48 protein-coding genes, 1 tRNA gene and 2 pseudogenes (2 of these 51 running past the window's edge) are annotated in these 57,671 nt (G+C 58.1%); 19 read left to right on the top strand and 32 right to left on the bottom strand.

What is annotated here, in order from left to right; genetic code table 11:
• The 5 genes from ACOERD_RS13425 to ACOERD_RS13445 all read left to right on the top strand — a co-directional run.
• On the top strand, window positions 1-468 hold the end of the coding sequence (locus ACOERD_RS13425) for an ABC transporter substrate-binding protein (RefSeq protein WP_170678115.1). The gene continues 783 nt to the left of window position 1, outside the view; the window shows 468 of its 1,251 coding nt (coding positions 784-1,251); the start codon falls outside the window, past its left edge; its stop codon occupies window positions 466-468.
• 64 nt (window positions 469-532) lie between these two features.
• Window positions 533-1,447, top strand: a complete 915-nt coding sequence (locus ACOERD_RS13430) for a carbohydrate ABC transporter permease (RefSeq protein WP_170459957.1) — start codon at window positions 533-535, stop codon at window positions 1,445-1,447.
• 10 nt (window positions 1,448-1,457) lie between these two features.
• On the top strand, window positions 1,458-2,297 hold the full coding sequence (locus tag ACOERD_RS13435) for a carbohydrate ABC transporter permease (protein ID WP_170375704.1): 840 nt from the start codon (window positions 1,458-1,460) through the stop codon (window positions 2,295-2,297).
• On the top strand, window positions 2,294-3,322 hold the full coding sequence (locus ACOERD_RS13440) for a Gfo/Idh/MocA family protein (protein ID WP_419739354.1): 1,029 nt from the start codon (window positions 2,294-2,296) through the stop codon (window positions 3,320-3,322). The genes ACOERD_RS13435 and ACOERD_RS13440 overlap by 4 nt, the downstream gene beginning before the upstream one ends.
• A gap of 1 nt (window position 3,323) precedes the next feature.
• Window positions 3,324-4,319 carry an ABC transporter ATP-binding protein gene (locus ACOERD_RS13445; RefSeq protein ID WP_170471518.1) on the top strand — a complete coding sequence of 332 codons (996 nt, stop codon included), beginning with the start codon at window positions 3,324-3,326 and terminating at the stop codon, window positions 4,317-4,319.
• Between the two features lie 2 nt (window positions 4,320-4,321).
• On the opposite strand, the gene ACOERD_RS13450 is transcribed toward ACOERD_RS13445, so the two are convergent.
• The 16 genes from ACOERD_RS13450 to ACOERD_RS13525 form a co-directional block, all read right to left on the bottom strand.
• A complete protein-coding gene (locus tag ACOERD_RS13450; RefSeq protein WP_419739355.1) occupies window positions 4,322-5,581 on the bottom strand; it encodes an aminotransferase class V-fold PLP-dependent enzyme in 1,260 nt (419 codons plus the stop codon).
• 146 nt (window positions 5,582-5,727) lie between these two features.
• Window positions 5,728-6,834, bottom strand: coding sequence for a LysM peptidoglycan-binding domain-containing protein (locus ACOERD_RS13455; protein WP_170471522.1), 1,107 nt, complete (start codon window positions 6,832-6,834; stop codon window positions 5,728-5,730).
• Between the two features lie 40 nt (window positions 6,835-6,874).
• A complete protein-coding gene (locus ACOERD_RS13460; protein WP_419739356.1) occupies window positions 6,875-7,984 on the bottom strand; it encodes a LysM peptidoglycan-binding domain-containing protein in 1,110 nt (369 codons plus the stop codon).
• A 45-nt stretch (window positions 7,985-8,029) separates the two neighbouring features.
• Window positions 8,030-9,292, bottom strand: coding sequence for a peptidoglycan-binding protein LysM (locus ACOERD_RS13465; RefSeq protein ID WP_419739357.1), 1,263 nt, complete (start codon window positions 9,290-9,292; stop codon window positions 8,030-8,032).
• Window positions 9,293-9,313: 21 nt separating this feature from the next.
• Complete coding sequence (locus ACOERD_RS13470) at window positions 9,314-10,099, bottom strand: PP2C family protein-serine/threonine phosphatase (protein WP_419739358.1); 786 nt, start codon at window positions 10,097-10,099, stop codon at window positions 9,314-9,316.
• 3 nt (window positions 10,100-10,102) lie between these two features.
• Complete coding sequence (locus ACOERD_RS13475; protein WP_419739359.1) at window positions 10,103-11,167, bottom strand: FHA domain-containing protein; 1,065 nt, start codon at window positions 11,165-11,167, stop codon at window positions 10,103-10,105.
• 204 nt (window positions 11,168-11,371) lie between these two features.
• Window positions 11,372-12,748 (bottom strand): hypothetical protein, encoded by a 1,377-nt coding sequence (locus tag ACOERD_RS13480; protein ID WP_419739360.1) that lies wholly within the window; start codon window positions 12,746-12,748, stop codon window positions 11,372-11,374.
• 189 nt (window positions 12,749-12,937) lie between these two features.
• Complete coding sequence (gene istB / locus ACOERD_RS13485; RefSeq protein WP_419737606.1) at window positions 12,938-13,669, bottom strand: IS21-like element helper ATPase IstB; 732 nt, start codon at window positions 13,667-13,669, stop codon at window positions 12,938-12,940.
• Window positions 13,656-15,164, bottom strand: a complete 1,509-nt coding sequence (gene istA, locus ACOERD_RS13490) for an IS21 family transposase (protein ID WP_419737605.1) — start codon at window positions 15,162-15,164, stop codon at window positions 13,656-13,658. The genes istB and istA overlap by 14 nt, the downstream gene beginning before the upstream one ends.
• Window positions 15,165-15,275: 111 nt before the next feature.
• Window positions 15,276-16,106, bottom strand: a complete 831-nt coding sequence (locus ACOERD_RS13495; protein ID WP_419739361.1) for a serine/threonine protein kinase — start codon at window positions 16,104-16,106, stop codon at window positions 15,276-15,278.
• A gap of 340 nt (window positions 16,107-16,446) precedes the next feature.
• Complete coding sequence (locus tag ACOERD_RS13500) at window positions 16,447-17,730, bottom strand: dynamin family protein (protein WP_419739362.1); 1,284 nt, start codon at window positions 17,728-17,730, stop codon at window positions 16,447-16,449.
• Window positions 17,727-19,769 (bottom strand): dynamin family protein, encoded by a 2,043-nt coding sequence (locus tag ACOERD_RS13505; RefSeq protein ID WP_419739363.1) that lies wholly within the window; start codon window positions 19,767-19,769, stop codon window positions 17,727-17,729. The genes ACOERD_RS13500 and ACOERD_RS13505 overlap by 4 nt, the downstream gene beginning before the upstream one ends.
• A 68-nt stretch (window positions 19,770-19,837) precedes the next feature.
• A complete protein-coding gene (locus tag ACOERD_RS13510) occupies window positions 19,838-20,623 on the bottom strand; it encodes a hypothetical protein (RefSeq protein ID WP_419739364.1) in 786 nt (261 codons plus the stop codon).
• Between the two features lie 23 nt (window positions 20,624-20,646).
• Window positions 20,647-20,964, bottom strand: a complete 318-nt coding sequence (locus tag ACOERD_RS13515) for a hypothetical protein (protein WP_419739365.1) — start codon at window positions 20,962-20,964, stop codon at window positions 20,647-20,649.
• Between the two features lie 121 nt (window positions 20,965-21,085).
• Window positions 21,086-22,816, bottom strand: a complete 1,731-nt coding sequence (locus ACOERD_RS13520; RefSeq protein WP_419739366.1) for a dynamin family protein — start codon at window positions 22,814-22,816, stop codon at window positions 21,086-21,088.
• Window positions 22,817-22,824: 8 nt separating this feature from the next.
• Complete coding sequence (locus ACOERD_RS13525; protein WP_419739367.1) at window positions 22,825-23,961, bottom strand: hypothetical protein; 1,137 nt, start codon at window positions 23,959-23,961, stop codon at window positions 22,825-22,827.
• 66 nt (window positions 23,962-24,027) lie between these two features.
• Between ACOERD_RS13525 and ACOERD_RS13530 the strand changes: the two genes are divergently transcribed.
• A complete protein-coding gene (locus tag ACOERD_RS13530; RefSeq protein WP_419739368.1) occupies window positions 24,028-25,209 on the top strand; it encodes an ISNCY family transposase in 1,182 nt (393 codons plus the stop codon).
• A gap of 108 nt (window positions 25,210-25,317) precedes the next feature.
• On the opposite strand, the gene ACOERD_RS13535 is transcribed toward ACOERD_RS13530, so the two are convergent.
• Together ACOERD_RS13535 and ACOERD_RS13540 are read right to left on the bottom strand one after the other, a co-directional pair.
• Window positions 25,318-26,253, bottom strand: coding sequence for a dynamin family protein (locus ACOERD_RS13535; protein ID WP_419739369.1), 936 nt, complete (start codon window positions 26,251-26,253; stop codon window positions 25,318-25,320).
• A gap of 2 nt (window positions 26,254-26,255) precedes the next feature.
• On the bottom strand, window positions 26,256-26,678 hold the full coding sequence (locus tag ACOERD_RS13540; RefSeq protein WP_170638087.1) for a hypothetical protein: 423 nt from the start codon (window positions 26,676-26,678) through the stop codon (window positions 26,256-26,258).
• Between the two features lie 415 nt (window positions 26,679-27,093).
• Between ACOERD_RS13540 and ACOERD_RS13545 the strand changes: the two genes are divergently transcribed.
• Window positions 27,094-27,178 (top strand) — tRNA-Leu (locus ACOERD_RS13545).
• Between the two features lie 80 nt (window positions 27,179-27,258).
• On the opposite strand, the gene ACOERD_RS13550 is transcribed toward ACOERD_RS13545, so the two are convergent.
• Window positions 27,259-28,317, bottom strand: coding sequence for a transporter substrate-binding domain-containing protein (locus ACOERD_RS13550; RefSeq protein ID WP_419739370.1), 1,059 nt, complete (start codon window positions 28,315-28,317; stop codon window positions 27,259-27,261).
• A gap of 208 nt (window positions 28,318-28,525) precedes the next feature.
• Here ACOERD_RS13550 and dapE point away from each other — a divergent pair, with 208 nt between their 5' ends.
• Window positions 28,526-29,665, top strand: a complete 1,140-nt coding sequence (gene dapE / locus ACOERD_RS13555) for a succinyl-diaminopimelate desuccinylase (RefSeq protein ID WP_419739371.1) — start codon at window positions 28,526-28,528, stop codon at window positions 29,663-29,665.
• Window positions 29,666-29,727: 62 nt separating this feature from the next.
• Window positions 29,728-31,986, top strand: coding sequence for a ribonuclease R (gene rnr, locus ACOERD_RS13560; protein WP_419739372.1), 2,259 nt, complete (start codon window positions 29,728-29,730; stop codon window positions 31,984-31,986).
• Here rnr and ACOERD_RS13565 read toward each other — a convergent pair.
• From ACOERD_RS13565 to ACOERD_RS13590, 6 genes and pseudogenes are all read right to left on the bottom strand, one after another.
• Window positions 31,983-33,026 (bottom strand): TfuA-like protein, encoded by a 1,044-nt coding sequence (locus ACOERD_RS13565; RefSeq protein WP_419739373.1) that lies wholly within the window; start codon window positions 33,024-33,026, stop codon window positions 31,983-31,985. The genes rnr and ACOERD_RS13565 overlap by 4 nt on opposite strands.
• 65 nt (window positions 33,027-33,091) lie before the next feature.
• Window positions 33,092-34,225 (bottom strand): YcaO-like family protein, encoded by a 1,134-nt coding sequence (locus ACOERD_RS13570; protein ID WP_419739374.1) that lies wholly within the window; start codon window positions 34,223-34,225, stop codon window positions 33,092-33,094.
• A gap of 95 nt (window positions 34,226-34,320) precedes the next feature.
• Entirely contained in the window at window positions 34,321-34,617 is a 297-nt protein-coding gene (locus ACOERD_RS13575) for a hypothetical protein (RefSeq protein WP_419739375.1), read from the bottom strand.
• A 244-nt stretch (window positions 34,618-34,861) separates the two neighbouring features.
• Window positions 34,862-36,043, bottom strand: coding sequence for an ISNCY family transposase (locus tag ACOERD_RS13580; protein WP_419737631.1), 1,182 nt, complete (start codon window positions 36,041-36,043; stop codon window positions 34,862-34,864).
• Window positions 36,044-36,119: 76 nt separating this feature from the next.
• Window positions 36,120-37,085 (bottom strand): annotated as a pseudogene (locus ACOERD_RS13585) (IS110 family transposase); the annotation flags it as partial.
• Between the two features lie 336 nt (window positions 37,086-37,421).
• The gene (locus tag ACOERD_RS13590) at window positions 37,422-40,712 is read right to left on the bottom strand and encodes an adenylate/guanylate cyclase domain-containing protein (protein WP_419739376.1); all 3,291 of its coding nucleotides are present in this window, start codon (window positions 40,710-40,712) and stop codon (window positions 37,422-37,424) included.
• Window positions 40,713-40,884: 172 nt separating this feature from the next.
• On the opposite strand from ACOERD_RS13590, the gene ACOERD_RS13595 reads away from it, so the two are divergent.
• The gene (locus tag ACOERD_RS13595; RefSeq protein WP_419739377.1) at window positions 40,885-41,526 is read left to right on the top strand and encodes an NADPH-dependent F420 reductase; all 642 of its coding nucleotides are present in this window, start codon (window positions 40,885-40,887) and stop codon (window positions 41,524-41,526) included.
• 754 nt (window positions 41,527-42,280) lie between these two features.
• On the opposite strand, the gene ACOERD_RS13600 is transcribed toward ACOERD_RS13595, so the two are convergent.
• Both ACOERD_RS13600 and ACOERD_RS13605 read right to left on the bottom strand, forming a co-directional pair.
• Window positions 42,281-42,397: a hypothetical protein gene (locus tag ACOERD_RS13600; RefSeq protein ID WP_419739378.1), complete on the bottom strand. Its 117-nt coding sequence runs from the start codon at window positions 42,395-42,397 to the stop codon at window positions 42,281-42,283.
• Window positions 42,379-42,639, bottom strand: a complete 261-nt coding sequence (locus tag ACOERD_RS13605) for a hypothetical protein (protein WP_419739379.1) — start codon at window positions 42,637-42,639, stop codon at window positions 42,379-42,381. Before ACOERD_RS13605 ends, ACOERD_RS13600 begins: the two co-directional genes overlap by 19 nt.
• Between ACOERD_RS13605 and ACOERD_RS13610 the strand changes: the two genes are divergently transcribed.
• The gene (locus ACOERD_RS13610) at window positions 42,632-44,374 is read left to right on the top strand and encodes an IS1634 family transposase (protein WP_419737624.1); all 1,743 of its coding nucleotides are present in this window, start codon (window positions 42,632-42,634) and stop codon (window positions 44,372-44,374) included. The two genes, ACOERD_RS13605 and ACOERD_RS13610, sit on opposite strands and share 8 nt — an antisense overlap.
• An 85-nt stretch (window positions 44,375-44,459) precedes the next feature.
• Here the strand turns inward: ACOERD_RS13610 and ACOERD_RS13615 are convergent, their stop codons facing one another.
• On the bottom strand, window positions 44,460-44,810 hold the full coding sequence (locus ACOERD_RS13615; RefSeq protein WP_419739380.1) for a hypothetical protein: 351 nt from the start codon (window positions 44,808-44,810) through the stop codon (window positions 44,460-44,462).
• Window positions 44,811-45,705: 895 nt separating this feature from the next.
• On the opposite strand from ACOERD_RS13615, the gene ACOERD_RS13620 reads away from it, so the two are divergent.
• From ACOERD_RS13620 to ACOERD_RS13650, 7 genes are all read left to right on the top strand, one after another.
• Complete coding sequence (locus tag ACOERD_RS13620; RefSeq protein ID WP_170666218.1) at window positions 45,706-46,731, top strand: LacI family DNA-binding transcriptional regulator; 1,026 nt, start codon at window positions 45,706-45,708, stop codon at window positions 46,729-46,731.
• 94 nt (window positions 46,732-46,825) lie between these two features.
• Window positions 46,826-48,127, top strand: a complete 1,302-nt coding sequence (locus ACOERD_RS13625) for an ABC transporter substrate-binding protein (protein ID WP_419739381.1) — start codon at window positions 46,826-46,828, stop codon at window positions 48,125-48,127.
• A 107-nt stretch (window positions 48,128-48,234) separates the two neighbouring features.
• Window positions 48,235-49,101 carry a carbohydrate ABC transporter permease gene (locus ACOERD_RS13630; protein WP_170375757.1) on the top strand — a complete coding sequence of 289 codons (867 nt, stop codon included), beginning with the start codon at window positions 48,235-48,237 and terminating at the stop codon, window positions 49,099-49,101.
• A 12-nt stretch (window positions 49,102-49,113) separates the two neighbouring features.
• Window positions 49,114-49,944 carry a carbohydrate ABC transporter permease gene (locus ACOERD_RS13635; protein WP_068333782.1) on the top strand — a complete coding sequence of 277 codons (831 nt, stop codon included), beginning with the start codon at window positions 49,114-49,116 and terminating at the stop codon, window positions 49,942-49,944.
• Between the two features lie 12 nt (window positions 49,945-49,956).
• Window positions 49,957-50,961, top strand: a complete 1,005-nt coding sequence (locus ACOERD_RS13640; protein ID WP_170642572.1) for an ABC transporter ATP-binding protein — start codon at window positions 49,957-49,959, stop codon at window positions 50,959-50,961.
• The gene (locus ACOERD_RS13645) at window positions 50,958-51,731 is read left to right on the top strand and encodes an L-iditol 2-dehydrogenase (protein ID WP_419739382.1); all 774 of its coding nucleotides are present in this window, start codon (window positions 50,958-50,960) and stop codon (window positions 51,729-51,731) included. The genes ACOERD_RS13640 and ACOERD_RS13645 overlap by 4 nt, the downstream gene beginning before the upstream one ends.
• A complete protein-coding gene (locus ACOERD_RS13650; RefSeq protein WP_419739383.1) occupies window positions 51,731-53,227 on the top strand; it encodes a mannitol dehydrogenase family protein in 1,497 nt (498 codons plus the stop codon). Before ACOERD_RS13645 ends, ACOERD_RS13650 begins: the two co-directional genes overlap by 1 nt.
• A gap of 75 nt (window positions 53,228-53,302) precedes the next feature.
• Here the strand turns inward: ACOERD_RS13650 and ACOERD_RS13655 are convergent, their stop codons facing one another.
• The 4 genes and pseudogenes from ACOERD_RS13655 to ACOERD_RS13670 all read right to left on the bottom strand — a co-directional run.
• A complete protein-coding gene (locus ACOERD_RS13655) occupies window positions 53,303-54,796 on the bottom strand; it encodes a cryptochrome/photolyase family protein (protein WP_419739384.1) in 1,494 nt (497 codons plus the stop codon).
• Window positions 54,797-54,823: 27 nt separating this feature from the next.
• Window positions 54,824-56,059, bottom strand: coding sequence for an FAD-binding domain-containing protein (locus tag ACOERD_RS13660; protein WP_419739385.1), 1,236 nt, complete (start codon window positions 56,057-56,059; stop codon window positions 54,824-54,826).
• On the bottom strand, window positions 56,056-56,187 hold the full coding sequence (locus ACOERD_RS13665; RefSeq protein ID WP_170552600.1) for a DUF2256 domain-containing protein: 132 nt from the start codon (window positions 56,185-56,187) through the stop codon (window positions 56,056-56,058). The genes ACOERD_RS13660 and ACOERD_RS13665 overlap by 4 nt, the downstream gene beginning before the upstream one ends.
• A 234-nt stretch (window positions 56,188-56,421) precedes the next feature.
• Window positions 56,422-56,520: pseudogene (locus ACOERD_RS13670) on the bottom strand (ATP-binding protein); the annotation flags it as partial.
• Window positions 56,521-56,648: 128 nt separating this feature from the next.
• Here ACOERD_RS13670 and ACOERD_RS13675 point away from each other — a divergent pair.
• Window positions 56,649-57,671: the 5' portion of an IS1634 family transposase gene (locus tag ACOERD_RS13675; RefSeq protein WP_419737624.1), read on the top strand. Its footprint extends 720 nt past the window's final position; 1,023 of the gene's 1,743 nt are visible here — the first part of the coding sequence; it begins with the start codon at window positions 56,649-56,651; its stop codon lies off the right edge, out of view.

A 57,671-nucleotide genomic window follows, 5' to 3' on the forward strand; every position in this document is an offset into this window, starting at 1 on the left:
GGCAGCTGGGAGATCAGCGGTTTCAACAACCTGGCCGATTTCGAAATGGGTGCGTTCAAGCCTCCGGTCCAGAATGCGGGCGATGAGTGCTATATCTCGGATCACACCGATATCGCCATCGGCCTGAACGCAGCCTCGCCCAACGCTGAGGCCGCCCGCACCTTCCTGGATTGGGTCGGCTCGGAAGAGTTCGCAACCATCTACGCCAACGCCCTGCCCGGTTTCTTCTCACTGTCCAGCTTTGACGTCGCGATGGATGACCCGCTGGCGCAGGAGTTCGTAAGCTGGCGTGGCGAGTGTGGCTCGACCATCCGCTCGACCTACCAGATCCTGTCGCGCGGCACGCCGAACCTTGAGAACGAGACGTGGAACGCCTCGGCTCAGGTCATCAAGGGCGAAGAAAGCCCCGAAGACGCCGGTCAGCGCCTGCAGGATGGCCTCGCCTCCTGGTACGCACCGCACCAATAACCACTCACGAAACCAACGGGTCCGGCCTTCGGGCCGGACCCACCCAGAACAGTCGAGGCACAAGATGGGCAACAGCCGGATCAAATGGCACATAGTGGTGTTCCTTGCACCCGCCGTGCTGGTTTACACCGCCGTAATGATCCTGCCGCTGTTCAACACGCTGCGGCTGGCGCTTTACACCGAAGTTGATCAATCCCGCGTCTTTGTCGGGCTGGACAATTTCCGCACCCTGTTCGGCGACCCCTTATGGTCGGATGCGTTCTGGAATGCCCTCGGCAACAATTTCTGGTTCTTTTTCATTCACATGCTGGTGCAAAACCCCATCGGCATCGCCCTGGCCGCTATGCTCAGCCACCCGCGGCTGAGGTTTGCCGCGTTTTACCGCTCGGCCATCTTCATCCCGACAATCCTGTCCTTCGTGATCGTCGGTTTCGCGTGGAAGCTGATCCTCTCGCCGATTTGGGGAATCGCACCTGACATGCTGGCCGCTGTTGGCCTGAAATCCCTTTACGCTCCGTGGTTGGGGAAAGAGGAATATGCCCTGACCACCTTGGCGCTTGTGTCGGTCTGGCAGTTCGTCGGCATCCCGATGATGCTGATCTATGCCGCCCTGCTGTCGATCCCCGAAGAAATCCTTGAGGCCGCCGAGGTCGAAGGCATCACCGGTATGGCCGCCTTCTGGAAGATCAAACTGCCGCTGATCCTGCCGTCGATCGGCATCATCTCGATCCTGACCTTCGTGGGGAATTTCAACGCGTTTGACCTGATCTATGCCGCCCAAGGCGCACTGGCAGGTCCCGATTTCTCAACCGACATTCTGGGCACCTTCATGTACCGCACCTTCTTCGGGTTCCAGTTGCAGCTTGGCGATCCGCATATGGGCTCGGCCATTGCGACGGGGATGTTTGCGATCATCCTGACCGGCGTCTGTGTCTATCTGTTCCTGATCCAGACCCGCATCCGCCGGTATCAGTTCTGAGGGTGGTAAGATGAACAAAGCCCGGAGAAACCCGTTCAATATCGCCGCCATGCATGGCGCGCTGATCCTGTACACCCTGATCGCGCTGTTCCCGGTATTTGTGATCGTGATTAACAGCTTCAAGTCCCGCAAAGCGATCTTCCGCGAGCCGCTGGCCCTGCCGGATGCCGAGACATTCTCGATGATTGGCTATCAGACGGTGATGAAACAGGGAGACTTCTTCCTCTACTTCCAGAACTCGATGATCGTCACGGTGGTGTCGCTGTTCTTCATCCTGCTGTTCGGCGCGATGGCGGCCTTTGCGCTGAGCGAGTACCGCTTTCGCGGCAACACCCTGATGGGCCTTTATCTGGCCTTGGGCATCATGATCCCGATCCGCATCGGCACAGTCGCCATCCTTGAGATGATGGTCGCAACCGGGCTGGTGAATACGCTGATGGCCCTGATCCTTGTCTATACCGCGCAGGGTCTGCCTCTGGCCGTTTTTATCCTGTCCGAGTTCATGCGGCAGGTCAGCGACGATCTGAAAAACGCGGGGCGCATTGATGGCCTCAGCGAATACACGATCTTCTTCCGACTGGTTCTGCCGCTTGTGCGTCCGGCGATGGCGACGGTGGCGGTGTTCAACATGATCCCGATCTGGAACGATCTGTGGTTCCCACTGATCCTCGCCCCGGCCGAGGAAACCAAGACGCTCACGCTAGGCAGTCAGGTCTTCATCGGGCAGTTTGTCACTGACTGGAACGCGGTTCTGTCCGCGCTCAGCATGGCGATCCTGCCGGTCATGGTTCTCTACGTCATCTTCTCGCGGCAATTGATCCGCGGCATCACCTCGGGGGCGGTCAAATGATCCGAGTCCTTATCGCAGGTCTGGGCAATATGGGCCTCAGCCACGCGCTGGCGCATCACCATCATCCCGACGCGCAGATTGTTGGGTTGGTCAATCGCTCGGGCCAGGTCGATCAGTCGGAGTTGCAGGGCTATCCCGTCTTCTCGGACTTCCACACCGCTCTGACTGAGACCGCGCCTGATCTGGTGGTCATCGCGACCTATTCCGACAGCCACGCCGACTATGCCTGCGCTGCGATGGAGGCGGGCGCGCATGTGTTTGTCGAGAAACCTCTGGCCACCACGGTCGAGGATGCACGCCGCGTTGTCGCCAAAGCGGTCGAGACGGGGCGCAAGCTGGTGATCGGCTATATCCTGCGCTACCACCCCTCGTGGATGCGATTGATATCCGAGGCGCGAGATCTGGGCGGCCCCTACGTGTTCCGGCTGAACCTGAACCAGCAATCCACCGGCCCGACATGGGAGACGCATAAGGCGCTGATGCAGACCACCTCGCCCATCGTCGATTGTGGCGTGCACTACGTGGATGTGATGTGCCAGATCACCGACGCCCTGCCCGTTCGGGTCAACGGCATGGGCCTGCGCCTATCGGACGAGATCGCACCGGATATGTATAATTACGGCCAGTTCCAGGTGGTGTTCGAGGACGGCTCAGTCGGCTGGTACGAGGCCGGATGGGGCCCGATGATGTCCGAAACCGCGTTCTTCGTGAAAGACATCATCTCGCCCAATGGCGCCGTTTCGATCACCGAGGGCAACAAAGGCGCTTCGGACGATGTGGACGGGCACACCAAAGTGGGCGGCATTCTAGTACATCGCCCGGATCGGGACACTCTGATCGAAATGGACGGCGAACCGGGCCATCAGGAGCTGTGCGATGCAGAGCAAGCCTACATGCTGCGCGTCATCGCCGAGAATATCGACCTGACCCGCCACATGAGCGACGCGGTGCAATCCCTGCGGATCTGCTTGGCGGCTGATAAAAGCATTAGAACCGGGCAACCGGTTGACCTGAAGGAGGCGTGACGTGACCGCCCTGAAGCTGAGCAAAGTGTGTAAATCCTTCGGGCCAGTTGAGGTGTTGAAGAACATCGACCTGACGGTCGAGGAAAACGAATTCGTGGTCTTTGTCGGCCCCTCGGGCTGCGGGAAATCGACCTTGCTGCGGGTAATTGCGGGATTGGAGGATGCGACCTCGGGCACGGTCGAAATCGACGGCGAGCAGGTCAATACCGTGCCACCGGCGAAACGCGGGCTCGCGATGGTGTTCCAGTCATACGCGCTATACCCGCATCTCACGGTGCGTGGAAATATGGCGCTTGGGCTTAAACAGGCTGGGCACCCGAAGGATGAAATCTCGCGCCGCATTTCCGAGGCCAGCCGGATGCTGTCGCTTGAGGACTATCTGGAGCGCCGTCCCGCCGAACTCTCAGGCGGCCAACGGCAACGCGTCGCCATCGGACGTGCGATTGTGCGCAACCCGAAACTGTTCCTGTTTGATGAGCCGCTGTCCAATCTGGACGCCGCCCTGCGCCTGAACACACGGGTCGAGATCGCCAATCTGCACCGACAGATTGACGCCAGCATGATCTACGTGACCCATGATCAGACTGAGGCGATGACACTCGCCGACAAGATCGTGGTTCTGCGGGATGGACGCGTGGAACAGATCGGCAGCCCAATGGACCTCTACAACAACCCCGCCAACCGCTTTGTGGCCGAGTTCATCGGCTCCCCCGCCATGAATTTTGTCCCGGCGGATATGATCGGCGGACCAAAGGGCACCTATTTCGGCATCCGTCCGGAATACGCCACCCATTCTGAAACCGGGGCTCTATCCGGCACCGTGGTGCATGTGGAAAACCTGGGTGCGGATACGAACATCATGGTCGATATCGGGACCGGAAAACCCTTCACCATCCGCGCCTTCGGTCAACACAGGGTTGAACCGGGCGCGCAGACAGGGATCGCATTCGATCAGGCAAACGTCCTCGCTTTTGGCGAGGACGGGCAGAGACTTTAGCGCTACGCGTCTTCCCCAAGCTCTTTGACGGCGGCCAAGAGGCGGGCGATTTCCTGTTCCGTGTTATAGTGACAGAAGGAAATGCGGATGCAGTCCGATAGCCCCAATGGCCCCAGCACATTGCCCGAGTAATGGTCGGCCTTGCGCGTATGGGTTCGAATGCCCTGCTGGTTCAGCGTCTCGACTACATCCTCGGATGCTTTGCCTTTGACCACAATCGACACCAGCCCCTCTCGCGCTGGGTTGTCGGCCCCGGCCAGAATGGTGACGTGATCCATATCGCGCAGACCCGGCAGGTTGCCCGTGCCGTTGATTGCGGTGTTGGTCAGATGGGTTTCATAGGCGTGAATGGCACGACCCGCAGCCTCAATCCGCGCGCGCGGGTCAGTCTCGTCCGATACTTCTCCACCCAGCCAGTCGAAATAAGACACCACATCCGAGACCGTCGCGTAGGAACCGGTATCACGGGTTCCGAACTCCCACCCTGTCGCGGGGGCGTCGATCAGCATGTCATGCGGCGTATGGGTCAGCCGGTCAGAGATCCACGCAATCCCGTATCCGTGGCGCGAGAACACTTTGTAAGGTGAGATCGCATAGCCATCGACGTTGTAGGCATCCAGATCGAGCTGCCCATGGGCCGCGTGCTGGATGCCGTCGACGATGATCATGCAATCCGGCGCAACCGCCCGGATCGCGGCCGAGATCGCAGCCACATCCATACCCATGCCGGTAACGGGTGAGGCATGCAGGATCGTCGCCACCGCCACATCCGGGGTCATCAGTGCGGCGTAGTCGTCGGGTGTAACCAGACCGGTATCGTTGTCATGGAGCACGTTCACATAGTCCAGCCCAGCAATCTCGGCCCAGCGGCGCGCGGCGCTTCGGGTGGCTGGGTGTTCGATGGAGGAGCCAATCACTTTGACCCCCTTGGGTGCGGCCAAACACGCAGTACGGATCATGCGGAACAACAGCTCGGTCCCGCTTTCGCCAGCAAAGAACTGACCGCCAGAGGCGTTCATGAACACGCCTAGATCCTGCTTGGCTTTGTTGATCACATTTTGCGTACCCTGCCCCGCAGGGTTGATACGGCCCGGATTGTCCGGGATCGCCGCATAGAAAGCCGAGGTCTCAGCCACCGATTTCAACGTCAGGGCGCCGCCTGCATTCTCAAAGAAAATGCGTTCGCCCTGAAACGGGCACGTGTCGACATGGGCGAACCTGTCGCGAATGGCATCAATAAGCGCGGGGTTGTCTTGGATCATGGGTCAGTCCTGTGGAAAGTCAGAGCGTTCGGACAGCTTGCACGGGCGTGCCGAACAGATCGAATTCAAACACCGGTTTTGTCTTCATGACAAGAAAAAGGGCCGGTTGAAACAACCGGCCCTTCTGCGTCAGTTGAACCGAGGGATCAGTTCGAACCGGCGTTCAGCTTTTCGTTCTGCTCGCGCAGCGTGTCCGAGATGATCGCGTACCATTCGCCGGACTGGCGCATCTCGTTCAGACCCTTGTTCATCATCGCGATGTATTCGCGGGCAAACGGGTTCGAACGGTGGGCCATGAAGCTCATCGACGAGAGAGTCGAAACATAGGGGTTCTCGACGATATCGTCCGATGTCAAACCCATGTCATTCATGGTTGAGGCAAACAGCTCAACCTCGAATGCAGCAACGTCTGCTGTGCCGGTGAGAACGGCATCCAGGCATTCACGCGCTGAGTTGGGATGAATCAGGTTCAGATTTTTGCCGTTCAGGCCAACTTCTTCCAGAACAACCATGCTCCAACCCGCCATACGGCAAAGGGTTGCGCCTTCGAGATCCGAAAACTCTGTTGCGGCGGCGTATTCGCTTTCAGGCAGCGTGAAGAAGCCACCAACAACGTCGTAGATCGGAACAGACGCCACGAACTGCGTGCAGCGGGCTTCGGTTGCCTCAGACCACTCGTAAGAGCGGTTTGTACAATCGGGCAGCGTCCAGGCGATTGAGATGTCGAATGCGCCCAGCGGCAGCAGAGTGTCCAAGTGCGAAGACCAGTCATCCACGAAGCTGACCGAGAAGTCGCGGCTGTTGCCGGCACGCTGCAGGCTGGTTGTTGCCAGACGGGTCATGATGCCGCCACCGCTCAGGGATTCTGTCGTGAACGGTTCCCAGCCGTTGCCCGCAACCAGTTTGATCGGCGGTGCATAGACGTTCGACCGTTTCACGCTGGCCGCACGCTGTTCTTCCGCCGCGATGATTTCCTGCGCTGATTGACCGTTGGGCAGGCTTCCATCCTCACACGGCAGAGCCAGGACCAGACCGGGCTCTAGCGAATTGGGGTTGGTGATCTCGTTGCGGTTCGCGTTGAAGATCGGCTGATAGTTAGATGTGCCGTAGGCTGCGATCGCGATGGTTGCCATCGTGTCGCCGTCCTGCACGGTGTAGTTTGAACAGGCTTCCTGCGCTGCTGCAGCACCTGCGGAGAGTGTGAGGACGGCGGTTGCCGTCATCACTTTGGTATTGAGTTTTTCTCTTAGCATTTTTTATTCCTCCCATAAGTTGGAATGTGGAGATGAGGTTTCAGTTGATTGCGTCTAGCAGTCTTTCGTTATGCTCATTCAGGCTATCCGAGATGATGGCGTACCATTCCCCGGTTTCACGCATTTCGTTGAGGCCTTTGTTCATCAGGGCAAGGTATCTTTGACCCTGAGGATTGGACCGGTGAGTGATGAAGCGAAGGGACGACAGCGTCGAGACATAGGGGTTCTCGACCAGGTCGTTGGCGTTGAGGCCCATTTCGCTCATGGCGTCTGCGAACAGCTGCAATTCGAACGTGGCGATGTCGGCTGTTCCAGTGATGACCGCATCCAGGCATTCCCGTGCGGTGGCGGGCTGCACAACCGTCATGGTGTCGTCGCGCAGCAAACCTTCTTGTTCCAGATCGTGCAGAGGCCAGCCTTCCATACGACAGATCGTGGCGCCGTGCAGATCATCAAAGCTGGTGGCTCCGGCGTATTTGCCTTCGGGCACGCTGTAGAAGCCGAACACAATGTCATAGACCGGGGCCGAGGCGTGGAACTGCGTGCAGCGAACCTCGGTCTCCCATGACCATTCATAGCTGCGGTTGGTGCAGTCGGGGATATTCCAGGCCATCGACACATCAAACGCACCCAGCGGCAGCAGGGTTTCGATATGCGAGTTCCAGTCATCCACGAAGCTGATCGAGAATTGCTCGCTATTGCCACCACGCTGCAGCGTTGTGGTGCCCAGACGAGTAATGAAACCGCCACCGTTCAGGGTTTCATCCGCGAACGGAGCCCAGCCATTGCCGGTCACCAGTTTGATCGGCCGTTTGAACGCACTGCTCTGCGCAGAATTTGCAAAACGTTCCTGCTGCGCCGCGATGATGTCGCTTGCGCTCTGACCGTTTGGCAGGTTTCCGTCCTCACAAGGCAGGACCAGAGACAGCCCGGGATCCAGCGCGTTGGGGTTGCTGATCGCATCGCGGTTCGCGTTGAAGATGGGCTGGTAGTTGGACGTGCCATACGCGGTCAACGCGATGGACGCCATGGTATCGCCGTCCTGTACGGTATAATTCGTACAGGCTTGTTGGGCGGCAGCGGCTCCGGCACTGACCGTCAATACGGCAGCGGTTGTCAACGCAACATTTTGGAGCGTGAAGTTGGGCATTCGGTGTTTTCTCCAGATAAAATTTGAGATGGCTTTTCAGTTTTTTCAGCCGTTTTCCATTTGATAGCGAAGAGCGGATGAGACGATGTCTCGCCATTCGCCGGATTGCTGCATGATCGCCAGACCCTTGTTGAGCGTTTCCAGAATCGCTTCTCCGTCCGGGTTGTCCTTATGCGTCATGACATTCAGCGACTTGATCGCCGCCAAATTCGGGTTCTCGACAATGCGGTGCTCGTAACCAAGGCGACCGATGGCTCCGTCGGCGAGGTGCGCTTCGATTGCGACAATGTCGGCCTCGCCCGTCATCACTGCTTCAAAGCACTCGTCCGGCGATTCCGGGCGCAGCAAGGTGATGATCGGCTCGTACAGGCTGACCGCATCCATGTGCGACAGCGACCAACCTTCGGGGCGGCAGATCGTGGTGCCGGCGAAATCAGCGTAGCTGAGCGCTTCGACATAGCTTGTGCCTTCGCGGGCGAAGAACGTGTCGACCACTTCGTAGAACGGATTCGAGAAGTTGTAGGTCTCACAGCGGTTGCGGTCGTTTTCGGACAGCGCCGCGGGTTCTTCGCAATTCGGACGCGACCAGGGGAAAGTTCCGTCAAACGCAAGCGTCGGCATCACAAGATCCAGATGCGAGTTCCAGTCGTTGACGAACTGAATCTTGTAGGCCTGCTCGGGCGCGGCGCGCAGCATCGCGGTTTCCACCAGATGCGTATAGAGGCCACGGTGCGGCAGTGCTTCGTCGGTGAAGGGTTGATAGTCGCCGCCGGTGATCAATAGCACCTGACGGTCGCGCACCTCAGGGCGTTCGCCCGTACCGGCGTCGCGGATCAGGGCGGCGCCTTCGGCGCGTGCGGCCTCAATTTCCTCACGCGCGGCGGCCTTTGCTTCAACCACGGCCTGTTCACTGACCTGCTTGGCCTCAGCTTCGGCGGCGGCCACACGGGCTTCGGCCTCGGCGATCGCCTGTTCTGCACGCTCTTCGGCAGCTTTGACCAGCTCGGCAGCCATTTCGGCGGCCAGACGCTCGGCCTCGGTATCAGCCAGAACCGGAGTACGACCGATATCTTCAAGGCAGGGCATTGCCAGCACGTCACCGACCCGAATGATGTTCGGATTGGATCCAATCACATCGCGGTTGGCGTCAAAAATGATGCGGAAATCTTCCGTCGCATAGACCTGAATCGCCAGCTCTCGCAGACTGTCGCCGCGCTGAATCTCGTAGTTCGAGCACGCCTCTTGCGCGGATGCTGCACCTGTAGCCGCCGCCAGGGCCAGGCTCGATATGATCAATGTGTTTTTCATGGGTCCCGTTGCTTTGCCTTATTATTGTTTCGCAAGTTTCACGACTGCGATTGAGAGGTTGTCTTGATCAGGGTTGTTCTTCTCCAGCACTGCCTGCTGCAATGCCTCTGCGATTTCTTGCGCCAATGCCTGCGCGTGGTTGCTCACAACCGTCTGAAGCTCGTCATCGGTCAGGGTCTGCAGGCCGTCACTGCCGAGGATGAGGATATCTGCGACCGTCATTGCCAACGGATCTTCCGGGCAATCCACTTTGGGAATCGCGCCGCCCATGATGACCGACGTCAGCTGATTGCGGTCCGGATGAGACCGCGCCTGCGCTTCGGTCAGCGTGCCATCGGCAACCTGCGCGTCGATCATCGGCGCCATCGAATGGTCTTCGTTGATCTGCATCAACGCGCCGTCCCGAAACAGGTAGAGCGGGCTGTCGCCAATCGAAATCCAGAACAGACGCTGCCCCAACAGCAAGGTGCCCAGCAAGGTGGACCCCATGTTGCAGCCTTCGCCCTGTTCTTCATTGCGGTTCGAAATCAATGCGTTGGCCTGCATGGCCGCCAATGGCAGTGCATCTATCGCCGCGCGTTCTGACAGAGTGTCGCTTTCCAGCTCGGCGTCCAACGCCTCGCGCCAGGCAGCGACAACGAGGCTTGAGGCGACCTCACCGGCCTCATGCCCGCCCATACCGTCGGCAATCACGACATAGCCTGCATCCGCCGCATCGAACATACGCGCAGCGATGGCATCCTCCTGCGTGTCCCGCTGACCCTGGTTCAGGATCAGCGCAACGTCATATGCCGGAGTCGCGAGCATCTATCAGGAATCCCGCCAATCAAAACCTTCGTCACAGAAGGCCATGAAACGGATCGAGGTTTCGCTGATGCGGATCAGATCGCCATTGGACAGCGCCACGGTGCTGAGTACCGGCTTGCCATTCAGGCGCACCAGATTGGCTTTGCCGCCGTGACCGAGATAGCATTTGCGATCTTCCGGGTCATAAGCAATCACGGCGTGGTTGCTGCGCGAAATGCCAGTGTCGCCGAAATCCAGCTGGATGGCCTGATCATCGTTGCGTCCGATCTGCATCAGACCTTCGGTCAAGGTGATGCTGGACCCACGGCCAGGGCCTTGGGTCACAACCAGCCAACCCACCGGGAAGGTCTCTTGCGCGGCTTCGGTCTTGGCCACCGGCTCGGCGGTTTCGATCAGGTCCTGAACGTGGGTATCTGCGCGTTCGAAACCCAGGAAAGTGGTCTTCACACGCGAACGGCGGTCCTCGGCTGGGGCCGTAGTCGGCACTGGAGTCGGTGTCGGCTCAACCGATGCGGCCTGCACCTCGGGTTCGGGCTGCGGTTCGGGGGCTTCCGCCACCGGCTCCTGAACTTCGACCTCAGGCTCGACCGGCGCGGCGGTCGGTTCCTGAGTAGGTTCGACTGCGACAGGTTCGATCACTTCGGGCTCTGCCGCTTCGACCTCATCCTGTACCGGCGTTTCGACACGCTCGTCTTCGGACAGATGCAGGCTCACGATCTGCTCGTCAGCTTCCGGTTCGTCAATCGTTGCTTCCTCGGCCAGCTCTTCGGTCACCGGAGCCTCTTCTACGAAGATGGACGTCTCTTCCTCAGTGTCCTCAGCCACGTCCTCGGCATCCGAAAACTCGGGCATCTCGCCTTCAGCGGTCAGCTCATCCTCTTCGTCATAAGTCTCTTCATACGCCTCAGAGGCCAGATTGCCGCCGCCCAGCGCCGCGCGTAGCGCGTTGAAATCCGCAATCGGTTCGGGCTTTTCCTCGGCCGGGGCTGCTGCCTCAGTCGTTTCTTCTTCTTTGGCTTTGCCGGCACCTTCTAGAAGCCGGCTGAGAGGGCTTTTGTATTTGAACATGGTGTCGACACCTTCAACTTGTTGGCACGCAATTCTGTGCCGTTTCGATACCCGCATCACGACTGTCCGCGCTGCGGTCTTCAATCTTGAAACCAGGAAACTTTTTACCTTTCTGCGTCGGGCCGGATCCCGTCAGGGTGGCTGTCTTTTCGGGAGCCACCCTCAGCAAACACACGCTGGCAGATTACGTTCGAACCGGTCTGATCACTCCTGCGCAAGAGGCATGGTTGCGTTGGCATCGGCACCGTTGCGCGATACCGCAAACTGCGCCTGAGGCTGTTCGCCCGAAACCAGTTGCGCCAGCACCGCATCGAGGCTTTCCGGTCCTTCGAACGCAAGACCCGTTTCGGCCTCGCTGACCAGAACATCCCCAGATTGCAAGCTGCCCGACGCGCCCTCGGGCACCTCTGTCACGACTGTCTGCCAACCACCGGCCCCATTGCCGTTGACGCTAAAGCCGTAGCCGTTTTCCAACCCGATCGTGCGGAATGCAGGCAAAGCGAGCAAACCATTCTGCGCTCGTGTCTCACCCAGAGGACGGTAGCGCGCTGCTACGCGCAGATACCCGTCGGGATCCACCTGCAGATTCTCAAGCACCTGTGCCGCAAAGGAGGCATCGTCGCGTACCGGCTTGCCATTCAAAGTAAAGATGGTGGCCCCTCGCTGAACCCAGTCGCCGATCACCGACATATCCTGATTGGCATCCACGCCCGTGATCGAGAACATATTGCCGGTCGAGGCGCGACGGCGGGACGTGTCAAACGGAACCTCAACATCCCAATGCGAGAACGCAACCTGAGCCTCGGCCAGATTGACCGGAGCTGCTGGGGCCTCAGCCTCAGGCGCGGTCACTTCCGGCGCGGCTGTGGATTCTTCGTTCGCGACTGCGGTTTCTTCGGGCGTTGCTTCTTCGATCACCGTTTCTGCGGGGGCTGCTTCTGTGGCAACCGTCTCCGCAGATTCAACCGGCTCCTGCTCGACAGGCTGCACTGCAGCGCTGACTTGTTCCAGTTCCTGTGAAGGCTCTTCAGTTTGGGCCGGTTCGACCGCCGCCGTTTCGGTTTCCACCGCTGCGGTTGCGGGTTCCGCCGCTTCCGTCGCAGGGGCCGCTGCCGCGGTCTCGGCCTTGTCCGCATCACCGGACATTATCACAAACCCGCCTGCGGCCAGAGCAATGGCCACAACAGCCAAGCCTGCCAACAGCTTGCCATTGCCGCTTGATCCGCTTTTGACAACGGTATCAACGGCAACCGCAGGTTCCTCGCGGGGCGAGAGCTTGGACAGATCCTCTTTGGCCTTGTCCTCATTGCCCATGACAATGTCGGAATTGCCCGCCAACAAAGCGGTCACAACCGCCTCGGCATTTTCGCTTTCGGCCTTGATCCGGGCTTTCTCGGCCTCTTTGTCTTCGCGGTCCATGCCGACGATGACCGAAACCGGACGATAGGCGAATGTATCGAACATCACCCCCGGCCCGCGGAACATGCGCAACCAGTCCAGCGCCGATTGCAGACGGTCGGTGGCGTGAACCTCCATCGCCTTGTCGATCGCTTCCAGGAAACCTTCGGGGTAGCCTGTCAATCGGCATTGAATAATGACCCCCCATCGGCGTCCAAATTTGACCCCCCTTGGAGCTAAGAGGGGCGTTGAGGGGGTCGTGTTTAGGTTGATTCAGGAGGGGGTGGACAGCAGGTCAAACCGAAAAGAGAGCGTAGCTCGACTGAAGGTTTGACCTGCTGTCTGTTTTGAATTTATTCCCCGATTTCGAGGTTAGTCGCGGTGGTTAATTCGCCAGCTTTCGTTCCCGGTTTCGATGATATCGCAATGGTGTGTCAGTCGATCCAGGAGAGCAGTGGTCATTTTGGCATCTGTGAACACACTCGGCCATTCAGCAAATGCGAGGTTGGTTGTTAGCAGAATAGACGTTCGCTCGTACAGTTTGCTGATGAGATGGAAGAGTAATCGTCCACCAGACTCTGCGAACGGCAGATAACCGAGTTCGTCTATAATCACGAGGTCGACGCGGATCAGCTGCTCGCTGAGCCGCCCGGCGTTGCCTTCGCGATGTTCAGCCTCCAGCTTGTTCGCGAGATCCACAGCGCTGAAGAACCTGACCCGCCGGCGGTTATTGACCGCGTGGCCCCCGATCGCTGTTGCGAGATGCGTTTTGCCCGATCCGGTTCCACCGACCAGCACGCCATTCCTGGCCTGGTCCATAAAATCGCCGTCATGAAGATTGCGCACGACTTCCTCGTTGACGGGGCTGACCGTGAAGTCGAACTCAGGTAAGGACTTGCAGACCGGGAACTTTGCGGCACCCATCTGATACCGGATCGAGCGCGCAGTCTTTTCGGCCAGTTCGGCCGTGAGGAGTTCGGCCACGACCTGTTGGGGCCGCCAGTTGTTTTTGGCTGCGGCCTGCATCACTTCGTCAAAGCAGTTGACGATGCCTGGCAACTTCAGTTGACGGGCAAGTTCGAGAATTTCCTTACGCAGTTGCATGGGAGCCTCCAAGCCTGTCATAGCGAGCGCAATCCGCGATCGGTGCCATTTTCAGCTGCAGGTGGGCAGGCGGCTCAATCGCCTTTGGCGGCGGGGGATTGGTGCGCCGAGAGACAATGTTCAGGATCGCATCGGCCTTGCGCAGGCCAGATTTTAGAGCTTCTTCGCAGGCAGCCTCGACCACATCAATGTCGTGCTGGTAAGCAGCGAAAAGAATATCGGCAAGTTGCCGGTCTCCGTCGGATGTGCCCCGCAGATGGGTCCAGATCTGCGTCATTGCCGGTGGTAGGTCCCAGTCACGGAACGGTGCTCCATTGCGCAGAGCGCCAGGCTTGCGCTTGAGGACGGGCACATAGTGCCAAGGGTTGAAGATCGTTTTTCCTCGGCCGAAGCACCGTTCGTGCTCTCCGACAATCTCACCGTCTTGGCGCAGGACAATCCGCGTGGCGTAGACCTGCAACTGGACCTGACGTCCAACAGCTCTTGCCTCAACGCTGTATTTGTTTCTTTCGAAGTTGATCAGGCAGGTTCGGCTCACGGCGACCGTCTTTTCACGGAACCCGACGAAGGGCTTCTGCAGATGCGTCAGCAGCGGCTTTTCCTGCTGGAACTCCTCCCAGACCGTCACCTCCAGGTTTTCCGGATGCCGCAGTTCTTTTGCGCGTTTGATCGCGTCTTTTTGCAGCCGGGCATTCAATTCATCGAAGTCGGCCACCTCCAGACGCGGTGTAAAACTATAGGCGCGGCTCTCCTTGACCAGATTCTCAACCTGACCCTTCTCCCAACCGGCCGCGCGCGTACAGGCGATCGGGTTCACCAGATGATGAGAACACATCCGGGAGAATGCCTTGTTGAACTTTCTTTCCTTGCCCGACAGGATCGCATCGACGGCGGTCGTCATGTTATCGTAGATCCCGTTGATGCAGCCTCCACCAAAGAATTTGAAGGCCTCGTCGTGGGCATCAAAGACCATCTCCTGCGTCTCGCGCGGATAGGCAATGGAGAATGGCATGCGGCTATGGCAAAGTTTGAAATGGGCAACCTTCACGGTCGTGAGTGCACCGTCCATCAAAACCGTCTCCACACTCCAGTCGAACTGGTACGCCTCCCCAGGATCAAAGATCAGCGGGATGAACGCCTGCGCCTGTTGTCGGCCGTGCGCAATGCGCCAATTCTTTGTGTAGCGTCGAACACTGTCATACCCGCCGCCAAAACCATCATCGGAGAGTTCCTTCCAGATTTTGGTCATCCGCTTGCGGTGTTTCTTCGGAAGCGCCTCGTTCTCCTCAAGCGTTTCATCCAGACGCGCGCGCCAAGGCCCGAGCACCGGGTATGGCTGCGATTTGCGCTCATATTTGAACTCCGTCACTCCCGATCGGATTATCTTTCGAACCGTTGCACGGCTCAAATTGAGCGAACGGCAAATTTCCTTGATGCTCTTTTTTTCGATCAGGTGTAAGCGACGCACTTTTCTAATAGTTTCCACGCAAATCATCCCGCTTGCCTCTCCATCGACTGCTCAATGAAAAGGATGTCTACAACCATAGGGAGGGGTCAAATTTGGACGCCGATTTCCCCGCTTAGGGGGTCAAAATTGCACGCTTTTCTACAGGTAGCCCTCAAACCGTCCGGTCAGCGGGGTATAGGGGTCTTCCTGACCGTTGTTGAACGCATTCAGGCGGCTTTGACCGTCAATCGGACGCTCACCGCTGATCGCGTGATACAGCGTTGCCGCCAGCACATAGAGGTCGCTGCTGGGGCCTTGCTCCGCGCCGCGCACATAGAATTCATGGGGCGAGTAGCCATCCTTGATCACCCTCAGTGTCAACAGCGCTGCCGACTTGTTCGCCGCCTGCTCGCGTGCCGCGCCAAAGTCGATCAGAACCGGATCGCCATTCTCATCGATCAGGATGTTGTCGGGGGAAATGTCCCGGTGCAGCATGCCGCTCTGATGGATGAACGAGACCGCCGACAACATCTTTTCGGTCACCTGAACGATGAAGTCAGGGCCGCTTTCGTTCTCGGGCTTGTCCATGTAGTCCAGCAGGTCGCACCCGCGGATCAGGTCCATGGCGATATAGGCGGTGTTGTTATCCTCGAACACCTGATGCACATCGACGATGTTGGGATGCACCAGCCGCGCGTGGTTGCGCGCTTCCTGAATAAAGAGGTCCACGATCGCGCGCAGGTCTTCGGAGTAGGACGGATCGGCGGCTTCGACCAGGTCTCCATCGCGACGGCAGAGCGCGCCGGGGAAACATTCCTTGATCACCACGTCCCGCTCCAGGCTGTCACGGGCCAGATAGGTGATTCCGAAGCCACCATTGCTGAGATAGCTCAGGATTTCATACTGCCCCCGCAGGAGCTTGGCTCCGGGTTGCAGGCCTTCAATTTTTGGTTCGTCGTGCGATGCACCGACAGCCTGGTTATGGCTCATTTCAATCCGCCCGTATTTCTCAAATCGCGGTACAGAAAACTGGGCAATCAGCCCGCGAACTCATAACCAAAAACAACCGCAGGACACTTGAGTCCGGTTAGACGTTTCAAATTTGACTTTATTGGGGCCGCCGCATGGCTTCACTATGGATCGTTTTTTCTTCAAATCAATATATGGTGCCGCTTCGCATCGCTATGCCCATATGTGGTAAAATTGGACGCACAATACGAAAACTGAAAGGACCAAAACATGCAGTTGGTCTACGAATCCGAAACAATGGGGAATCGTTTTGGGCAGGCCTCGAATCGCCGCAGTGCAGCTCAATTCCAAGTGGAGCGCGTCAGGTTCCGGTCTTGGACTGCTCGGTCGCCACGGTGCTGCCAGCCCAAGCCAGGTTGTCGCTCAGCTGCGCCAGAATGCTGATGGCATCACGCAGAGGCGCATCTCCGCTTTCGAATTGCAGCAGCAGCAGAAGGTCGGTGGCCTTTTCGAACTCACCGGGAATCCAGTCCGCTTCGGGGTCGATCTCGCCGCCCTGTTCCAGGCGTTCGGCAAAGTCTTCGACGATTTCCTGACAGCTTTGCAGGAACGCGGCCGGTTCGATATCCGAGGATTCACGCAGGTCCTCATAGATGCTGGCAATTGCGGCCAGCCAGTCTTCGAGGATCGGGTTGTTCAACGGTGGCAGGGCCGACCCAAGCGCAGCTTGAACCGAAGGGCTTTCGGTCTCCGGCTCTGGCTCGGAGCCAACGAGAGTTGCCAGAAATGGCTGGAACAGCTCGGCGATGTCTTTTCGGGCTGCGTTCAGGTCCTGCATCCGACGCGCGGAGGCCGCCTCGAGCACCTTCTCGGCCAGATTCTGACCGCCGCAGTTTTCCCACAAATCAAAATCTGGTTCAGGCTCTTGCGCCATAGCTTTCACGGCGACAGTCGTACCGATTGGAACCACGGCGTTGAAAAGGCCTGTTTTTTCCTTGTTCAACCGGGCAAGCACACGGTCCAGAGCATCACGGACGTGAGGCAAATCGGTATGCGTAACGGCCAGCAGACTGTTGTCGCGCAATTCCTGCGGGACCTGTGCCCAGAGATGACGCTCAGTCTCGCGCCAGGCGTTTGTGCCGTTGGTGCACCAGATGGCGCAGTCCACGAAACGCAGCAGGTCGAGCGTTGGTTTATAGGTCTCATCCAACGCGCCCGAGCCGGGCAGGTCGAACAACGAAATCTCCCGCAGCGCGGGCGTGTTCAACCCGACGGAGATGAAGTCGGGCTTATCCTCAGCCGCTTTCTCCAGCACGATCCCTGAGTAAGTCTTGGGCTCCTTGTCCCACCAGCCGACGGTGGTTTCAGGCGCATCCGCATAAGCAACGATAACGAGCGGCAGCTTCAGATGCTGTGGACCGGTGGGCAGAATGTCCGCCCCGGCCAGCATATTGGCGAGGCTTGATTTGCCAGCGCCGAATTCCCCGGCAAAACCGATATTAACCGCGTTGGACAGACGCTCGGCATGGGCCAGAGCCTTCGCGCGCATATCCTCCAGCGCCGAATCCATTGGCAGGGATTCAGTTGCGTTCAGAAAGCGTTCAAGCTGCCTGACGTCCTGTTCGGTTCCGGGAAATTCGATCATTCCGCTGCCTTTGCTTGTCCTTCATCCGCGCGCACCGGGCCGAACACTGTTTCCAGTTCATCGGCGATGCGACGGGCCCGGTCGAACGCATCCTGCGCTTCGGCCTGAGCATTAGTTTCACCCGATCCGGTCCGGTGTTCAAGATAGCCGCCCAACAGCGCCACGTAGTGGTCCAGAACCGTTTTCAGCCGCTCCATCAGGTTTTCACGCGCCGTGTCGATCAGATCATCCCCAATCAGTTCGAATTCCTGCACGATCATCCGCTCTGCGCGTGTGACGACGCTTTTGCGCGAAATCAGGCGCGACAGCCAGTTCACCCGCAACTCCACCGTAATACCGCGGGTCAGCGCCGTCGTGTCCGGACGGAACCACCGCACCGCGCTGGTGTTCATGCGGTTGTCGACGGGGTCCTGCCATCCGGGCAAGGCGCGCAGGGCCGCGTTGGCCTGCATGTCGATCGCATAAAGCTCGCTCAACATGCGCTGGCGAACGACCTGCGTGGCCCCCTGGATCAACTCCCGCATCCGGTCGCGCAGAGGGGTAAAGTTCAGCTCGGTCTCAGCGCCTTTGGCCAACAGAGGCGAATTGCCATCCGGGCCACGCACCACGGCCGAGACCGCCTCAGCCACCGTGTCATCCATGACGCCGCGCAGATTTGCCAGCACGTCATCCATGTCGCGCGTCATCACCTCGGTCTTCTCGGCGACAAGCGCCCTGAGTTCACCAAGCGTCTTGTTGTTTTCGTCCAGATCGACTGTTGCCGAGCCATCCTCGGACTCCAGCGCGCGCAGCTCGGCCTGCGACCGTTCCAATTCGCCCTGCGCGAAGCTGTTCAAATGCTGCCACGCCATCCGCAGCTGTTCGCTGCGAGGGCCATCGGCCAAGGCCTGTGTCACGTGCCGCCGCAGATCCGGCAGACCAGAGGCGATCATGGCAGCAAAGCGCAGAACGCCTTCGCGGCTGATCGGGCCGGGGCCTTGCTTGATCTCTTCCACACCGTCCAGATACTGCTTCATCTGCTCGGGATGGGCGCGCAGCCAGGCTAGGACGTCATCGTGATTGACGCCGGTCTCATCCCCGGTCAGTGCATAATGTGCCCATTGGGCACTGCCCATCAGCACATCAATGTCCGAGTTCCCCAGCGCTTGTTCCAGACCGTCCAGAACATCACTGCGCACCTTGCCGGCATCCTCGGCCCCGCCGCCCAGCTCATCCACGCGATTGATGAAGACGACGATCTGGCCCAGTTCCAGCGCTTGCATCAGGCGGAACAGCTTCAGATCAGCCCGTGACAAGGCCTGATGCGCGGACAGAACCACCACAAAGAAATCCGATTCCTTGAGGTACTGGCGCGAGATTTCCTCGCGGATCAGCAGCGGGTCGTTGACGCCCGGCGTATCGGTAACGGTCAGCGGAAACGGGAAATGGCCAATGTCGAAATAGACCTCGGCCTTTCGGGTGATGTCGCTGTAGAGACCCCGATCCGAGCCGGGATCGTGGGTTTCGCTATCGCTCGGATCATCACCCGCGCAGACATAGCGGGCCAGATCGTCCGAGTTCAGGTCTTCCAGATCGTGATGCTGACCCAACAACTGTTCGTAGCTGTCGCCCAGACGCAGACGGGCGCGGGTTTTCATCGCCTCGACCTGCTCTTCGATCATCTCGCGCTTATAGCTGTCCTCTTCATCAGGGAACATGTTACGCAGCTCTTCACCCTCGGCGATCAAGGCCTGCCACTGGTGATTGTCGAAGAAGTGGAATTCTGCCCCTTCGGTGCGGCCCGAAGGATGGCCGAAATGCATATCGGTGATCACCGTTGTCCACGGGTTCACATCCGAGGGCAGGTATTCGGCCTGCCCCGTGAAGCCATTGATCAAACGCGATTTTACCGCCTTGATCTGCCCGACAAAGGCGATCGACGGTTTCAACCCCGAAAGGTCTCCGACAATGCGCGAGATGAACTGACGGGTTTCGTCATTGCTTGTCTCGTTCATGTCTTCGGCGATGCGAATAAGCTCGCGGCGACTGGTCTCACTCATAACTTTTTACCCTGGTAACAAGAAACACTGGTTTGAATTGATGGAAAATTTGAAGGATCGGGAGGCACTCATGAGTCACCCCCGGAAAGTTTGGTCCACAGGCCAACAACGGCACCCAGCTTGCGCGCGTCATGCACGGCAATTGCGGTCTGCTCTTGATCCTGCACCACCGCCACGGCAGCCCCCTTGCCCCCAGAAGGACGCATGACAATCAGCTGAGGTTGCTGCAGCTCGGACTGGCTATCATCGTTCCATCCGGTCAGATCCGCCATGAAACGCGCCAGAAGACCGGCATCCGGGCGCAGTGCGGCGTCTCCTTCGAACTGAGGATCACCTCCGTCGATCAGGCCACGCGCCTGCGCGAAACGCTCGGCACTGTCAAAGAACCCCCGCGCGGCAGAGGTGGCATCCGTTGTCTGAGGCGCAGGCTCTTCAACATCCGGTACAACCGAAACAATCGGCTCCGCCGGAAGTTCGATCCGGGCGCAGGCAGTTTCGATTTCGCCAAGCGTGACGCCGACGTCATCGGCCTCAAGCTCGGCATCGGGTTTCAGCGAGACGAACTCCAGCGGCGCGGGCGCGTCGGCGATGTCCGACACCAGTTGCGCAAGTTTGCCGATCAGCCCTTCGCGTGGTTCGGTTTCAAAATCCGGCACCATACCCGACCGGACGCGGAACACATCGGTCACGCGGGCATTGCTAACCTCGATCGCCAGCACGTCGCCGTTGGCCGCGGTGAACTCCAACCGGCGCGGTAGGACGGTGCCGCGAATTGCGCGCAGAACACCCGCACGGCGCGCAACCGAGGACCGCCCGATATTGTCGAGCATGTCGAGTATGTTCGTATCCATCATACCGTGACCCCCTCTGGTCCCGTTCAGACTGCGGCCGCAACCGGCCCTAAGCTGAGATGTGATTTGGTAAGCGCCAACCCTACATTCGCGCTGTTGCTGCAGATGTAGCAGACCACATGTTCGGGATACTCCCGGGTCCGCTGGAAAATGATCAACCTGTCGCCGGAAAACACCGCGATTTCCCCAAATCCCGGTGTTTCAGACGCGTCCCCGCCTGCCTCGCGCAGCATGGTTTCAAAAGCCACCACCCCGCGCCCCTGAAACAGGTTTGCCGCGGCCAAAGCCAGCGTGTCCAGCACGTCCGCGGCATCAGGGTCCTTGACGCTGGTGCCCAACAACATCCCCGTCTCCATGTCGACATACCCGGCTGCTACGCAGTCGGGTATGGTCTCCATCGCCGCGGTCAGAGCAACTTGAATAGACATCTAAACCCTGACCTTCTTCATGTCTTGTCGGCGTCGGCTACAGAACATGCCATTCTGCCCCTCTGTGTTCCCCGGCTTTGGGAATGGACCTGATCGCCTCTTTGGCCTGAGTTTCGATATGCTCAAGGGCAATCTGGTCGAACTCAGCCAGGAAGGCCAAGAACGCGCGTTGAAGACCCTCGGCATCTGTGGGCAGATCCCCGGCGACGGCAAGCTCTCGCCACATTGCGGCTGCGCTGGGAAGCTCGCCTGCGGGGATGTCCAGCAGCCCCTCGTTTGCATCTTCCTCAACCTCTTCCGGTTCGGGCTGCGGCATCAGCCGCACTTCGACCAGACCGTTAGTTTCGGGCTCTGGTTCAAAGTCATCGTCATCGCTGCCCGACTGTTCCGCCATCAAAGCCGTGATCGACGAGACCGAAACCTCGATCCCAGGCGCATCAGGCTGGTCTTCTGTGTCCTCCGTCGGCGCAACCTCGGGTGTTTTGGACAGGGTCTTGTTGAGCGACAACAGAAGGTCTTCGGATTCCTCAGCCTCAGGCGCGGCCTCAGCCACATCATTTGCGGCGCTGGGCGTATCCTCCTCTTCGGCAAAGACATTCTCATCTTCGTCTTCCGCGCCCGAGAATTCGAACACGTCCAAATCCGCTTCGGTGTCCGCGAAAGAGGACAGGTCCAGCGGGTCTTTGGGCCCATCTCTGAACTGGGCGCGCAGCTGGTCCTCTTTCGTCTCAGCGGATTGCGGGTCCGGCGTCGGGACCATTTCGGCGCGCAGGCGCTCGGCCTCGTCCGCATTGATCCGCTCCCGCTCTACCTCGTCCGAGCGGCGTTCGACGCGGGACGGGCGCACTGGGAAATGGGTGACCACGCCACTATCCTGATCTGCCACCTCTGGGGTCTCCGAAGGAACCGGATCCACCAACTGCAGCGGGGCGACCTCAGCGGTCTCGTCCTTGCGCTTGGGCCGGGTCGGGCGCACCAGCGGGCCGTCAGACTGGCTCTTGTCAATTTGGTACCGCGACAGATGGCCGGCGCGGGTGTCCATGATCTGCTCGGTGATCCCAAGGAAGCAGTCGATCATCTTGCCACCACCGCTGCGCGCCCACATCTCGGGGTCGCCTGTTTTGTCACGCGCGGTAATCGCGTCGCGAGCGGAAAACAGGATCGAACGGTTAAACAGATGCCCCGCCTCGCGGTTGACCCGCCGCAGAACTTTTTGGCGGTCTTTCTGGCCCAGCGCATCAGCGCGCGTGATCAGCAGGATCGAATTGTTCTGCAACCGTTCGGGCAGAGAGACCCACGTCGCCCGTTCGGTTTCCCGCCAAGCCTGTGTCGCATGGGTACACCACAGAACGCCATTGGCCTGTCCGACAGCGCGCTGCCAAACATCGGTCGAGATTTTGGGGTCCGAGATACCGGGCGTGTCGATCAGATCCACCGCCTCGAGAATATCGGCTTCAAGGAAAATCCGAATAAACTGCGCGTCGTTGACACCCACACTCTCAAGCTGATCCAGCGAGATATCTTCGGTGCTGCCATCATGGCGTTTGACGTAAGCCGAGCGGTTACCATAGCTGAACCAAACCGGCGGCAGTTGAGTTGCGGTGACTTGCGTCGGCAAGGCCTGCTTGCGCAGCAGAAAGTTCATAAGCGTCGATTTACCGGCGCTGAACTCGCCCATAAGGGCGAAAACCGGCTTACGGCGCGACCACTGCTCGATACGCTCCCATGCCTTGGGGGTGATGAAACGGTTTTGGATGTCTTTTGCCATTTTTCTACTTACGCCGCTTCGTTGCTTAGGTCTTTGAGGATGCTGCCCAGAATCTCGTCACGGGATTTCTGCAATTGCAGACCCGCCATCAGCGCCGGATTCTGCCCTGCATCCTTCTCGGCCGTGGCCGAGATATTCAGCAGGGTTTCCTTCTGCTCGCGCAGGAAGTCGGTCAGGACGGCCCGTACGTTTTCAAGTACGGCGGCAACCTGATTTTCCTCGATATCCTTGGTGATCGAATTCGCCTCGGACGCGATCAGACGGGTGTAGTCGGATGCATAGGCCTCGAACCCTTTACGCCGCTGCCACCAGCGCCGCCACCATGTGCTTTGCAGGTCCAGCGCGATGGTGCGACCGATCCCCAGCGGGGGCGGTACACGGGGCACAATCGGGGCTTCGATGTTGAACTCACCTAGGTGATTACCAAGCAGTTTCTGATAGAGCGCTTCTACATCCGCCGCTGCTGCCGTATAAAGCGCGCCGGCTTCCTTGCGCATGGAACGGGCAAAGCTGAAATACGCCGCTTTCTGCAGCGTCCGCAGACCCGCAGGATCATACTGCCACGTCCCCTGCTCACCATTCTGTTCCAGATGTGAAATCAGAGAGTCTGTAGCCCGTTTGACAAAGCTCGTCTCGGCCGAGTTCAAACGCTCTAGCACCTTGTCGCGTAGCTTGGCGGTCAGATCGGCGGCCTTTTTGTCATACTCGGCGGACACGGCGGCAATCGCGTCCTCGGGCGACGCGCCGTCAAGATCACGAACGACGCCCTCACCCCCGGACAGAGTCTTTGCAACCGCGGTGGCGCGAATCTGGCTGGCAATGTTGCGCGCCCGGTGGCGCACACGGTCCAGCAACCTGGCCCCTGCCCCTTCGGCGATGCGTTCGTTCATTGCCAGTAGCAGGTCGGGCAGGCCCGAAAGCGCCCAGATCTTATCCAGCGACGGCGCCTGATCCCCGAACCCTGCGGCAAGATAGAAGGTGTTCAGGGCCTCACGCGATTCCTCGGTCAGGATTTCGGGGTTGCCGGTCAAGGCGGCCTCGGCCCACAGGGCGCTGCCGAACACGACACTTGTGTTGGCGTCGATGTTGTTCTGTTTCAGCGTGTCCTGAATCCGGTCGCGGATTTCGGGCGCTGTCGCTAACACGCGATATGTCCGGTGTATGTAACATGCGATCTGTCCGGTTCTATTCTGTCTCTGAGAGGAGGCGTTATGAACCGAGCAGAAGTGTTACAGGAAGTTCGACTGATGAAGTTTGAAGATGTGTATTCGCGGCGAAGCGCGAACAAGCTGACGCAAGAACAGGCGGCTGAGATACTGGGTGTATCCGTGCGCACCGTCAGGCGTTGGGAGGATCGATTTGAGGCGGATGGTGCAGAAGGTCTGTACGACCGTCGGCTTGGCAAACTGGCCAACAATCGTGTTGCCACGGATAAGGTCATGGAGATGCTTGAACTGTTTGATACCAAGTACTGGGATTACACGCCGAAGCATTTCCACGAGAAGCTGGTGGCCCACCATGGTTTCACACAGAGCTACAACTGGGTGCGGCTTACACTGCAGCGCCACGGCCGGGTTCAGGCAGCACCCCGACGAGGTGCCCATCGGCGCAAGCGGCCCCGCCGTCCGATGGTTGGCATGATGTTGCATCAGGACGGCTCCAGCCATGAATGGGTTCCGGGTCAGTGGTGGGATCTGATCGTCACCATGGACGATGCCACCAACCGGGTTTATTCGGTATTCTTTGTCGAGGAAGAAGGGACGATGAGCAGTTTTCAGGGGCTGACAGAGGTGATCGAGGCGCAAGGTCTGTTTTGCTCGCTCTATGCCGATCGGGGCTCTCATTACTGGCATACGCCCGAAGCGGGCGGCAAAGTGGACAAGGACAATCTGACCCAGGTCGGGCGCGCCTTGCAGCAACTCGGCATTGAGCTGATCCCGGCCTATTCACCGCAGGCCCGTGGACGGTCTGAACGCATGTTTGGCACGTTCCAGAACCGATTGCCGCAGGAACTGCGGTCCCATGGGATCACAACCATTGAAGAGGCCAATCAGTTCCTGAAAGAGGTCTATCTTCCCGAACACAATGCCCTGTTTGCAAGGGAGCCGGAGGATACGACCTCGGCCTTCGTGCCGTTTACAGGCAATGTGCGCGACACCCTGTGTGTGCAGGAAGACCGCGTCGTCGGCAACGACAATACGGTGCGCTACAAGGGCCTGGTCATGCAGATCGCGGCAGACAGGCACCGTCATCATTTCGTCAAGGCGAAGGTCAGGGTCCACGAATACCCCGATGGTCAACTGGTCATCTTCCACGGCCCGAGATGCATTGGCCGCTACCAGCCTGACGGATCACCCATCACACAGGAGGATAGCAAACACAAAGTCGCGTGACCCGCTTCGACGTGGCGCGAACGCGGTGGCCCAAATCTACGGTCGCCTACGGCTCCCTCCGAATTGGGCCACCGCGCAATCAACTGAAGCGGACAATTGGCATGTTACCTACACCGGACAATTCAGAATGTTCTCGACATCGCGGATTTCGGGCACCTGGTTCACCGGATCAGCCAGCTCGTCAATACGGTTCACAAACAGGACGATCTGACGGTTTTCGAACTGAGCGATGATCCGCATCAGCGCCATATCCATCGTGGTCAGCGCCTGGCTTGCAGCCAGCACGACAACACAAACCTCGGACCCGCGCAGGCTGCGCAGCGTGATCTGCTCGCGCACCATGAAGGTATCGTTCACACCGGGCGTGTCGCAGAGCTTCAGCGCAATCGGGTATTGCGGGATGTCCATGTAAAGTTCGGCCGATTTGGTTACATCGGCGAACCGTCCGGTTTTGGGATCGATATCCGGATCGTCCTCATCGCCCAGACAGACGTAGCGCTGGATCAACTCTTCGTCGAAATAGTCGTATTGGTGGCTTTGACCTAGGATCAGGTCGAAATGCTTGCCAAGACGTTCTTCCGATTTGGCCTTCATCTCACCGATCTGGCGGCGGATATCGTCCATCTCGTCATCCGCACCGGCGCGGTTGGCCAGCTCACCCAGACGACCGCCGCCCACCATCAGGTTGTCCCATTCTTCCTGCTCGAAGAAGGTGAACTTGGACTTAGTGTCACCCGGCGGGCGCGTATTGATGTTCAGCGTCGTAACCACCGAGGTCCAAGGGTTGACGTCAGACGGCAGCAGCGCAGGACGGCCTGCCAGAATGTTCACGATCGAGGACTTGCCAGCCTTGACCTGCCCCACCATCGTCACGCTGGCGGTGAAGTTCTCCATCCGCGTCTTGAGCGTCGCCAGACGCGCCGAGGAGCGCGCATCCGCCACCTCTGTCAGTTGGTCGATCTGCGATGTCAACGACGTCATCGCCGACGTCATCGGCATCAGAGCTTCATTGCCCACAGACAAAAGGTGGTCATTGCGCGCCATGTTTAGCCTCCGGTTCCTGTTGCCGCGATCCGGTGCGCGTGGTCCGCGCCTTGAGCCGGGATCCCGGTCAGGGTGTCGATACGGGCGATCAGGTTCAGAGCGTTGCCCAGAATCTCGGCCTCGGCCCGTGGTGTAATGGTTTCATAGCCTTCGGAATCTGCCAGAACCTCGATCGAGCTGAAGCGGTCGCCGTTTTCAAGGCAGGCAACGCGACGCCCGGTCGGGAAGCCATCGGACTTGCTGGCGGGCAGCGGCATCCGCGCGTTTGCCAGCAGATAGTGCTGGCCCGAATGGGTGCGTAGTGAAATTCCAAAGCCGGTATTGGGGTAATCGCGGTTCAGGGTTTTGAGTTCACCCAGAAAACTCTCACGTGCAAAGATGACGGCATCCTGCTCGTGGGCAGCGGAGTTGTTCAGATCGGTCACAGCAAAGAACCTCGAGACTGGAGTTGAGCAAAAAACTCGTAAAGGCGCCTAAGTGGCAGAAAAGACTCATTAACTCCTACGCGACCAAGAAGCCCGTTCAAGGCGGTGTTATTTTGACGCGAATAAGATATTTTGGCGTTTCAAATGTGGCGCCATTAAGGCGCGCGATTCATAAGAATGCCTCAACCCCTACGTGTACGGGGTTCTTCTTCAAAAACACCTATCTCGCGACAAACCGCATAGTCTGCAAATTGGCAACGTTGGCGGACTATACCGCAGCGCTTGGCAAATACCAGCGAATCGCAACGGCGTTTTGTTCAAGCGCAAAAACTTGCCTTTGAATGGATTTTACCCCTCGCGCTGGCGGAAAAGCTTTGCTATCCAGCGCTCCAGTCCGACGCATAAGCGTCCGGTTGCGGGTGTGGCGAAATTGGTAGACGCACCAGATTTAGGTTCTGGCGCCGCAAGGCGTGGGGGTTCAAGTCCCTCCACCCGCACCACTGGTATCCATAGGCGATAATTGTAGCGTTTCAGCTGGTCCGCTGAGCTAGCTGTGCCTTCGAAACCAGAGGCCAGCCTCTTAGTTTCGCGATCCGAACCATTTGCGGTAAATCTCGTCATAGGTTCCATCTTCGCGCAAAGCCAGAAGCGCCTGATTGACCTCTTCCACCAAGGGTGATCCCGTCGGGAAGGCTATGCCGTAGTTTTCGCGCAGAAAGATTCCTCCGGTCATCGTGGCGATCCGACGACCCTCATGGGCCGCGAAATAGGACAGGACAGGGGCGTCAAACACGACCGCGTTCAGGTCTTCGGCCTTGAATGCCTCCAACATTTCATTAAGCCCGGGGTAGGCGACGTATTCGATCTCGCGCCGGTTGAGAAAACTGGCAGCAGTCGATCCTTCGATCGTGCCAACATTCTTGCCGTAAAGGTCATTGACCGAATTCACATTCCCGGTGATCGCATCCACCGTCATGACACTGGTGATCCGGGCGGTGAAAACCGAGACGATGAACAGGGACGACACCACCAGTATGACGCCTAAAATGCGGCCAAAGGGCGTACGGGGCATCCTCTCTTCAAAGCCGCCATTGACGACCAAGTTCAGTGCCCACCAGAAGGATGGGAACCATGCCTCGTTCAATTTTCGGTCGAAATAGGGCTGCGCGCGACGTTCGAACCCCCACATCAGCATGCCGCCCCCCAGAAGGATGGCAAAGGCCAGGCCGATGGCAAAGAACAGCTCGGCCGACAGTAGCGCCTGCAGCAACGACGGCTTGCGCGCCGAATCCGAGGGCACCATGATCTGCAACCCAGCCTCGAAGATCGGCTGGCTGAAATCCATCTGCGTCTCACGCAGCGCGGTGATCGAGATATTTGCGATCGCCAAATCCGCCGTGCCATCCTGCACGGCCCCCAGCATGTCTGCGAAGGCCTCGACCCGGGTAACGGAGTACTCCCACTCCAGCGACTCGGCGAGCGCTGCCAGCAGGTCCATCGAAAAACCAGCCTCGGCACCGTCCTCGACATAGGAAAACGGCGGGCGGGTCACCGTGGTGACGTTCAAGGTTTGGGCCAGGCTTTGCTGTGCGAGAACGGCGAAAGTCAGGCTGATCAATGCGTAAAAGGCGCGTTTCATGGTCAAATTACCTGTTTCGCCGCCCTGTAGCGCGATTGAGGTCAAAACAGCAAGGTCACCGCAGGGTAAAGCACCATGTTTTATTGGCGTCTCAACTCGACACATTGTGGGAATTACCGGGGAAATCTGGCGGATTGGGGTTGGCAATCCGGCCAATTCGTTGAATCTGTGCGGTAACCTGAACGAAAACCCAACCCCGAGGCCTGAAATGACGGACGCAGTTCAATTGACAGCGGATTTGATCCGTTGCCCATCGGTCACACCCGTTGAAGGGGGAGCTTTGGTCTTACTGGAAAATCTGCTGTCAGATGCGGGGTTTGACTGCACGCGGGTGGATCGCGGTGGCATCTGCAATCTGTTCGCCCGTTGGGGTGACAAAGGGCACGCGCGCAGCTTTGGTTTCAACGGCCATACCGACGTTGTTCCGGTGGGCGACGAGGCCGCATGGACCAAGCCCCCCTTCGGGGCCGAGGTCCATGACGGCGTCATGTTCGGACGCGGCACAACCGATATGAAATCCGGAGTCGCGGCCTTTGCCGCCGCAGCTATTGATTTCGTGCGCGATACGCCACCCGACGGGGCCATCATCCTGACCATTACCGGGGATGAGGAAGGCGATGCGCTGGACGGCACAACGGCCCTGCTGGACTATATGGATCAATCGGAAGAGCGGATTTCGGTCTGTCTGGTAGGCGAGCCGACCTGTCCGAACCATATGGGCGAGATGATCAAGATCGGTCGGCGCGGCTCAATGACCGCATGGTTTACAGTGACCGGGGTGCAGGGGCATTCGGCCTATCCGCATCGGGCGAAGAACCCTCTGCCGGCGATGGCGCGGCTGATGGATCGGCTCGCCAGTCATGAGTTGGATCAGGGTAGCGACCATTTTGATGCCTCCACGCTGGCCGTTGTGACAATCGACACCGGCAACGCCGCGACCAACGTGATCCCGGCGCAATGCAGTGGGGCGGTGAATATCCGCTTTAACGACCTGCATTCCGGGGCTGCCCTTAGCGATTGGTTGCTGCAGGAGGCCGATCAGGTGGCGCAGGATTTCGGCGTTGAGATTGAGACACGGATCAAGATCTCGGGCGAAAGCTTTCTGACCCCTCCGGGCGAGCTGTCCGATCTGGTGTCTAGCGCCGTCAAAGCCGAGACCGGCATCACGCCCGAGCTATCGACCACGGGCGGAACGTCCGACGCGCGGTTCGTCAAGAACCACTGTCCGGTGGTCGAGTTCGGGCTGGTCGGACGAACCATGCATCAGGTGGATGAATGCGTCGAGGTGGCTCAGATCGAGCAACTCAAGGCGATTTATACCCGCATCCTGAAAGACTACTTCGCCTGACTGGCTCAGGGGGCTGCGATTTTAGTCATGACGCCGTCGCACCACCGTGCTAGGCCAAACCCATGACTCGCATCCCCACCAAGCAAGAGGTCCTGGATTGGATCTCGGCGAACCCCACCCTGACCTCGAAACGCGATATCGCCAAGGCCTTTGGCATCAAGGGCGCGGATCGGATTGATCTGAAACGCATCCTCAAAGAGCTTGAGGCCGAAGGGCATCTGGAAAAGCGCAAGCGCAGTTATCGCGACCCGGACCGTCTACCTCCGGTCAGCGTGCTGCAGGTGAAGGCCCCCAATGAGGATGGCGACCTGTTCGCGCGGCCATTGGAATGGCATGGGGAAGGGGTTGAGCCGATTGTTCTGCTGATCACTCGCGCCAGCGACCCTGCCTTGGGCGAAGGCGACCGGATTCTGGCCCGTCTGACCGTGGTGCAGGAAGAAGACCACAATTACGAGGCCCGCCTGATCCGCCGTATCGGGACCAATCCGCGCAAAATTGTGGGCCTGTTCCGCAAAGGGGCCGAGGGTGGGCGGATCGCGCCCATCGACAAAGCCAGCCAGACCGAATGGCAAGTGCCCGAAGGTGCGGTGCATGGGGCGAAAGATGGTGAGCTGGTCGAGGCCGAACAGGCCGGACCCAAATCCCGCATGGGCCTGCCCCGCGCCCGCATTGTCGAACGTTTGGGCGACCCGTCCGCGCCCAAGGCCGTGTCGCTGATCGCGATACATCAACACGGCATCCCCGACGACTTCCCCGACAAGGTCATCGCCGAAGCTGACAAGGCCAAACCCGTTGGCCTGAAGGGTCGCGAAGACCTGCGGGACATGCCACTGCTGACCATCGACCCCTCGGATGCGCGCGACCATGATGACGCCTGCTATGCCCATGCCGACGACGACCCCAAGAACCCCGGCGGCCACGTGATCTGGGTCGCGATTGCCGATGTTGCCGCCTATGTGCAGCCCGGCACTGCGCTGGACCGCGAGGCACGCAAACGCGGCAACTCCAGTTATTTCCCGGATCGCGTCGTGCCGATGCTGCCCGATCGCCTGTCCGGTGATCTGTGCTCGCTGCACGAAGGCGTCCCGCGGGCCTGTATCGCTGTGCGGATGCAGATCGACGCCGAGGGCAACAAGATCGGCCATCGTTTCGTGCGCGGCCTGATGCGTTCGGCCGCGTCGCTGCACTATGCCGAGGTGCAGGAGGCCATCGACGGCACCCCCAACGACCGTACCGGACCGCTGTTGGAGACGGTTCTGAAACCGCTCTACGCCGCCTATGCCGCACTGAAAACCGCGCGCGCAGCGCGGCAACCGCTGGAGCTGGACCTACCGGAACGCAAGATCGTTCTGTCCGACACGGGTGAGGTCACCAGCGTCGCCTTTCGCGACCGTTTGGATGCGCATAAGCTGATCGAGGAATTCATGATCCTCGCCAATGTCGCGGCGGCTGAAACGCTGATTGCGAAACGTCGCCCCTTGCTGTTCCGCGTCCACGAGGAACCCGCGCCCGAAAAGCTGGAGAGCCTGCGTGAAACGGCACAAGCCGCTGGCCTGAACCTTGCCAAGGGGCAGGTTCTTCAAACCCGTCACCTGAACGCTCTGCTGAACGCCGCGGCGGGCACAGAGGATGCGGAACTGATCAACCTGACGACCCTGCGGTCGATGGCGCAGGCCTATTACAACCCCGAAAACTTCGGTCATTTCGGGTTGGCATTACGGAACTATGCACATTTCACCTCGCCTATTCGTCGCTATGCCGACCTGATCGTCCACCGCGCGCTGATCTCGGGCCATGGCTGGGGTGATGACGGTCTGACCGAGGATGAAATCGCCCGGCTTGACGAAACGGCGACCCATATCTCGGACACTGAGAGGCGTTCGATGATGGCCGAGCGCGACACGACCGACCGCTATCTGGCGACCTATCTCAGCGAACGTGTGGGCAATGAGTTCACGGGCCGGATTAGCGGCATCGCGCGGTTCGGGGCCTTCGTGAAAATGGACGAGACCGGCGCGGATGGGCTGGTGCCTGTCCGATCGCTGGGGCGTGAGTTCTTCCATTTCGACCGCGAAGCGGGAACCCTGATGGGCTCGGATACCGGTCTGATCATAGCGATAGGCCAACGTGTCACCGTGCGACTGACCGAGGCGACGCCGGTTACGGGCGGCTTGGAATTGGAGCTGCTCTCCATCGACGATCAGGCCTTGCCCCGAGGACGCGGGCCGAAGGGACGTGCAACCAGACGCAAGGCGGTCAGCACCAAGCGCAAGAAGGACAAGATCAAGCGTAAGGTCGAACGGAAACGACGCCAGCGCTAGCCTTTGTCGCCGGGTTGTGACGCCCCTCGTGCAAAGACAAGCAAGTCACGCATGCGGTCGTTCAGGTGGGGCTCAATCTGTTGCCGCGCCCGGGCGATCCGCGCGCTTTCTTCCAACTTCCGGGACAGGGCGTCGATATCCACGCCGTTTCGACTCAGCCAGTGCTGCAGCGCCTGCTGATCAAGCAGGCGGTGTTGCTGCCGAAACTCTGATACTGCACGCACAAGGTCTTCGCCTGGCACGGGTTGCCCGGAGTGCTGGTCCAGCGCAAGAGCCAGTGCGTCGATCTCAGCGGCAAGGCGCAGCGCGTCGAACCGATCACCGGAGGCGGTCTTGCATCGTATGAGAACCTCGGGATCGTTAATTGGGTTATGTGACAGCACACCTGTCAGAAGGGTTTCGAACGCATCTGTATGCCGAAACTCGAAAGCTGGCGCGTCGGGTAGCGTGTCGTTCAGCCAGTCGCTCTCCACGCGCTGCATACAGGCCAGCGCATCCCGGTTTTTCTGATCAATTCGACCCTCGGGAAGCCATAGCTCAAGGCGATCTGCTGCGGCCGGGTCCAAAACTGCACAGTCTTCCAAGAGGCTGACAAAGCTGCGATCGGGATAAAACCTGCGACGGGCGGCTGCGACAAGAGCATCCGCCAACTGCCGCTCAACAACCTGCGCGGCGACGGCGGCATCCAGCGTCCAGCGGATGTTCACCAGTGGCTCGGACAGGTTGGCAAAACCGACCTCTTCGGGCGCATGGATCAGGGCGACCTCATCATCAGCTTCAAGCCGGAATTGGGCGAACGCGTCAAAGATTTCTCCGACCCCGATCATGCCAAAACTGCCAAGCTCGCACGCACGCAGAGCTCCGATCGAGGCGGCGCCATAGACGGGGATGCCTTGGGACAGCGCCCAAAGGATTTCCTTGTGGTAGACGGCAGGCAAAGCCTCGAAATAGCCATCCAGCAGGATGATGGCACGTGGGCGGGCAAGCGCCGCCTTCAGCAGATCGCCCTGCGCCGCAGGCCCAAGGCGCCGGATCGGCAACCGGTCTTCCACGTCACATGGGCGCGGTAGGGAAGGACCGGTAAAGAGGATGATATCACCTTGGCTCATGACACATGCCGCGCGCGCGCTCCAGGGCGGTATCCCGGTGCGTAGGATGTACCTTCAAGCCCCGGCGCAATGACCCGCATGACTGTTGCGGGCAGGTCGGGCACCGAAAGATCAATGGCGACCGGCAACTCAAGCCCGGCCCGTTCAAGCGCGGCCAGCATGCAGTCAAGGCTATCACGAGGGGAGCGGACCTGATGCAACGGCACCCGACCGAACCGGTGTGGCGCGTCCGCCTCAACGATCTCGGCGCGCTGAGACCTGAGCGTTTCCGCATTGCGCCGCGCTTCATAATAGTCGCGCATCCGATCATCCCGCGCGCCCGAGATAAGGGTCAGCCGACTTTGCGCCGCTTCGGTCAGGGCACGAGACAAGGCGATGCCCCGCGCCGGGTGGCACCCTGCCCCCGAGGCCGCCTGCAAGCCACGTCTCGTGTCATCCTGACGGTCGATGATCGTCACAAAGAAGGCTGGAATTCCAAGGTCTGATGTCACGTCCCAGATTGCACAAGCCACGCCTGCGGCGTCGAACCTGTCAAGAAGTGCTTTGCAGGTCGGGTCTGTGACGGAGTGCAGATCGACCCGGCAAGACGCCGTGATTCTGGGGTTGCGCTTCCATAAGGTCACCGCATCACGCTCCAGCGTTTCGGCCAGAGCCTGACAGGTAGCCTCATCAACGCTGCTGCCTGAGGCGAGGCCGGTCGACGACATCAGAAAACACCCCAACCCGGGCTGCAGGGGCAGCGTGTAATCCATATGGACCAGCTCGTAAGGAACCCAGGCCGAATGATCATCTGAGAGCGCCTTGCCCTCGGCCCAAAGCACGGGTTTGCTGCGCGAAATGGGGTGATCTGAGATCCGGGGCAGACGCTCAAGATCAATCACTTTTTCCGTCTTCGCCAAGTCATCGGCGCTTGCCAGACGCAGGGGCAAAACCGGGGTTTCGGCGCAGCTGAGCTCGACCGCCTCCATCAAGGCCGAAACCTTTGCATCCGCGACGGTCGCGCCTTTGCCTTGCGTCACGGCCAGAGACCGCGCATTCGGACGATGCGCGGCGTAGACGGGAATGCCGATGCAATCCAGGCCGGTCAGTTCAGCCAGCCGGGTGACGCCAAGACGCTTCATATGGGGCAAGACACGGTCCAGAACCTGTACGGACGGAACCGCGTGGGCAGGCGCTCGGTGTTGGTATTCCCCCTCCTGCCCCATGTCTGTCAGCGGGGCTGATCCTAGCTGCGTGTGAATTTGTGCCTCTGTTTCAGCCCGTCGATATTGACCAGATAGCAGGTGCCTTCGGGCTCGAACTTGTCAGGCGGCAGGAAGTCTTTGGGCGGGATGGTGGCAAGGTTCACACCACATTCCAGAAGCTCTCGGACCAAGGCCCAGCCCTTGTCGTTCTGGTACTTCTCAGGATCAACCTGGTAGGCTTTGTTGTCCCAGACCTCACGCGGGATATGCAGCACTGTGCCATCATCGCTTGCAATAATCAGGTCGTGTCTAAAGTTCTCAATATCGCTTTCGGACATTATGTCTCCTATGATGATTGTCAAGCATGACATTGATTTTGTTTGATTTTAAATTCGACAAAATCGTCGAAGACCCAGCCGTTCTTGAGCGTGTCATAGATGATCTGTCGAGAACATTCTGAATTGTCCGGTGTAGGTAACATGCCAATTGTCCGCTTCAGTTGATTGCGCGGTGGCCCAATTCGGAGGGAGCCGTAGGCGACCGTAGATTTGGGCCACCGCGTTCGCGCCACGTCGAAGCGGGTCACGCGACTTTGTGTTTGCTATCCTCCTGTGTGATGGGTGATCCGTCAGGCTGGTAGCGGCCAATGCATCTCGGGCCGTGGAAGATGACCAGTTGACCATCGGGGTATTCGTGGACCCTGACCTTCGCCTTGACGAAATGATGACGGTGCCTGTCTGCCGCGATCTGCATGACCAGGCCCTTGTAGCGCACCGTATTGTCGTTGCCGACGACGCGGTCTTCCTGCACACACAGGGTGTCGCGCACATTGCCTGTAAACGGCACGAAGGCCGAGGTCGTATCCTCCGGCTCCTTTGCAAACAGGGCATTGTGTTCGGGAAGATAGACCTCTTTCAGGAACTGATTGGCCTCTTCAATGGTTGTGATCCCATGGGACCGCAGTTCCTGCGGCAATCGGTTCTGGAACGTGCCAAACATGCGTTCAGACCGTCCACGGGCCTGCGGTGAATAGGCCGGGATCAGCTCAATGCCGAGTTGCTGCAAGGCGCGCCCGACCTGGGTCAGATTGTCCTTGTCCACTTTGCCGCCCGCTTCGGGCGTATGCCAGTAATGAGAGCCCCGATCGGCATAGAGCGAGCAAAACAGACCTTGCGCCTCGATCACCTCTGTCAGCCCCTGAAAACTGCTCATCGTCCCTTCTTCCTCGACAAAGAATGCCGAATAAACCCGGTTGGTGGCATCGTCCATGGTGACGATCAGATCCCACCACTGACCCGGAACCCATTCATGGCTGGAGCCGTCCTGATGCAACATCATGCCAACCATCGGACGGCGGGGCCGCTTGCGCCGATGGGCACCTCGTCGGGGTGCTGCCTGAACCCGGCCGTGGCGCTGCAGTGTAAGCCGCACCCAGTTGTAGCTCTGTGTGAAACCATGGTGGGCCACCAGCTTCTCGTGGAAATGCTTCGGCGTGTAATCCCAGTACTTGGTATCAAACAGTTCAAGCATCTCCATGACCTTATCCGTGGCAACACGATTGTTGGCCAGTTTGCCAAGCCGACGGTCGTACAGACCTTCTGCACCATCCGCCTCAAATCGATCCTCCCAACGCCTGACGGTGCGCACGGATACACCCAGTATCTCAGCCGCCTGTTCTTGCGTCAGCTTGTTCGCGCTTCGCCGCGAATACACATCTTCAAACTTCATCAGTCGAACTTCCTGTAACACTTCTGCTCGGTTCATAACGCCTCCTCTCAGAGACAGAATAGAACCGGACAGATCGCATGTTACATACACCGGACATATCGCGTGTTAGCGACAGCGTGTCATAGATGATCTTGAGCAGCTTGCGGGCAGTGGCTATGATCGCCTTGCCCGCGCCACGGCGTTCCTTGATGCGCCGATAATGGCTGTTGAGATATCCCGAATAGCGGATCGCGATGAGCGTACATTGCACCAGCGTGGTGCGCATGAGCTTGTTGCCGCGCTTCGTGATCCGCCCGTGATGTTCGGTTTCGTTTGAGTTGCTCACCTTGGGCACGATGCCGACATAGGCGGCCAGCTTGTCCGCGTCGGAGAAGTCTTCAACCCTGCCGATCCCCGCCAGCAGGACCGCGGCAGATCGCGCACCGATCCCCTTGATGCTGGTGAGCCCCTCAAAGCCTTTCATGGCCGAGGCGGCCTCCTCGATGGCCTTGTCGAGACGGCTCAGGGTTTCGGTCAGGCCGAGCGCCTGGTCCCGCAATGCCGCCAGTTCGACCTGCTCAAGCGGTGTGAAGCGGCTGAGATCCAGGTCGCGCAGGCGCTTCTTGCTGGACAACCCTTCCTTCTTCAGCTTCATGCCGTGGCGGACAAACATCGCGTGGATGCCGTTCAGCAGCATGGTGCGCTGTTTGACCAGCATGTCACGCGTCCGGGTCAGCGAGGCCAGTTCGCTTTCCTGAGTGGACTTGAGCCGGGTTTCCGGCAGCATGTCCTTCGACAGGAAAAACGCCAGGGCGCGGGCATCGTTGCGATCGGTTTTCTTCACCGATGTGCGGATCACTTTAAACTGGCGCGGGTTGACCACAACGATCCGGCCGACACAGGGTTCCACCTCACCGCAGAACCAGGCCGTGTTGCCGGTGGCCTCGACCGCCAGTTCGTCATCCGCATCAAGGCTCTGACAGAACTGCTCAAGCGCCTGCGCGGACAGTTGAAAGGTTTGGAATGTTTCCGATCCGTCCGTCTCACGCCGACAGATCGTGAAGGAATTCGTATGAAGATCGACACCTATGTAAGCCATGGCTATACTCCCTGCTCAAGGAGGCGGAGCCCCCAATGGGGCGTGAACGGCCAAACCAAGCTCCTATGCAGGATCACCGGCCAAAACCGGGCCCTATGGGGGCTGTTCGGAAACAGGCGAAGGCTAAGCTCCACTACAGGGTCACAATGCCCTACGAAAACATCCAGCCTGAGACCTATCCGCCTCCCCGAATCCTCTAACAGATTCAGGGCGTTTGGCCGATCACAAATCATTCATACCCCCTCCACTCAATACAGGCACGTTCACTACAGCAAATCGAACCCGGTGCCGCAAGCTTTCCCTCGGGCCGGAGCAATCTTGCGCAAATGAGCCGTGTTAGAGGAACCCAGAATAGCGTGCAGCGTCGATTAACGCGGCAATGCGTCTTTTGATCAGGGGCACGTCATCCGTGCTAGTCAGGGTGGCGATATCTGCCACGACATTGCGCAGCGTCTCGGGCAGGTTCTGCTGGCTACTGTCCAGAAGGCGCGCGGATAGCTTTGGCACCTCGGAAAGGTCTTTCTGCGTCTGGCTGGATGCGATCAAAGGCAACAGCGCAGACCATTCAAACGGATAAGCGATCGAGGTCTTCTCGAACTGAACCATCGCGTCGCGGGCCAGCTTGCACGCTGTGCTGTCTGCGCCGCGCTGCCATGCCTCCCACGACAGGTTGGCGGTTGCCAATGCGATATACTCATGCATCTGGAGTTCCCGCGCCAGCGCAATGCTTTCGTGAGACAGACGCGTGGCCTCGGATGGGTTATGCATGCGCCGATAGACGAGGGACAGATAAGTCATGCAGCGCAACTCGATCTTGCGGTGACCGGATTTGCGCGCGGCCTCCAAACCTGCGCTCATCGCCTCCTGTGCCTGAGGTAGTCGGATGCTGTGCAGATTGACGAACCCAAGGATAAACAGGGCCGAGGCCACAACGGCAAGATTACCAGTTTCCTCAGCCGCAGACACATAGTTCGATGCGGTTTCAATCGTGTCCTCGGCGGGATCATAGCGCGACATTCTGAGGTCACGCAGCACCAGTTGATCGAAATACTCGGCGCGTTGTTCAGCGGTCATGCTGCCCACATCCTGCGCCAGTCCAGCCGCCAGTTGAGACATCGCCTCACCATCTCCGCTCCAGTAGTGAACGTTGAGCGTATTAAGCTGGATGTCGATCCATTCCCGCAGCAGCTCGGCGTCGTCCCGCCACGCGGTTTGATCCAGCGCGGCCTCGGCGGCGGCAAGTTCAGCCAGTGATCCCGCGCGATCCTGTTGCAAGGCATTACCGGTCAGACGGTGCAAACGAGCAGTTTTCCGGGGGTTGTCTTGAACCAACCCTACGGCCTCACGATAAGCCGCAACCGCGCCGTCAAGGTCGTGAACCAAGGTCAAGACGGTGCCAAGCTGTTCCAGCAGATCAGCGCGCTCCGGCAGAGTGCCAGGGTGCAACCCGTCCGAAAGGGTGACCTGTTCCAGATGGTTCAACGCAGATTTGAAATAGGCCGTGGCCTCTGTATTTGCATAGCGCGAACTTGCCTGCTCCGCCGCTTGCTGGAAGCACCGTGTTGCTTCCGCATGGTTGCCGGACAAACCCCAATGGCTGCCCAGAACATGGGCGGGCGTGATTTTGCGAAACCGCGCACCAAGTACAGCCGCAATTCGCGCATGCACCATTGCACGCACGGATCGCAGCATGGTCTCATACGCGGCATCTCGCATCAGGGCGTGGCGGAACGAGTATCTACGGGCCGCAGCCGGGGCGGGAATAATAATCTGCGCAGATACCAGCGTGTTCAAATGAGCCGACAGCGCATGATCGGATTCATCAATCACGGCAGACAGAACGTCGAAGGAAAAATCCCGACCAATGGCCGCAGCCGTCTGCAGTATCCGGCGGGACTCGGGGTGACGATCAAGGCGCGCGACCAACAACTCGTTCAGCGTGGTCGGCACCGCCGTCTCATCAATCGACGCGCCACCCCCATCGGTCCGGTCAAAGACGCCGGTTTCTATGAACGACTTGGAAAGCTCTTCGGCAAAGAGCGGCACCCCGTCGGACCGATCTGCGATCAATTCCAGCACCGGCATCGGCACCGGTTTCAGATCATAGACATGCGCCGCAATCTCACCGATTTCCTCGTTGGACAGCCGGGTCAGTTCGATGCGCGTATTGACCTCCCACGCGGTTTGAAACGCGGGCCTGCAGGTCAGCAGCACCATGACCTGCTCATCTTTGAACGTCTCGAGCAGCCGTCCCAAAAGCTCTTTTGTGGTCGGGTCGATCCAGTGAAGGTCCTCGAAGACAACCAGCACTTTCTTGTCGCGCACATACCATTCGAACAGGGCAATCAGCGCCTGAAACGTCATCTCTTTCCGGCCCAGCGCATCAAGCGGCAGCGTGGTGTCGCGCCCGTGTTCGCGAAACTGCATCAAGGCATCCGCCAATGAGGCTGTCTTGCCCGGGTCCAGGGTTGTAGCCGAAAAAATCTGTTCCAGCCGCTGGGCCGTGTCCCCGGCCGAAAGCTGCCCCCCGCCCAAAACCATAGACCAGATTTGGTTCAGTACCGGATACAAGGCGTCATTAGTATGAAAGGGCGAGCATTGAAAGCGCAGAACGTCGCCCTCGGCCTCAAGCACATGCGATACGAACTCTTCCACCAGTCGGGACTTACCGATCCCCGGCTCACCAGAAATGAGCGTCGAGCGAGGAACGCCCCGCTCGACCCGCTCCCAGGCACTGTCCAACTGGGCCAGTTCAACCTTGCGATTGATGATCGGCAGCTTTTCTTTTGACCGACGCTTGAAATCGGGGGTGGGGCCGTCCGTTGCGCCTTCGACGCGCCAGATACGTACCTCGCCGCGGAAGCCTTTCAATTTGTGATTTCCCAGATCGGTCAGATCGAATTTGCCTTCGACGATCTTCTTGGTTTCGTCCGAGATCGCCAAGGTGCCCGGTTTTGCCATCAACTGGATACGGGCAGCCAGGTTGGGCGCGCGCCCGACGGCCTGATCCTCTTCGATATATGAGTTGCGGATCAGGTCTCCGACAACGACATTGCCCGTTGCGATGCCAATGCGGCAATTCAGCTTAACCCCATGTGGCCGGCCCAGAAAATGCATCGAGTCTGCGATGCTCAGCCCCGATCGGATCGCCCGTTCTGCGTCATGATCATAGGCCTGCGGCCAGCCAAAATAAGCCAGAACGCCATCGCCCAGATACTGCGCGACAAAGCCGCCGTATTCCTCGACGATCTCGGTCACGGCGCTTTTATAGCTGGTCAACAGGGTCGAAAGCTCTTCGGCATCTAATTGTTCGGACAGTTGGGTCGAGCCGACAAGATCCGTAAACACCACTGACAGCTGTCGTCGCTGTTGCGGCGCGACCGAGTGGCTACGATCCGCCTTTTCCGCAAAAGGGCCTTTTGCCAGGTCCGACGCCTGCCCGCTGCGCAGCAAGGCAATCGCGTTCAGCAACTGACGGCGATGGCCAACCGATGCGATCCCCATATCCCTGAGGTCTTCTGCAGTAATCGTCGGAAGCAGGCTACCGTCCACATCATGATCATGAAACGCCGAGATGTAGCGCTCCATTCCAAGCGCGCGCAGCCAATCGTCGAGATCAATTGCCATCGTGTTGTTTCACCATTCACCCTGCCAACTGGCACTTACAGTGCGGCTGCAGCACACCAACCGCCCGCCTAGAGCGCTGCAATCTGAAAGCGAGCGCAAAAAACAATTATCATCATGATACCGATTCCACTATCCTCGGAATCGCAACATTATCAAGGGGAAGAACGTCGTCGTGCCCAACTCAAGAAATTTGCTTATCGTCGGAACCGGCAATGTCGCCAACGCGCTCGCGCGCCGGTTTTCTGCAACGGAACATGTGGTTCACATCGGCTCGCGAGATGCCGGACGGGGGGCCGAGGCCGCGGACCGACATGGTATAAAAGGTGGCCTTGCAGCCGATCTGGTTCAACACGCCGAGGTTGTGTTCATCGCCGTACCGTTCACGGCGTTGGATGATACATTGGAGGCTCTGGGATCGCTTGAAGGCAAGGTGGTGGTCGACTGCACTAACCCTCTGACTGATGACTACATGGCTCTGACCCTAGGGCATACCACATCCGCAGGTGAGGTTTGCCAGTCGAAGCTGCCGGGCGTTCCGGTCGTCAAGGCCTTCAACGCGATCTTTGCTGATGTCGTTGACTCGGATCCAACCTATGGCGGCATCCGCCCTCAGGTGTTCCTTGCCGGGGACGATGCTGGGGCAAAAGAAACGGTGGCCGAGTTGGTGCGTACCATCAATTATGACCCGGTCGATAGCGGGGCGATGCTGAGTGCGCGGTATCTGGAACCTCTGGCCGAGTTGATCATTCAGATGGCCTATGTTCAGGGCGAAGGCACGCGGATCACGCCTGTCATCCTGCGCTCAGACGTATAATACCGCTTGAATACCCGGGGAAGCAGGCAGGCTAGGACGCCCTGCCTGTTTCAAAGGTCTATTGCAAATAGCGGCCTACACCATGCGTCTGGGCTGGAGCTTCGGACAGCCAATCCTTGACCTCCGACGTGACAGCCTGACTGACCGTGTCACCTACAATACGGTTCTTTCTAGTTTCGTGAAACTCTTTCGCTCAGAAGGGGCACAGGCTTTCGGCAATATTGGGCCAAAACGGCAAGCTGTCCTGACCCAGGAATAAACGGTGGAGCCTTCTGGACAGTCGTCAGCTACGCGAACAATCCGGCCTTTAGCGGCTGCAGCGAGCGTGCCGACGCCCACACCACAAAATGCGGAAGTGGTACGGTACAGCGTCATTTCCCGATAGCGGTCATCGAAAGCTGCCAAATTGGCTCAACTCGAAACTGATCTTTCACTGCATTTGTGTCGGATGTCTTCGTTGCGGAACATGCAGTCTCGGACAAGCATTCGGATCATCGGCACAACCATTTGATGACAGCTCTCTGCTGTCATTGAGGTCCGCCTGACTTTCGGCCAGCGCAGACAATTCTGTTTTCTTAATCTCCGCGAATTCTTGCAGAATTGCGCAAAGCACTCCGGCAAGCGTCCGGGGACCGCTTTGCAGCAATTGGCAATTCGCGACTGCGGGTCGAAATGAGTTTATCGGTTTGGCTTGCGCTAAACGTATGAGCTATGTGCTTCTGCACGACGCTGACCACGTTGGCCTTTAAAACGGCTACATGTTTTCTTCACAGGGAAACGCGCTCCAAAGGCTTTTTGAGATTGCTGAACCAGCACTCTCCCCCCATGTCTCACGGTGATCCGAGATATAGTTCACCACGATTTCACGCATTTGGTGGTTCGGAAGTCTGGGAAAAACACACCTGCCGGAGCGAAGAGGATCAGTAAACTCTTTTGTGTTCTCAATTGGCTCGCTTCCCAAACCTTTTCCTGACTTCCGACCTTTTTGTTGATCTGACTGGGTTTTTGGTTTGTTTTCAGGTGTGGTTGCTCAGAGGCGCGTTGTAGTGCCCCATTATTATAAAAAGTATTGACATGGGCCTTCAGATGGCTAACCTCTTCGCCCATGTTCATCCGCACCAAACATGACGCAAAGCTCAACCGCACACGGATCCAGATCGTTGAATCCGTCCGCACCGGCTCCAAGGTACGCCAGAAGATCCTGCGCCATGTGGGTGTGGCCCATAACGACAGCGAGATTGAGGATATCAAGCGTCTGGCGGGCCGCTTGATGGAGCAATTACGCATTGATCGCTCGCCGCAAATGGAACTGTTCACGCCCACGGAATATGCCGATCTGCAGGCGCTGGTGCGCCGCGCTCCGCGGCCGGACAAGCTTGGCGTTGATCTTGCCGAGTGCCGTGAGGAGGCGCGGGTCTCTCTGGGTCTGCGGGATGTCATGGGGACGATGTATGACCAACTGGGTTGGGGGGCCCTTCTGGGGGCGGCGCGTAAAAGTGCCAATCGCATTGTGAAAGAGCTGGTTATGGCGCGGATCGCACAGCCCGAGAGCAAGCGCGCGACCGTGGAGGCGTTGGAGAACCAGGCAGGCATCACGCTCAATCTGGACGTGGTCTATCGGAGCATGGATTACATCAATACGCCGGTGATAGACGGGATTTGCAAAACCTCTCACGCGGCGGCAGAGAAGTTGCTGGGCGGGCCAGTGACCGTGCTGTTCTACGATTGCACGACCCTGGCCTTTGACACCGAGCGCGAGGACCCGGCCGAGGATGCGGACGGGGTCGAGCAGGATCATCTTCTGGCCAAGGGCTTCAGCAAGGATGGCAAGCATCACCGCGCTCAGGTCATGCTGGCGCTGATCGTCACCTCCGATGGGCTGCCTGTGGGCTATGAACTCTTCCCGGGAAACACCTGGGAAGGTCATACGCTGGAAGCTGCGCTGAAGGCGTTGGAGGGACGCTTCGACGTGGCCAGGGTCACGTTCGTGGCCGATGCCGCCATGCTCAGCAAGGACAACCAGCAGATGTTGCAGAACAAGGGTCTGCCCTACATCCTCGGCTATCGCATGAAGTCCGCCCCGGCCGCCGTGAAGGCGAACATTTTGAGCCCGGAGGGACGCCAGCCTTGGGCTGGACACGGTTCTGAAGAGGCAACCGAGAAGGGCTGGTACAAGGTGATCGACCAGGAGGGAGCGCGGGTCATTGTGACCTGGTCACCCACCCGGGCACGCAATGATGCCCACAAGCGCGACAAGGCAATCGAAAAGCTGCACAAGAAGCTCAAGCGCTCTCGCAAACCCGGCAGCTTCAGCAGCCGGGGATATGGCCGCTTCCTGGCCTTCCCCGACAGCGGGGACGTCACGCTGGATGATGCAAAGATCAAGGCAGCGGCACAATGGGACGGGCTGCATGCCATTGTTGTTCATGGTGCGGACGAACTGGAGGCACAGGACGTCATTGCCCGCTATCACCAGTTGTGGGAGATCGAAGCCTGCTTCCGCACCAACAAGCACGATCTGAAAATCCGGCCCATCTATCACTGGTCGCCGCGTCGGGTCCGGGCCCATATCGCCATCTGCTACATGGCCTTCTGCTGCCTGCAGCACCTGCGCAAGCATCTGGACCTGCTCGGACACCCGATGAGCCCGGCTCGTATCCGCAACGAGTTGAACGCATTGCAGCTCTCGATCCTGCGCCACAAAGGCACCCCTGACCGCTACGGCATGCCAAGCCATGCCACGGTCGATGCCAGACGCATCCTCACCTGCGTCGGCCTGACCTGGAACGAAGCCCCTTTCAAGATACCCCCCGGGCGCACCCGAAAAACTGGCCAGACCAAAGCCTGAGCTCCCTCAACACTCCGAAACAATCGCTGGCGAAAAAAGTCCGTGTAGTGCCTTTTGGCAACCAAGGCATAATAATATCAATGACTTATACGAAAAAATGTCGGAAGTCAGGCGAGATATAGTTCACCACGATTTCACGCATTTGGTGGTTCGGAAGTCTGGGAAAAACACACCTGCCGGAGCGAAGAGGATCAGTAAACTCTTTTGTGTTCTCAATTGGCTCGCTTCCCAAACCTTTTGCTGCTCGGAAAGTGTGCCAAGCCGTGTCTCTTCCTTCGCGATATCCGGCCATATACCCCATACAATAGCCCAGTTGCAGCGCATCCCCGTCAGTGCAGATATCAACAAGTGTGCGGCCATCCATTTCGGCAGCGGCTTGCGAAACAATGCTCGATAAAAGCACTGCTGCGGCTGAGTTTAGAATTCTGGCTGTCATTTCACGCCTCCTTACTTTCAAGCATTTGCCAGAAGTAGCGGCATTTCTCGGAAACCTCATTTTCGATCCCGAGTTGTGGATGTTTAACATAATCTCGGCATTTCCGCCTTGACGCAGATCATATTCGTGGAACTTTAACGTCCTTTAAAGTCTGCGCTTGTGAAATGCGCCGCATTGCTTCGGTTTATTCGGCGTAGCAATGCAGCAGTGAATTTGGCCGCGTCAACATCAGGCAACTTGTTCTGCAATTCGGACGTTAGCGCCTAAAGTTCGCTGCGCTCTTATTCAATGGCCGCTTTTTTGCCTAAAACGCGGCTAGTGGGGTTGGCGAAATGCTGGACAACAGAACTTCCAGTATGGGCTCTCTGCCGAAATTCACTGCGGTCCTCCGCCATTTATATCTTCAGCTCATCGCCAATTTCATCAAAATGAAATGTCAGGCGGGGCGACTTAGGTGAAAAAGCTCTGAGTTCCAATTCCTGCAAACATTCAAGCAGATCGAATGCGTTTGAAACGCGTTTATCTACGATGGTAGAAAACCGACCTACGTGCCTAAAGAAAATGACTGAAGCAAGGTCATTCGACCGCACTGATAGCGTGATTGGCCCTGAAAGCTGGTTAAACGCATCAAGCGTCGCCTTCCACGAAAGGCTTGGGTGCTGCTCTGACCAGCCGGGGTGTTGCGAAGACGTTGCAATTCCCATTGAGGACGTCGCGAAAATTCGATCAAGCAAGCTTGACCGCCGATGTCCTGGTATCAATCCCGAGATACATTCAAACCCGGTGCCTGCAGAAATACACGGAACTTGACTGGCTATTGATCTTTTTAGCGCGCGCAAAGAATATGTAAAAGTAAGATAAGATCAAAGCGGCTGTGATCCGCAGGCAGACTGGCATGACCAAAATCAAGAATATGGAAGAGTTCTCGGCGCTCAGCGGAATCTCTCGGCCCACGGTTTCCAAATACTTCCACGATCCCGATAGCGTTCGCCCAACGACAAGAGCGCGTATCGAAGAGGCGCTGGAGCGGTTTGACTACCGCCCGAACATCTATGCCGTGAACCAAAACCGAAAACTGACCAAGAATATCGGCATTGTCGTGCCCTATCTGGCTGATCCGTTCTTTGCTGAAATCGCTCGGTATCTTGAACAGAGCTGTATCGCAGCCGGGTATCGTCCGTTCCTTTTCAGCGCTCACGGTGAACAAAAGCTGGAAAACGAAATCCTGGACGGTTTGCAATCCCTGAAACCTGCGGGCGTGTTGTTGGCGCCTTTGGGGCGTATCTCTGACAAGTCAGCAATCGAGAAATTCTGCGCCAGTGTGCCGACGGTTCTTTTCGACAGCAACCTCGACGGTTTGGGCGCGGCGTTTATCGGTTCCGACAATTTCAGCTTTGTGTCTCAGACCGTGGAATACATGACCCGCACTGGCGAGCCACCCTCGTTCTTCGAAATGCGGACACCTGCAAACCCCAATGCCAACAAGCGGCGGAAGGCCTATGTCGAGGTGATGGAGCGCCTGGGTTTTGAACCGCATGTGATCAAAATCGAAGGCGCTGGCTGGGCCTTTGAGGAGATTGGTCGACAGGGTGCGCTCAAGGTTTTAGATGAACGCAAGTTACGCACGGATTCGGTTTTGTGCAGCAATGACCGATTGGCGATCGGCTTTCTGGCGGCGTGTTTTGAGCAGGGGATTCGCGTCGGGCGGAAAGCCGATTGTACGCTGCGTGTGGCCTCGAACGACGATCATCCCTTTGCAAAGTTCACATGCCCCTCACTGACAACCGCGGCGCATGACTATGACAATGTAGCGGCCCGAAGTGTCGAAACGCTTTTCGAACTCATTGAAAACGGTGGGAAATTTGAGAAGCGGACAGAAACCCTGTTCCCGGCACGATTGGTTCTCAGGGAATCCGCATAGCGCCAAAAATTAACGCGCGTAAAGTTTTTATTGACGCCGCGACAAATCTTGAACTAGTCTTTCTGCACAGCATCCAAGCTCAGGGAGGACAGGGATGTACTTGAAACACGCACTTCGTGCGGCGACAGCTTTGACGTTCGTCGCGACGGCCGCGGCCCACGCACAATCCATCACGATCGCCACAGTAAACAACGGCGACATGATCCGGATGCAGGGCTACACTGACAAATTCACCGAAGCGACGGGTATCGACGTCGAGTGGGTGACGCTGGAAGAAAACGTACTGCGCCAGCGCGTGACCACTGATATCACCACAAAAGGTGGTCAGTTCGACATCATGACCATTGGTATGTACGAGACCCCGATTTGGGGCGCAAATGGCTGGCTGGTTCCGCTGGACGGCCTGTCCGACGAGTACGACGTCGGTGACATTTTGCCCGCGATGTCGGGCGGTCTAAGCCATGACGGAACGCTGTATGCGGCGCCGTTCTACGGCGAAAGCTCGATGATCATGTACCGTACTGACCTGATGGAAAAAGCGGGTATGGAAATGCCTGAGGCGCCAAGCTGGCAGTTCATCAAAGAGGCAGCGGCGGCGATGACCGACAGAGACGCCGACATCAACGGAATCTGCCTGCGCGGCAAAGCCGGTTGGGGTGAAGGCGGCGCGTTCATCACGGCGATGTCCAACTCCTTCGGTGCGCGCTGGTTCGACGAAGATTGGAAGCCCCAGTTCGATCAGCCCGAATGGTCTGACACGCTGAACTTCTACGTTGAAATGATGACGGAATCCGGTCCGGCAGGCTATGCTACCAACGGGTTTAATGAGAACCTGTCATTGTTCCAGCAAGGCAAGTGCGGCATGTGGATCGACGCCACTGTTGCGGCGTCATTCGTGACCAACCCGGACGACTCGACCGTCGCGGACAGCGTTGGTTTTGCGCTGGCACCCGACACCGGATTGGGCAAACGCTCCAATTGGCTTTGGGCTTGGGCACTGGCCATTCCGGCCGGTACACAGCAAGAAGACGCAGCCAAGCAGTTCATCGAATGGGCGACGTCTAAAGACTATATTGAGCTAGTTGCTGAAAACGAAGGTTGGGCAAACGTACCGCCGGGCGCGCGCTCCTCTTTGTATGAGAACCCGGAATACCAGAAGGTTCCGTTTGCCAAGATGGCGCTGGACTCGATCCTGTCCGCTGATCCAAACAACCCAACGGTCAAACCTGTCCCATATGTTGGTATCCAGTTCGCTGCGATCCCAGAGTTCGCGGGTATCGCGACACAGGTCAGCCAAGAGTTCTCGGCAGTCTATGCCGGACAGCAAACGGTTGAGGAAGCACTTGCCAAAGCGCAGGCCTTCACCGCCGAAGAAATGGAAGCCGCAGGGTACTGAGGCATCCTCCCACGCGGGCGGGCAGAGAGCTGCCCCCCGCTCACCCCTTCCACAACCCACGTTTTTCTCGCAGGCTAAGCTACGCCTGAACAGAGAGGGTTTGCGTAATGGCTACTCAACACTCCCGATCCGTCGCGCGCCTGATGATGGCACCCGCAGTGGTCCTGCTACTTGGCTGGATGCTCGTGCCCCTGACGATGACGCTGTATTTTTCCTTCAAGAAATATCTGCCCCTGCGCGGTGGGGATCTGGGCTGGGTCGGCTTCGACAACTACGTCCGGTTCGTATCGTCCAGCTCCTTCTGGCCCGCGGTTCAGGCAACGCTTGTGATCGTCGGAGGGGTTCTGGTCATCACCGTCATCCTAGGCATCCTCCTGGCGATGCTTCTGGACCAGCCGATGTGGGGCCAAGGGGTTGTCCGCATTCTCGTGATCGCGCCCTTCTTTGTCATGCCCACCGTGTCTGCATTGGTTTGGAAGAACATGTTCATGGACCCGGTCAACGGCCTGCTGGCCCATCTGTGGCGCTTTTTCGGGGCCGAGCCGATCTCATGGCTGTCCGAGGCGTCTATGACCTCGATCATCATGATCGTCTCATGGCAGTGGCTGCCCTTTGCAACGCTGATCTTGCTGACCGCAATCCAATCTCTGGATAGTGAGCAGTTGGAAGCCGCCGAGATGGACGGCGCGCCGGTCCTGAAGCGCTTCTACCACATCATCCTGCCGCATCTGAGCCGCGCGATTACCATTGTGATACTGATCCAGACGATCTTCCTTTTGTCGATCTTCGCCGAGATCTTCGTGACCACCGGCGGCGCATTCGGCACCCGTACACTCACTTACCTGATCTTCCAGCGTGTGCTGGAGAGCCAGAACGTTGGTCTCGGATCAGCCGGAGGTGTCTACGCAATCATTTTAGCCAACATCGTTGCGATCTTCTTGATGCGCATCGTCGGCAAGAACCTGGACGCGTGAGGAGGTAAGACAATGGCCCGCGCAGTCACAACCCGCCGCAAATCGCTGAATACCGCCCTCGCTTGGGCCGTTGGTTTGCTGATCTTTTTCCCGATACTCTGGACCATCCTGACCAGCTTCAAGACTGAGGCACAGGCGATCGCCAGCCCACCGCTGTTCCTGAACTTCAACTGGACGTTGGAAAACTACGCCATCGTGCAGGAACGCTCGGACTACATGCGGTTCCTGTGGAATTCAGTCATCATAGCCGGGGGCTCGACCATTCTGGGCGTTATCATCGCCGTCCCCGCCGCATGGGCGATGGCTTTCGTTCCATCCAAGCGCACCAAGGACATCCTGCTATGGATGCTGTCCACCAAGATGCTGCCTGCGGTCGGCGTTCTCTACCCGATCTACCTGCTGTTCATTCGGTTGGGCCTGCTAGATACACGCGGAGGACTTGTCGTCGTCCTGATGCTGATCAACCTGCCGATCATCGTCTGGATGCTGTACACCTATTTCCGCGAAATTCCGGGTGAGATCCTGGAAGCCGCACGGATGGACGGGGCGACGTTGAAAGAAGAAATTCTCTATGTTCTCACCCCCATGGCCATCCCCGGTATCGCCTCGACCGTTTTGCTGAACTTCATTCTGGCGTGGAACGAGGCGTTCTGGACCCTCAACCTGACCGCCGTCGACGCGGCTCCGCTGACAGCGTTCATCGCCAGCTATTCCAGCCCCGAAGGCCTGTTCTTTGCCAAACTCAGCGCGGCCTCGACCATGGCAATTGCACCAATCCTGATCCTCGGCTGGTTCAGCCAGAAACAACTTGTCCGCGGCCTGACTTTCGGCGCTGTGAAATAAGGAACACGACACATGGGACGTATTCAACTCAAGTCCGTGACCAAAAGCTTCGGCGACGTACAGGTCATTCCACCGCTGGACCTGACCATCGAAGATGGCGAGTTCACCGTTTTCGTCGGCCCCTCGGGCTGCGGAAAATCCACCCTGCTGCGTCTGATCGCTGGGTTGGAGGATATCACCTCGGGCTCTATCGACATTGACGGCGCGGATGCCACCGATGTTCCACCCGCGAAACGAGGGCTGGCGATGGTGTTCCAGTCCTATGCGCTCTACCCCCATATGACCGTGCGCAAGAACATCGCCTTTCCCCTGCGCATGGCGAAACTGGATCAGGCCGAGATCGACAAACGCGTCGAAGGTGCCGCCGGCGTCCTGAACCTGACTGACTATCTAGACCGTCGCCCCGGCCAGCTGTCCGGCGGCCAACGCCAGCGGGTCGCCATTGGGCGCGCTATCGTGCGCGAACCGGCGGCGTTTCTGTTCGACGAGCCTCTGTCGAACCTCGACGCGGCACTGCGTGTCGGTATGCGGTTGGAGATCAGCGAATTGCATGAACGCCTGGCGACTACGATGATTTACGTGACCCACGATCAGGTTGAAGCCATGACCATGGCTGACAAGATCGTTGTCCTTCAGGCCGGAGTGATCGAACAGGTCGGCAGCCCGCTGGAGCTGTATCGCACACCTCGAAACCTGTTTGTCGCTGGCTTCATCGGCTCCCCCAAGATGAACTTCATCGAGGGTGAAGAGGCCGCAAAACATGGTGCTAAGACCATCGGCATCCGCCCGGAACATATCGCTGTTTCGGAAACCGAGGGCGAGTGGTCCGGGGTTGTCAGCGTCTCAGAGCATCTGGGTTCGGACACGTTCTTCCACGTCCACGACACCGGATTGGCCGAGACGATCACGGTTCGCGCCGATGGCGAGGTTGGGTTCCGTCACGGGGATCGTATTCACCTGACGCCACGGGCCGACGTCATCCACCGCTTCGACGAAAAAGGACTGCGGATCGAATGACCCGTCTCAATGGCAAAATCGCTCTGATCACCGGGGCCGCGCGCGGCATCGGGCTGGCCTTTGCCAAATCCTATGTCGCGGAAGGCGCACGTGTTGCCATCGCGGATATCGACATCGAACGCGCCCACCAGGCCGCAGCCGAGATCGGCGCGTCTGCCATGGCCGTCGAAATGGACGTGACAAGCCAGCAGAGTATCGACGACGCCATTGCCCACACGGCATCGCATTTCAGCCCGATCGACATCCTGATCAACAACGCGGCAATCTTCACCGCCGCCCCGATTGTCGAGATTGAGCGCGCAGACTACGAGCGCGTTTTTGATATCAACGTCGCCGGTGCCTTGTTCACCATGCAAGCCGTCGCGCGCCATATGATCGCACATGGCACCAAAGGCCGGATCATCAATATGGCGTCGCAAGCCGGGCGGCGCGGTGAACCGCTGGTCGCCGTCTATTGTGCCAGCAAGGCCGCGATCATTTCCCTGACCCAATCTGCGGGCCTGAACCTGATCGCGCACGGGATCAACGTGAACGCGATCGCGCCAGGTGTGGTGGACGGCGAACACTGGGACGGCGTCGATGCGTTCTTTGCCAAACACGAAGGTAAACTGCCGGGACAGAAGAAACGCGAAGTGGCCGCTGCCGTTCCCTATGGCCGCATGGGCCGGGCCGAAGACTTGACAGGCATGGCAGTGTTTCTCGCCTCGGACGAGGCAAAATACATCGTTGCACAAACCTACAATGTCGACGGTGGAAATTGGATGAGCTGATGAACCCAGTGGCACACTCAAACCCTCTGATCCAGCTGCGGCAAAACAGGCTTGCAGACCTCCCAGCGACTGTCGGCACCCCTAACTATAAGCGTTCGGAGCTGACGCCGGGCATTGTTCATATCGGTCTTGGAAATTTCCACCGCGCCCACCAGGCGTGGTACATTCATCAGCTCTTGCAGCAGGGCCAAGCCTACGATTGGGGCATTATCGGAGCCGGAGTGCGCAGCTACGACGCTGAGATGCGTGAGAGGCTGTTGGCGCAGGATTGCCTGACCACGTTGATCGAGTTGGATCCACAAGGAATATCCGCAGAGGTCATAGGCCCGATGATCGACTATCTGCCGATTGAGGCAGGTAACGCAGCACTCATCCGCCGGATGGCTGATCCGTCTATCAGAATTGTGTCCCTGACTGTAACCGAGGGCGGCTATTTTCTGGATGCCAACACCGGCATGTTCAACTTGGATCATGAAGACATACGGCACGACGCCGAGAACCCGCACCAGCCACGCACAGTATTCGGTGCGATGGTCGAGGCATACAGGCAAAGGCGTGAGAATGGTTTGGAACCGTTTACCGCGCTGAGCTGCGACAATCTTCAGGGCAACGGCGCAATACTAAAAACCTGCATTGTTGGTTTGGCGCGTCTGGTCGACACGGAACTGGCCGACTGGATCGCCCAAAAGGGCGCATTCCCAAACTCGATGGTGGATTGCATCGTGCCCGCAACGACTGAGCAGGTCATTTCGCAATGCAGGGCGCTTGGAATAGACGATCGCGCTCCGGTCTCACATGAGAATTTTCGACAATGGGTCGTCGAAGATGATTTTTGTGCCGGGCGACCGCCCCTCGAACAGGCTGGGGTAACGATGACCCACGATGTTCACGGATATGAAATGATGAAATTGCGCATCCTGAACGGAGGGCACCAGCTGCTTGCCAATATTGGGGAAATTCTTAACGTACCGACGATTTCAGACTGCATGCAGGATCCGGACATCGTAGCGTTTTTCAAGAAGGTTCAGACAGAAGAGATCTTGCCCTATGTCGAAGCCGTTCCAGGCACCACGGCAACTGAATATCTTGGATTGGTTGAAAAGCGATTTGCAAACAGCACCATCCGCGACACGACACGTCGCGTGGCATTTGACGGGTCTTCACGACATCCGGGGTTCTTGCTGCCGTCGTTGCGCGATGCCCTTGCCTCAGGCCGTTCTTTGACTGGTTTGGCTCTGGCCGAAGCGTTCTGGTGCCGGATGTGCGCGGGCGTTCGCGAAGATGGCTTGGAAATTGCGCCAAACGACCCCCAATGGGAGCATTTGCAAAACACCGCTCGGGCCTCCAAGGCCGACCCAAAAATGTGGATCGAGCAACGCCAGTATTATGGTGAGCTAGCTGGCAACACGAGGTTTGCAGAAGCGTTTTCCGCTTGGCTGTCCACAATCTGGCAAGTTGGTTGCCGAGCAGCGGTTACCGACTATGCCACCACATAGGCAAAGCGACACTAATCGTGACACGCAATGGGCGTAAACTTCCCTAACCCTTATTGAGCGGAACCGTAGTTGCACTCAGTTCAATTCGGCCAGAAAAGAGTTGGCCTTTTCCAGATGCTTCTCTTTTGTTTCCAGCGACATCCTATCGCCTGTGCGACACATCATGGCCCAACGCGGATTTTTTGAAAGCTTGTCTTTGTGTTTGAAAATGAAGCGCCAATATAAGCCGTCCCAAGTCTCGGCCCATTCGCCTTTGCCCCAATGGCTCATCTTCCGAATGTAGTTTGATCCGGAAAAATAAGGCTTGGTCGTGATCAGCCCGCCATCCGCGTTTTGACTCATTGCGTAGACATTTGGAACCATGACCCAATCGTAGCTGTCCACGAACATTTCCATGAACCACAGGTAGACGTCGTCTGGTTTGATTTCGCACAGGAACATAAACCCGCCGAGAACCATCAGCCTTTCGATGTGGTGACAGTAGCCGGTCTGCAGGATCCGCCGGATCGTATCGTCAATCGGGTCTATCCCTGTTGTGCCGTCATAGAAGGACGAAGGCATTGGTCGGTTGTGACGCCAATGATTGGTCGTGCGCATGCGCAAACCCAAGTCTTCGTAGGTGGCGCGCATAAACTCTCTCCACCCTATAATCTGACGGATAAACCCCTCTACAGAGTTTAGTGGCGTATTCTTGCGCTGGGCATGGTCCAGAGTTGCGTCAATGACTTGCTGTGGCGTGATCAAGCCAATGTTCAGTGCAGGTGTAAGGACGGCATGCCAAAGCCAGCTTTCGCCTTCAACAATCGCATCCTCAAAGTCACCAAACTGGTCGAAACGCCGTTCCAAAAACTGGTGAAGCCACGCCAGTGCAGCAGCGTGCGAAGTTGGATAATAAAGGGTATCGAGATGTCCACGCGCATCGGGAAATTCAGACAGAACGCTGTCTTTCGCAGCTCGGTCCATACTGTCGTGCTGCGGCCAGTCGATCCAAGGCAAGCTTTGCAGCAGGGCTTTTGGAACCTTTTTGCGGTTGTCTTCGTCGAAACTCCACTGGCCGCCCAAGGGCTGATCGTTCTCAAGCAAAATATTCAATCGGCGTCGCTGGCTTTTGTAATATTCCGCCATGAACCAACGTTTTCGGCCGGCAGACCATGCCAGATTGCTGGCACGTGTGTTCAGAAAGCCGGGCGAAGGCAGGAATTCAACAGTAACTCCAGTGGTTTGCGAAGCCTCGCTTAAACGCTTTTCAACGACTGAATCGACGGGATCAACCATCACGACCCGAGAAATCTGATCCAGAGAAAGCCGTTCGAACAAATGAAGGCACGCTTTGGCAGAAGGCTCATACTTAAAGAGGTCCACATCAAAGCCCTTGATCTCGAGCTCTTGGCGATACCGAGCCATGCTCGCCCTATGGAGCCAGAGCTTCTGCTTGTGCATTTTGGCGGGATACTGCGGGTCTCCGAAGAACAACGGGTCTTCAAACAAGATCACCTTTTGCAGCGGCATTTCAAATGCGGGGTGTTCTGCAAAAATTTGATTTGGAAGCACAATTGCGGCGTATATCACGGCGTTTTCCCGGTTTGGTTTACATGGCTAAGAGGTCAGATTCAGGGCCTGCAACATGGACGGGATCTTCTTCTTGAAGCCAAAGAACCCTGCTCTGGCGTGTGGCCACGCGTGCGCATCGTAAGGGCGCCAGATACGACGCAGATCAATGCCGGCCTCGTTCAGCTTTGGTTCGGCACGGTCCAAGCGCACCCGTGTCGGACCGATAGGACAATAGGCTGTGACAATCGTATCAACTTTATTTGTATGAGCCGCCTTGATCAGGGGCTCGGACCAATCGTCCTTGGCTTGTCCAATCTCTCCGAACGGCGAGAGTGCGCTATTCATTGCTTGTTTGACAAAAGCAGACGGCAAGTCACCGACCGGACCCGGCGAACGACCATCTGTGGCCAGCAGGCCGACCACGCCTGCGGGACGCACTGATGTGATATCTGCTGCGGCCATGTCTTCCTCTGTCATCAGGAGTAGATACGGCTTCGATAGGGGTTGCTCTGCCTGCGAGCGGATTTCGATGCGCGGATGATCTGTTGCTTCAACCAGCGGCTCAGCGACGTTAGCCAAGCCCTGGGGTTGAAACCGCCCATCGGTGTATTTCGCGATATTGTCGGCGCGCGCGAGATAGGTTTTTCCCTTTGTGTGGAGACCCGCCACCCAACGCCAACTTAGCGTATTTGATGCCGGATCGCCGTCTACGAGGTGGCGCATGAAGACATCTGCGCCCAGTTCCCAGGGGAGTCTGAGCGTGAAAATCCAAATGGAGGCCACCCACATCCTCACGTGGTTATGAAGATACCCTGTCGCGTTTAACTCGCGCATCCAGTGATCAAAACACTCGATACCCGTAAGTCCTGAGACAGCATCCCGATACGCCGCATTCAATGTTGCATCGTTTTCCAAACGCTCCAATTGTGCCACCAAGTTTCTTTGGTAGCTAAACCAAACACTTGGCCGTTGCTCCAACCAGCCTTTGAAATACGTGCGCCAAAACACTTCGTGAATGAACTTGTCGGCAAGCTTTTCACCATGTGCGGACAGAACGCGTGACAGAACCTCTTCCTCAGTTAGCAAGCGGTGTCGTAGCCAGGGCGAGAGAGTCGATACATTGCCGCGTCGATTGGGGCCAAAGTCATAATTTCGACTTTGCGCATAGTCGCGTCCAGCGCGGGGAAAAAACTGCTCCAGACGCCTCAGGCCTGAGGCGCGCGTAGGTTCGAACTGCTGCTGTTCAAAAGCGTTATCCGCCACAGGAACTTCCAAAGTCATGCGGCAGCCTTGCAGCGTTTCGAGCAGTATTTGACATCATCCCAGACCTTCTCCCATTTCTTACGCCACACGAAGGGACGTTGGCAGACTGGACAGATCTTTTGCGGCAAATCCGCCTTCTTGCGCATCTTCACGTGAGGTCTCCGAACGGTAGGTCAAGTTGAGCCTGTCAATCGGCATTGAATAATGACCCCCCATCGGCGTCCAAATTTGACCCCCCTTGGAGCTAAGAGGGGCGTTGAGGGGGTCGTGTTTAGGTTGATTCAGGAGGGGGTGGACAGCAGGTCAAACCGAAAAGAGAGCGTAGCTCGACTGAAGGTTTGACCTGCTGTCTGTTTTGAATTTATTCTCCGATTTCGAGGTTAGTCGCGGTGGTTAATTCGCCAGCTTTCGTTCCCGGTTTCGATGATATCGCAATGGTGTGTCAGTCGATCCAGGAGAGCAGTGGTCATCCTGACTTCCGACCTTTTTGTTGATCTGACTGGGTTTTTGGTTTGTTTTCAGGTGTGGTTGCTCAGAGGCGCGTTGTAGTGCCCCATTATTATAAAAAGTATTGACATGGGCCTTCAGATGGCTAACCTCTTCGCCCATGTTCATCCGCACCAAACATGACGCAAAGCTCAACCGCACACGGATCCAGATCGTTGAATCCGTCCGCACCGGCTCCAAGGTACGCCAGAAGATCCTGCGCCATGTGGGTGTGGCCCATAACGACAGCGAGATTGAGGATATCAAGCGTCTGGCGGGCCGCTTGATGGAGCAATTACGCATTGATCGCTCGCCGCAAATGGAACTGTTCACGCCCACGGAATATGCCGATCTGCAGGCGCTGGTGCGCCGCGCTCCGCGGCCGGACAAGCTTGGCGTTGATCTTGCCGAGTGCCGTGAGGAGGCGCGGGTCTCTCTGGGTCTGCGGGATGTCATGGGGACGATGTATGACCAACTGGGTTGGGGGGCCCTTCTGGGGGCGGCGCGTAAAAGTGCCAATCGCATTGTGAAAGAGCTGGTTATGGCGCGGATCGCACAGCCCGAGAGCAAGCGCGCGACCGTGGAGGCGTTGGAGAACCAGGCAGGCATCACGCTCAATCTGGACGTGGTCTATCGGAGCATGGATTACATCAATACGCCGGTGATAGACGGGATTTGCAAAACCTCTCACGCGGCGGCAGAGAAGTTGCTGGGCGGGCCAGTGACCGTGCTGTTCTACGATTGCACGACCCTGGCCTTTGACACCGAGCGCGAGGACCCGGCCGAGGATGCGGACGGGGTCGAGCAGGATCATCTTCTGGCCAAGGGCTTCAGCAAGGATGGCAAGCATCACCGCGCTCAGGTCATGCTGGCGCTGATCGTCACCTCCGATGGGCTGCCTGTGGGCTATGAACTCTTCCCGGGAAACACCTGGGAAGGTCATACGCTGGAAGCTGCGCTGAAGGCGTTGGAGGGACGCTTCGACGTGGCCAGGGTCACGTTCGTGGCCGATGCCGCCATGCTCAGCAAGGACAACCAGCAGATGTTGCAGAACAAGGGTCTGCCCTACATCCTCGGCTATCGCATGAAGTCCGCCCCGGCCGCCGTGAAGGCGAACATTTTGAGCCCGGAGGGACGCCAGCCT

It is taken from the genome of Ruegeria sp., assembly GCF_965199275.1.
Taxonomy (GTDB): domain Bacteria; phylum Pseudomonadota; class Alphaproteobacteria; order Rhodobacterales; family Rhodobacteraceae; genus Ruegeria.

What these genes read in the sequence shown, in the direction of transcription:
- ACOERD_RS13430 (WP_170459957.1), top strand. Translation starts at nt 533, where the DNA reads ATGGGCAACAGCCGGATCAAATGGCACATAGTGGTGTTCCTTGCACCC.
- ACOERD_RS13435 (WP_170375704.1), top strand. Translation starts at nt 1,458, where the DNA reads ATGAACAAAGCCCGGAGAAACCCGTTCAATATCGCCGCCATGCATGGC.
- ACOERD_RS13440 (WP_419739354.1), top strand. Translation starts at nt 2,294, where the DNA reads ATGATCCGAGTCCTTATCGCAGGTCTGGGCAATATGGGCCTCAGCCAC.
- ACOERD_RS13450 (WP_419739355.1), bottom strand. Translation starts at nt 5,581, where the DNA reads ATGATCCAAGACAACCCCGCGCTTATTGATGCCATTCGCGACAGGTTC.
- ACOERD_RS13455 (WP_170471522.1), bottom strand. Translation starts at nt 6,834, where the DNA reads ATGCTAAGAGAAAAACTCAATACCAAAGTGATGACGGCAACCGCCGTC.
- ACOERD_RS13460 (WP_419739356.1), bottom strand. Translation starts at nt 7,984, where the DNA reads ATGCCCAACTTCACGCTCCAAAATGTTGCGTTGACAACCGCTGCCGTA.
- ACOERD_RS13465 (WP_419739357.1), bottom strand. Translation starts at nt 9,292, where the DNA reads ATGAAAAACACATTGATCATATCGAGCCTGGCCCTGGCGGCGGCTACA.
- ACOERD_RS13470 (WP_419739358.1), bottom strand. Translation starts at nt 10,099, where the DNA reads ATGCTCGCGACTCCGGCATATGACGTTGCGCTGATCCTGAACCAGGGT.
- ACOERD_RS13475 (WP_419739359.1), bottom strand. Translation starts at nt 11,167, where the DNA reads ATGTTCAAATACAAAAGCCCTCTCAGCCGGCTTCTAGAAGGTGCCGGC.
- istB (WP_419737606.1), bottom strand. Translation starts at nt 13,669, where the DNA reads ATGCAACTGCGTAAGGAAATTCTCGAACTTGCCCGTCAACTGAAGTTG.
- istA (WP_419737605.1), bottom strand. Translation starts at nt 15,164, where the DNA reads ATGATTTGCGTGGAAACTATTAGAAAAGTGCGTCGCTTACACCTGATC.
- ACOERD_RS13495 (WP_419739361.1), bottom strand. Translation starts at nt 16,106, where the DNA reads ATGAGCCATAACCAGGCTGTCGGTGCATCGCACGACGAACCAAAAATT.
- ACOERD_RS13500 (WP_419739362.1), bottom strand. Translation starts at nt 17,730, where the DNA reads ATGATCGAATTTCCCGGAACCGAACAGGACGTCAGGCAGCTTGAACGC.
- ACOERD_RS13505 (WP_419739363.1), bottom strand. Translation starts at nt 19,769, where the DNA reads ATGAGTGAGACCAGTCGCCGCGAGCTTATTCGCATCGCCGAAGACATG.
- ACOERD_RS13510 (WP_419739364.1), bottom strand. Translation starts at nt 20,623, where the DNA reads ATGATGGATACGAACATACTCGACATGCTCGACAATATCGGGCGGTCC.
- ACOERD_RS13515 (WP_419739365.1), bottom strand. Translation starts at nt 20,964, where the DNA reads ATGTTGTTGGGCACCAGCGTCAAGGACCCTGATGCCGCGGACGTGCTG.
- ACOERD_RS13520 (WP_419739366.1), bottom strand. Translation starts at nt 22,816, where the DNA reads ATGGCAAAAGACATCCAAAACCGTTTCATCACCCCCAAGGCATGGGAG.
- ACOERD_RS13530 (WP_419739368.1), top strand. Translation starts at nt 24,028, where the DNA reads ATGAACCGAGCAGAAGTGTTACAGGAAGTTCGACTGATGAAGTTTGAA.
- ACOERD_RS13535 (WP_419739369.1), bottom strand. Translation starts at nt 26,253, where the DNA reads ATGGCGCGCAATGACCACCTTTTGTCTGTGGGCAATGAAGCTCTGATG.
- ACOERD_RS13550 (WP_419739370.1), bottom strand. Translation starts at nt 28,317, where the DNA reads ATGAAACGCGCCTTTTACGCATTGATCAGCCTGACTTTCGCCGTTCTC.
- dapE (WP_419739371.1), top strand. Translation starts at nt 28,526, where the DNA reads ATGACGGACGCAGTTCAATTGACAGCGGATTTGATCCGTTGCCCATCG.
- rnr (WP_419739372.1), top strand. Translation starts at nt 29,728, where the DNA reads ATGACTCGCATCCCCACCAAGCAAGAGGTCCTGGATTGGATCTCGGCG.
- ACOERD_RS13575 (WP_419739375.1), bottom strand. Translation starts at nt 34,617, where the DNA reads ATGTCCGAAAGCGATATTGAGAACTTTAGACACGACCTGATTATTGCA.
- ACOERD_RS13580 (WP_419737631.1), bottom strand. Translation starts at nt 36,043, where the DNA reads ATGAACCGAGCAGAAGTGTTACAGGAAGTTCGACTGATGAAGTTTGAA.
- ACOERD_RS13590 (WP_419739376.1), bottom strand. Translation starts at nt 40,712, where the DNA reads ATGGCAATTGATCTCGACGATTGGCTGCGCGCGCTTGGAATGGAGCGC.
- ACOERD_RS13600 (WP_419739378.1), bottom strand. Translation starts at nt 42,397, where the DNA reads ATGCGTGAAATCGTGGTGAACTATATCTCGGATCACCGTGAGACATGG.
- ACOERD_RS13610 (WP_419737624.1), top strand. Translation starts at nt 42,632, where the DNA reads ATGTTCATCCGCACCAAACATGACGCAAAGCTCAACCGCACACGGATC.
- ACOERD_RS13605 (WP_419739379.1), bottom strand. Translation starts at nt 42,639, where the DNA reads ATGAACATGGGCGAAGAGGTTAGCCATCTGAAGGCCCATGTCAATACT.
- ACOERD_RS13615 (WP_419739380.1), bottom strand. Translation starts at nt 44,810, where the DNA reads ATGACAGCCAGAATTCTAAACTCAGCCGCAGCAGTGCTTTTATCGAGC.
- ACOERD_RS13620 (WP_170666218.1), top strand. Translation starts at nt 45,706, where the DNA reads ATGACCAAAATCAAGAATATGGAAGAGTTCTCGGCGCTCAGCGGAATC.
- ACOERD_RS13625 (WP_419739381.1), top strand. Translation starts at nt 46,826, where the DNA reads ATGTACTTGAAACACGCACTTCGTGCGGCGACAGCTTTGACGTTCGTC.
- ACOERD_RS13630 (WP_170375757.1), top strand. Translation starts at nt 48,235, where the DNA reads ATGGCTACTCAACACTCCCGATCCGTCGCGCGCCTGATGATGGCACCC.
- ACOERD_RS13635 (WP_068333782.1), top strand. Translation starts at nt 49,114, where the DNA reads ATGGCCCGCGCAGTCACAACCCGCCGCAAATCGCTGAATACCGCCCTC.
- ACOERD_RS13640 (WP_170642572.1), top strand. Translation starts at nt 49,957, where the DNA reads ATGGGACGTATTCAACTCAAGTCCGTGACCAAAAGCTTCGGCGACGTA.
- ACOERD_RS13645 (WP_419739382.1), top strand. Translation starts at nt 50,958, where the DNA reads ATGACCCGTCTCAATGGCAAAATCGCTCTGATCACCGGGGCCGCGCGC.
- ACOERD_RS13650 (WP_419739383.1), top strand. Translation starts at nt 51,731, where the DNA reads ATGAACCCAGTGGCACACTCAAACCCTCTGATCCAGCTGCGGCAAAAC.
- ACOERD_RS13660 (WP_419739385.1), bottom strand. Translation starts at nt 56,059, where the DNA reads ATGACTTTGGAAGTTCCTGTGGCGGATAACGCTTTTGAACAGCAGCAG.
- ACOERD_RS13665 (WP_170552600.1), bottom strand. Translation starts at nt 56,187, where the DNA reads ATGCGCAAGAAGGCGGATTTGCCGCAAAAGATCTGTCCAGTCTGCCAA.